At 39.6% G+C, this 57,671-nt stretch carries 56 protein-coding genes, 3 pseudogenes and 3 riboswitches; of the genes and pseudogenes, 23 read left to right on the top strand and 36 right to left on the bottom strand.

What is annotated here, in order from left to right:
- Positions 1-432 precede the first annotated feature (432 nt).
- Positions 433-541: riboswitch (TPP riboswitch) on the bottom strand.
- Between the two features lie 196 nt (positions 542-737).
- From G8761_RS18745 to G8761_RS18705, 9 genes are all read right to left on the bottom strand, one after another.
- Positions 738-1,478, bottom strand: a complete 741-nt coding sequence (locus G8761_RS18745) for an ECF transporter S component (RefSeq protein ID WP_166029475.1) — start codon at positions 1,476-1,478, stop codon at positions 738-740.
- On the bottom strand, positions 1,460-3,085 hold the full coding sequence (locus G8761_RS18740) for an ABC transporter ATP-binding protein (protein WP_166029473.1): 1,626 nt from the start codon (positions 3,083-3,085) through the stop codon (positions 1,460-1,462). The genes G8761_RS18745 and G8761_RS18740 overlap by 19 nt, the downstream gene beginning before the upstream one ends.
- Positions 3,067-3,945 carry an energy-coupling factor transporter transmembrane component T gene (locus G8761_RS18735; RefSeq protein WP_166029471.1) on the bottom strand — a complete coding sequence of 293 codons (879 nt, stop codon included), beginning with the start codon at positions 3,943-3,945 and terminating at the stop codon, positions 3,067-3,069. Before G8761_RS18735 ends, G8761_RS18740 begins: the two co-directional genes overlap by 19 nt.
- A gap of 18 nt (positions 3,946-3,963) precedes the next feature.
- Positions 3,964-4,704, bottom strand: a complete 741-nt coding sequence (locus tag G8761_RS18730) for a DUF4430 domain-containing protein (protein ID WP_166029469.1) — start codon at positions 4,702-4,704, stop codon at positions 3,964-3,966.
- 78 nt (positions 4,705-4,782) lie between these two features.
- Entirely contained in the window at positions 4,783-6,645 is a 1,863-nt protein-coding gene (locus tag G8761_RS18725) for a DUF4430 domain-containing protein (protein ID WP_166029467.1), read from the bottom strand.
- Positions 6,646-6,772: 127 nt separating this feature from the next.
- Positions 6,773-6,967: riboswitch (cobalamin riboswitch) on the bottom strand.
- A gap of 125 nt (positions 6,968-7,092) precedes the next feature.
- Positions 7,093-7,905 (bottom strand): hypothetical protein, encoded by an 813-nt coding sequence (locus tag G8761_RS18720; RefSeq protein ID WP_166029465.1) that lies wholly within the window; start codon positions 7,903-7,905, stop codon positions 7,093-7,095.
- Positions 7,906-7,932: 27 nt separating this feature from the next.
- Entirely contained in the window at positions 7,933-10,347 is a 2,415-nt protein-coding gene (locus G8761_RS18715) for a heavy metal translocating P-type ATPase (RefSeq protein WP_166029463.1), read from the bottom strand.
- A gap of 175 nt (positions 10,348-10,522) precedes the next feature.
- Positions 10,523-10,729, bottom strand: coding sequence for a copper chaperone CopZ (gene copZ, locus G8761_RS18710; RefSeq protein ID WP_166029462.1), 207 nt, complete (start codon positions 10,727-10,729; stop codon positions 10,523-10,525).
- 12 nt (positions 10,730-10,741) lie between these two features.
- Positions 10,742-11,077 (bottom strand): metal-sensitive transcriptional regulator, encoded by a 336-nt coding sequence (locus tag G8761_RS18705; RefSeq protein WP_166029460.1) that lies wholly within the window; start codon positions 11,075-11,077, stop codon positions 10,742-10,744.
- 339 nt (positions 11,078-11,416) lie between these two features.
- Here G8761_RS18705 and G8761_RS18700 point away from each other — a divergent pair, with 339 nt between their 5' ends.
- Entirely contained in the window at positions 11,417-12,838 is a 1,422-nt protein-coding gene (locus G8761_RS18700) for a L,D-transpeptidase family protein (protein WP_166029458.1), read from the top strand.
- Between the two features lie 70 nt (positions 12,839-12,908).
- Here G8761_RS18700 and G8761_RS27685 read toward each other — a convergent pair whose 3' ends face one another.
- Positions 12,909-13,037: a DinB family protein gene (locus tag G8761_RS27685; RefSeq protein WP_166029456.1), complete on the bottom strand. Its 129-nt coding sequence runs from the start codon at positions 13,035-13,037 to the stop codon at positions 12,909-12,911.
- A 104-nt stretch (positions 13,038-13,141) separates the two neighbouring features.
- Positions 13,142-13,396: pseudogene (locus G8761_RS27680) on the bottom strand (DinB family protein); the annotation flags it as partial.
- A 245-nt stretch (positions 13,397-13,641) separates the two neighbouring features.
- Here G8761_RS27680 and G8761_RS18690 point away from each other — a divergent pair.
- Positions 13,642-15,045, top strand: coding sequence for a TerD family protein (locus G8761_RS18690; protein ID WP_166029454.1), 1,404 nt, complete (start codon positions 13,642-13,644; stop codon positions 15,043-15,045).
- Positions 15,046-16,449: 1,404 nt separating this feature from the next.
- A complete protein-coding gene (locus G8761_RS18685) occupies positions 16,450-17,037 on the top strand; it encodes a peroxiredoxin family protein (protein WP_243450082.1) in 588 nt (195 codons plus the stop codon).
- A 295-nt stretch (positions 17,038-17,332) separates the two neighbouring features.
- On the opposite strand, the gene G8761_RS18680 is transcribed toward G8761_RS18685, so the two are convergent.
- Positions 17,333-17,719 carry a YidH family protein gene (locus G8761_RS18680; RefSeq protein ID WP_166029450.1) on the bottom strand — a complete coding sequence of 129 codons (387 nt, stop codon included), beginning with the start codon at positions 17,717-17,719 and terminating at the stop codon, positions 17,333-17,335.
- Positions 17,720-17,906: 187 nt separating this feature from the next.
- Between G8761_RS18680 and G8761_RS18675 the strand changes: the two genes are divergently transcribed.
- Both G8761_RS18675 and G8761_RS18670 read left to right on the top strand, forming a co-directional pair.
- Positions 17,907-18,137 carry an excisionase family DNA-binding protein gene (locus G8761_RS18675; protein ID WP_166029447.1) on the top strand — a complete coding sequence of 77 codons (231 nt, stop codon included), beginning with the start codon at positions 17,907-17,909 and terminating at the stop codon, positions 18,135-18,137.
- A gap of 177 nt (positions 18,138-18,314) precedes the next feature.
- Positions 18,315-19,613 carry a uracil/xanthine transporter gene (locus tag G8761_RS18670; protein ID WP_166029445.1) on the top strand — a complete coding sequence of 433 codons (1,299 nt, stop codon included), beginning with the start codon at positions 18,315-18,317 and terminating at the stop codon, positions 19,611-19,613.
- A gap of 33 nt (positions 19,614-19,646) precedes the next feature.
- Here the strand turns inward: G8761_RS18670 and G8761_RS18665 are convergent, their stop codons facing one another.
- The 9 genes and pseudogenes from G8761_RS18665 to G8761_RS18630 all read right to left on the bottom strand — a co-directional run bounded on the left by G8761_RS18665 (position 19,647) and on the right by G8761_RS18630 (position 27,663).
- Positions 19,647-20,042, bottom strand: a complete 396-nt coding sequence (locus tag G8761_RS18665; RefSeq protein ID WP_166029443.1) for a cytosolic protein — start codon at positions 20,040-20,042, stop codon at positions 19,647-19,649.
- A gap of 125 nt (positions 20,043-20,167) precedes the next feature.
- On the bottom strand, positions 20,168-20,815 hold the full coding sequence (gene thiE / locus G8761_RS18660; protein WP_166029441.1) for a thiamine phosphate synthase: 648 nt from the start codon (positions 20,813-20,815) through the stop codon (positions 20,168-20,170).
- Positions 20,812-21,633 (bottom strand): bifunctional hydroxymethylpyrimidine kinase/phosphomethylpyrimidine kinase, encoded by an 822-nt coding sequence (thiD, locus tag G8761_RS18655; protein WP_166029439.1) that lies wholly within the window; start codon positions 21,631-21,633, stop codon positions 20,812-20,814. Before thiD ends, thiE begins: the two co-directional genes overlap by 4 nt.
- Positions 21,634-21,646: 13 nt before the next feature.
- Positions 21,647-22,453, bottom strand: coding sequence for a hydroxyethylthiazole kinase (gene thiM / locus G8761_RS18650; protein ID WP_166029437.1), 807 nt, complete (start codon positions 22,451-22,453; stop codon positions 21,647-21,649).
- Positions 22,454-22,477: 24 nt separating this feature from the next.
- Positions 22,478-22,681, bottom strand: a pseudogene (locus G8761_RS18645) (SDR family oxidoreductase); the annotation flags it as partial.
- 213 nt (positions 22,682-22,894) lie between these two features.
- A riboswitch (TPP riboswitch) is annotated at positions 22,895-23,004 on the bottom strand.
- A gap of 211 nt (positions 23,005-23,215) precedes the next feature.
- Complete coding sequence (locus tag G8761_RS27675) at positions 23,216-23,350, bottom strand: hypothetical protein (RefSeq protein ID WP_275940721.1); 135 nt, start codon at positions 23,348-23,350, stop codon at positions 23,216-23,218.
- A 12-nt stretch (positions 23,351-23,362) separates the two neighbouring features.
- Positions 23,363-24,583, bottom strand: coding sequence for a helix-turn-helix domain-containing protein (locus tag G8761_RS18640; RefSeq protein WP_166029435.1), 1,221 nt, complete (start codon positions 24,581-24,583; stop codon positions 23,363-23,365).
- Positions 24,584-24,787: 204 nt separating this feature from the next.
- Positions 24,788-26,044 (bottom strand): S8 family peptidase, encoded by a 1,257-nt coding sequence (locus G8761_RS18635; RefSeq protein WP_166029433.1) that lies wholly within the window; start codon positions 26,042-26,044, stop codon positions 24,788-24,790.
- Between the two features lie 338 nt (positions 26,045-26,382).
- Positions 26,383-27,663: a S8 family peptidase gene (locus tag G8761_RS18630; RefSeq protein ID WP_166029431.1), complete on the bottom strand. Its 1,281-nt coding sequence runs from the start codon at positions 27,661-27,663 to the stop codon at positions 26,383-26,385.
- 232 nt (positions 27,664-27,895) lie between these two features.
- Between G8761_RS18630 and G8761_RS18625 the strand changes: the two genes are divergently transcribed.
- On the top strand, positions 27,896-28,153 hold the full coding sequence (locus tag G8761_RS18625) for a hypothetical protein (RefSeq protein WP_166029429.1): 258 nt from the start codon (positions 27,896-27,898) through the stop codon (positions 28,151-28,153).
- A gap of 195 nt (positions 28,154-28,348) precedes the next feature.
- Here the strand turns inward: G8761_RS18625 and G8761_RS18620 are convergent, their stop codons facing one another.
- Positions 28,349-28,780: a VOC family protein gene (locus G8761_RS18620; protein WP_166029427.1), complete on the bottom strand. Its 432-nt coding sequence runs from the start codon at positions 28,778-28,780 to the stop codon at positions 28,349-28,351.
- A gap of 80 nt (positions 28,781-28,860) precedes the next feature.
- Between G8761_RS18620 and G8761_RS18615 the strand changes: the two genes are divergently transcribed.
- Positions 28,861-29,349: an HIT family protein gene (locus G8761_RS18615; protein WP_166029426.1), complete on the top strand. Its 489-nt coding sequence runs from the start codon at positions 28,861-28,863 to the stop codon at positions 29,347-29,349.
- Between the two features lie 42 nt (positions 29,350-29,391).
- Here G8761_RS18615 and G8761_RS18610 read toward each other — a convergent pair whose 3' ends face one another.
- The 3 genes from G8761_RS18610 to G8761_RS18600 all read right to left on the bottom strand — a co-directional run bounded on the left by G8761_RS18610 (position 29,392) and on the right by G8761_RS18600 (position 31,825).
- Entirely contained in the window at positions 29,392-30,330 is a 939-nt protein-coding gene (locus G8761_RS18610; RefSeq protein WP_166029424.1) for a magnesium transporter CorA family protein, read from the bottom strand.
- A gap of 230 nt (positions 30,331-30,560) precedes the next feature.
- The gene (locus G8761_RS18605) at positions 30,561-31,469 is read right to left on the bottom strand and encodes a cation diffusion facilitator family transporter (protein WP_166029422.1); all 909 of its coding nucleotides are present in this window, start codon (positions 31,467-31,469) and stop codon (positions 30,561-30,563) included.
- Positions 31,470-31,669: 200 nt separating this feature from the next.
- Entirely contained in the window at positions 31,670-31,825 is a 156-nt protein-coding gene (locus tag G8761_RS18600) for a hypothetical protein (RefSeq protein ID WP_166029420.1), read from the bottom strand.
- 96 nt (positions 31,826-31,921) lie between these two features.
- Between G8761_RS18600 and G8761_RS18595 the strand changes: the two genes are divergently transcribed.
- On the top strand, positions 31,922-32,131 hold the full coding sequence (locus G8761_RS18595; RefSeq protein ID WP_166029418.1) for a YozQ family protein: 210 nt from the start codon (positions 31,922-31,924) through the stop codon (positions 32,129-32,131).
- Between the two features lie 157 nt (positions 32,132-32,288).
- On the opposite strand, the gene G8761_RS18590 is transcribed toward G8761_RS18595, so the two are convergent.
- Positions 32,289-33,041, bottom strand: coding sequence for a TraR/DksA C4-type zinc finger protein (locus tag G8761_RS18590; protein WP_166029416.1), 753 nt, complete (start codon positions 33,039-33,041; stop codon positions 32,289-32,291).
- 185 nt (positions 33,042-33,226) lie between these two features.
- Between G8761_RS18590 and G8761_RS18585 the strand changes: the two genes are divergently transcribed.
- Positions 33,227-33,424: a hypothetical protein gene (locus G8761_RS18585; RefSeq protein ID WP_166029414.1), complete on the top strand. Its 198-nt coding sequence runs from the start codon at positions 33,227-33,229 to the stop codon at positions 33,422-33,424.
- Between the two features lie 413 nt (positions 33,425-33,837).
- Here G8761_RS18585 and G8761_RS18580 read toward each other — a convergent pair whose 3' ends face one another.
- The 3 genes from G8761_RS18580 to G8761_RS18570 all read right to left on the bottom strand — a co-directional run bounded on the left by G8761_RS18580 (position 33,838) and on the right by G8761_RS18570 (position 37,518).
- Complete coding sequence (locus G8761_RS18580; protein WP_166029412.1) at positions 33,838-34,461, bottom strand: LysE family transporter; 624 nt, start codon at positions 34,459-34,461, stop codon at positions 33,838-33,840.
- Between the two features lie 328 nt (positions 34,462-34,789).
- Positions 34,790-35,830, bottom strand: a complete 1,041-nt coding sequence (locus G8761_RS18575; protein ID WP_166029410.1) for a glycosyltransferase family 2 protein — start codon at positions 35,828-35,830, stop codon at positions 34,790-34,792.
- A gap of 20 nt (positions 35,831-35,850) precedes the next feature.
- Positions 35,851-37,518: a DUF6044 family protein gene (locus G8761_RS18570; protein ID WP_420800270.1), complete on the bottom strand. Its 1,668-nt coding sequence runs from the start codon at positions 37,516-37,518 to the stop codon at positions 35,851-35,853.
- Positions 37,519-37,729: 211 nt separating this feature from the next.
- Here G8761_RS18570 and G8761_RS18565 point away from each other — a divergent pair, with 211 nt between their 5' ends.
- From G8761_RS18565 to G8761_RS18550, 4 genes are all read left to right on the top strand, one after another.
- Positions 37,730-39,010: an MFS transporter gene (locus tag G8761_RS18565; protein ID WP_166029407.1), complete on the top strand. Its 1,281-nt coding sequence runs from the start codon at positions 37,730-37,732 to the stop codon at positions 39,008-39,010.
- The gene (locus G8761_RS18560) at positions 39,010-39,591 is read left to right on the top strand and encodes a winged helix-turn-helix domain-containing protein (protein WP_166029405.1); all 582 of its coding nucleotides are present in this window, start codon (positions 39,010-39,012) and stop codon (positions 39,589-39,591) included. The genes G8761_RS18565 and G8761_RS18560 overlap by 1 nt, the downstream gene beginning before the upstream one ends.
- Before the next feature lie 259 nt (positions 39,592-39,850).
- On the top strand, positions 39,851-40,510 hold the full coding sequence (locus tag G8761_RS18555; RefSeq protein WP_166029402.1) for a transglutaminase domain-containing protein: 660 nt from the start codon (positions 39,851-39,853) through the stop codon (positions 40,508-40,510).
- 433 nt (positions 40,511-40,943) lie between these two features.
- A complete protein-coding gene (locus tag G8761_RS18550; RefSeq protein ID WP_166029400.1) occupies positions 40,944-41,930 on the top strand; it encodes a potassium channel family protein in 987 nt (328 codons plus the stop codon).
- On the opposite strand, the gene G8761_RS18545 is transcribed toward G8761_RS18550, so the two are convergent.
- From G8761_RS18545 to G8761_RS18535, 3 genes are all read right to left on the bottom strand, one after another.
- The gene (locus tag G8761_RS18545; protein ID WP_166029398.1) at positions 41,923-42,327 is read right to left on the bottom strand and encodes a YugN-like family protein; all 405 of its coding nucleotides are present in this window, start codon (positions 42,325-42,327) and stop codon (positions 41,923-41,925) included. The genes G8761_RS18550 and G8761_RS18545 overlap by 8 nt on opposite strands.
- A gap of 289 nt (positions 42,328-42,616) precedes the next feature.
- Positions 42,617-43,963 (bottom strand): glucose-6-phosphate isomerase, encoded by a 1,347-nt coding sequence (locus G8761_RS18540; protein ID WP_166029396.1) that lies wholly within the window; start codon positions 43,961-43,963, stop codon positions 42,617-42,619.
- A gap of 370 nt (positions 43,964-44,333) precedes the next feature.
- A complete protein-coding gene (locus G8761_RS18535; RefSeq protein ID WP_166029394.1) occupies positions 44,334-45,497 on the bottom strand; it encodes an iron-containing alcohol dehydrogenase in 1,164 nt (387 codons plus the stop codon).
- A 166-nt stretch (positions 45,498-45,663) separates the two neighbouring features.
- On the opposite strand from G8761_RS18535, the gene G8761_RS18530 reads away from it, so the two are divergent.
- Positions 45,664-45,897 carry a DUF378 domain-containing protein gene (locus G8761_RS18530; RefSeq protein WP_166029392.1) on the top strand — a complete coding sequence of 78 codons (234 nt, stop codon included), beginning with the start codon at positions 45,664-45,666 and terminating at the stop codon, positions 45,895-45,897.
- A gap of 239 nt (positions 45,898-46,136) precedes the next feature.
- On the opposite strand, the gene G8761_RS27670 is transcribed toward G8761_RS18530, so the two are convergent.
- A complete protein-coding gene (locus G8761_RS27670) occupies positions 46,137-46,259 on the bottom strand; it encodes a hypothetical protein (RefSeq protein WP_275940720.1) in 123 nt (40 codons plus the stop codon).
- A 63-nt stretch (positions 46,260-46,322) separates the two neighbouring features.
- On the bottom strand, positions 46,323-47,522 hold the full coding sequence (locus tag G8761_RS18525; RefSeq protein WP_166029390.1) for an ornithine--oxo-acid transaminase: 1,200 nt from the start codon (positions 47,520-47,522) through the stop codon (positions 46,323-46,325).
- A gap of 327 nt (positions 47,523-47,849) precedes the next feature.
- On the opposite strand from G8761_RS18525, the pseudogene G8761_RS18520 reads away from it, so the two are divergent.
- Positions 47,850-49,265, top strand: a pseudogene (locus G8761_RS18520) (sigma-54 interaction domain-containing protein).
- A 98-nt stretch (positions 49,266-49,363) separates the two neighbouring features.
- Here G8761_RS18520 and yugI read toward each other — a convergent pair.
- Positions 49,364-49,747: a S1 domain-containing post-transcriptional regulator GSP13 gene (yugI, locus tag G8761_RS18515; protein ID WP_166029388.1), complete on the bottom strand. Its 384-nt coding sequence runs from the start codon at positions 49,745-49,747 to the stop codon at positions 49,364-49,366.
- Positions 49,748-49,979: 232 nt separating this feature from the next.
- Between yugI and G8761_RS18510 the strand changes: the two genes are divergently transcribed.
- Together G8761_RS18510 and G8761_RS18505 are read left to right on the top strand one after the other, a co-directional pair.
- Positions 49,980-50,198, top strand: a complete 219-nt coding sequence (locus tag G8761_RS18510) for a helix-turn-helix domain-containing protein (protein WP_166029386.1) — start codon at positions 49,980-49,982, stop codon at positions 50,196-50,198.
- A gap of 311 nt (positions 50,199-50,509) precedes the next feature.
- The gene (locus tag G8761_RS18505; RefSeq protein ID WP_166029384.1) at positions 50,510-51,337 is read left to right on the top strand and encodes an alpha/beta fold hydrolase; all 828 of its coding nucleotides are present in this window, start codon (positions 50,510-50,512) and stop codon (positions 51,335-51,337) included.
- A 354-nt stretch (positions 51,338-51,691) separates the two neighbouring features.
- Here the strand turns inward: G8761_RS18505 and G8761_RS18500 are convergent, their stop codons facing one another.
- On the bottom strand, positions 51,692-51,952 hold the full coding sequence (locus G8761_RS18500; protein ID WP_166029382.1) for a DUF1871 family protein: 261 nt from the start codon (positions 51,950-51,952) through the stop codon (positions 51,692-51,694).
- Between the two features lie 84 nt (positions 51,953-52,036).
- Between G8761_RS18500 and G8761_RS18495 the strand changes: the two genes are divergently transcribed.
- The 6 genes from G8761_RS18495 (at position 52,037) to G8761_RS18470 (ending at position 57,248) form a co-directional block, all read left to right on the top strand.
- Entirely contained in the window at positions 52,037-53,200 is a 1,164-nt protein-coding gene (locus G8761_RS18495; protein ID WP_166029380.1) for a MalY/PatB family protein, read from the top strand.
- Between the two features lie 102 nt (positions 53,201-53,302).
- Positions 53,303-53,731 (top strand): MarR family winged helix-turn-helix transcriptional regulator, encoded by a 429-nt coding sequence (locus G8761_RS18490; protein WP_166029378.1) that lies wholly within the window; start codon positions 53,303-53,305, stop codon positions 53,729-53,731.
- A gap of 220 nt (positions 53,732-53,951) precedes the next feature.
- Positions 53,952-55,586: an MFS transporter gene (locus G8761_RS18485; protein ID WP_166029376.1), complete on the top strand. Its 1,635-nt coding sequence runs from the start codon at positions 53,952-53,954 to the stop codon at positions 55,584-55,586.
- 43 nt (positions 55,587-55,629) lie between these two features.
- Positions 55,630-56,265: a biotin/lipoyl-containing protein gene (locus G8761_RS18480; protein ID WP_166029374.1), complete on the top strand. Its 636-nt coding sequence runs from the start codon at positions 55,630-55,632 to the stop codon at positions 56,263-56,265.
- Positions 56,266-56,340: 75 nt separating this feature from the next.
- Entirely contained in the window at positions 56,341-56,886 is a 546-nt protein-coding gene (locus tag G8761_RS18475) for an NAD(P)H-dependent oxidoreductase (protein WP_166029372.1), read from the top strand.
- Complete coding sequence (locus G8761_RS18470) at positions 56,886-57,248, top strand: hypothetical protein (protein ID WP_166029370.1); 363 nt, start codon at positions 56,886-56,888, stop codon at positions 57,246-57,248. The genes G8761_RS18475 and G8761_RS18470 overlap by 1 nt, the downstream gene beginning before the upstream one ends.
- Positions 57,249-57,671 lie beyond the last annotated feature (423 nt).

The raw sequence follows: 57,671 nt of genomic DNA, 5'->3' as shown, positions 1-57,671 counted from the left end.
AAAACTTTATGCTTTCTTATCCACTAAAAATTACTTTTAACATACAACTAATAGAGTACTTTGTCATTCTTAATTTTTCCTTAAAGAAAATAGTTCATATAACCAAAAACAACATTAAATACTATACTCTCATCCGTTAGATTCGTCTATCGTAATATTTGGCATTAATCTAATTTTAATAATGAAAGAAGGGATATTGCTAGTCCCTCAAAGGACCTTTTTCCTATAAATACGGGCTATAAGACATTTTCATGGTTCCTCTTTGGAATTTCGTCTGATAGAGGATGCCCCACAAAAAAAGAAGACAGAATAAAAAGTTAGTAATCCAAACTATCTCTATGCTTTCTCCCATTGTATCCTTATTTTTTTACGCAAATAAAAAACCAGGTTCCCAATCGGACCTGGTTAGCTTAAAAAAGTTAGAGAAAAAAGAAGAACTTCTCACTACTTTCCTACGCTGGTATGATCCAGATCAGGTCCAAAGGGTTAAAAAACGAATGTTTTTCTCTCAGCCCATACCTGGGCACCCCTAGCAGTTTTTCGCGATATTTAATTCTTGTTAATCTTATACCTAACCCGGGAAGATGGCAAAGGGCATGAAAACCCTACAATTGTTGCGGCGAATAATGCAAAAGAGCCAATTATAGCTTCTCTTCCATGAACCCAATATGACTTAGGTATAACTTTGACTCTATTTTAAAATCCATTTGATGTTAAGGACCACACTCAACATCACTTTAATACTTTTTGTGAATGGGTTTGATGTTAAGCGAGCTCAATTCTCGAAATTCCATCAGCCCATATTTCCTTTTAAATCTGGTAAGTATTTTAATCCAGGCCTTGCCAAACAAAACCAAAAAAAAGACATTCGAAGCAGCATGCATGGCATCAAACAGAGCGCTGGCAGCAAAGTAAGTGAAAATTGATTTTAATTCAAAGAGATTTCCTCCCTGTGTAAAGGAAAAGTAACCCCAAATATTCATAATCCACCCAAATAAAAATCCCCAAACAATTCCGAAGACCACCCTGCCCCAGGTCCAGTTCATTAATCTGCTGTTCTTTAATAATCCTGCGGAGAAACCGACAAGACCCCAGGCAGCCATCTGCCAGGGTGTCCATGGTCCCTGGCCAAGGATCATATTTGATGCAAGCGCTGCGACCGCCCCAATAATAAAGCCGCTCTCTGCACCAAAAACCAATCCTGACATCATAATCACAAAAGTTGTAGGCTGAACACTCGGAATACTGGCAAACGGAACCCTGCCAACAGCCGCAATAGCTGCAAGGACAGCAAGCAACACCAGTTCGCGAGGTTCTGCCTTTCTTTTTTCAAACCTTATTAATAACAGCAGCATTGAAAGAACAACAATGGCCAGGCTTATCCATATATACTGACTTTGCAAGCTAAATGATAAATATAAGAGCAGTGCAACCATAAGGAGTGCCGCTGAAGTAACAATTATCTTCTTAGCCTGCATAGCTCAACTGCCTCCTCCAGGGTAACGATTTGTTCGTCGGGCCTACTGCGAAACAGCCTTTGGACCATCGTAGTATAAAAGAAATTCCCACTAAAAAAGGCATCGGGCTCTGATTCCGATGTTATACTTCCCTGAAACATCATTCCGCATTTTGAAGCGTAACGTGCAGCAAATTCTACATCATGGGTGGACATCAGGATAGAAACGCCCTCGCAATTCAGCTTGCAAAGAATATCTGCCAAATTATCCTTCGACAAGGGATCCAGTCCCTTTGTAGGCTCATCCAGCAGCAGAATCTCAGGCTTTCTTAAAAGCAGGCAGGCTAGCGCTGCTTTCTGAAGTTCTCCGCCGCTTAAATCGTATGGATTATTATGTCGGAGATGATTTATTCCCAGCTTTTCCAGAAGAGGAGCAACCTCATGCTCGTTCTTTAATCCCCATTGTTCAGTAGTATCCTGGATTTCTTTTTCTACAGTATCCTGTATAAAAAATAACTTAGGGTTCTGCGGCAAATAGCCTATTTCAGCAGCAAGGTTTTTGTTTTTCCATGCCTTTAACTGTTTCCCCTTGAAAATAAGCTTGCCTCTCTCTGGTTTTAACACACCTGCGAGCAGCTTCAATAAAGTGGACTTTCCAGAGCCATTTCCACCCAAAAGAGCATAAAAGTCACCTTTTCTGATAGAAAGATTAAGCTCCTTTAATATATAACCATCATCTTTCTGATATTGAAAATATATATTTTGGGCGTTAAGCAGCTCTTCTGTTATTTCAGTCAATCTTGTTCTATCTTTTTTAGCAATCTCCACAGTCTGGGTCCAGCTTCGCCCTTCCTTAACTGAAAGAGGGAGCTTTTCTTTCCCCCCAAGGCTTAAATAAAGCGAAGGAATACTAGGAACATATTTATTAAAAGGAGGGTTTTTCCATAGATTTTCAAGAACCTGGCGGGTCTCTCCCTGAACCTTCACTTCACCTTTATCCATTAAAACTATACTGTCTGCAAGCAGAAATATTTCCTCCAAACGGTGCTCAGCCAGAATAATCGTCATTCCAAACTCTTCATTTAGATGGACCAGCATATTTAAAAATTCTCTGGCACTTACAGGATCCAGCTGGGCTGTGGGTTCATCCAGCAGAAGAATATCCGGCTGCATAAGTAGAACAGATGCCAAATTGATCTGCTGTTTCATGCCGCCTGAAAGTTCATGCGTATCCCGGTTCAATAGGTTCTCGGCATCAAAATAATGAACCATCTCTGCAACCCTGCTTCTCATCTCATTTGTAGATAAACCTATGTTTTCGAGGCCAAACACCATTTCATGAAGAACGTTATCAGCAACTACCTGATTCTCCGGATCCTGGAAAACAAAGCCTGTATTCACAGTTTGGTTCTCGATTGAAACCCCATCTAAAAGGATTTCACCCGAAAGCTCTCCATGTGGCATGATTTCTTTTTTTAAAAGACGCAAAAGAGTACTTTTACCTGAGCCAGAGGCACCGAAGAGGACAATAAACTGTCCCTTTTCCACTTGGAGGGATAAGTTATGGATGGCAGGCTGGTTTGCTTCCGGATAGGAAAATGAAACATTTTTTAATTCAATATATGCCATCGAATATATCCCCCCAATTCAATCAAAAGTGGAAAACCTAAAAATAAGCAATAAAAAAGCATAATTCTTATATCACCCGTTCCAAGCTGCCAGGACTCCATAATAGGATAAACAGTCAAATGGCCAAAACCGTTAAACCGTCCCCATAATATTAATAAATACAATAGAAGTAAATAGACTAGAGCCAGGCCATCGCGCTTTTTAAATTTGAAATATTCATATGATGAACGTACACGCGTCCCGTACCCTCTTGCTTTCATAGAATCCGCTGTTTGGATGGCTTCCTCAAGTGAATAAGTAAGGAGAACCTGGACATATAGCAGGCCAGTTTTTACTCTTTTGTTCAAGGCCCCATGTAATACAGAAATTCCTTTACTTAATTGAATAGAGGAAATTTCATCAAGCCGCCTTTTCATTAAGGGAATAAAACGGAGGGTCAGCATCAGCAATACAGCAAACTGTGGGAGTATCTTAGAAAATAAATATAATAGCTTATTGGGTGTCATGATTTTATTATAGGAAACAAACATAGCCATAATAATAACAAGGGAAAGAGCACTCATTCCCCCGTAAATCAATGATTCCGCTGTAATCCGGTGCTGGTGAAACATAAACAATACATGTCTTCCCCTTTCATTAAAAAGAGGATTTAATAGAAAAATAAAGAGGCTGCTTATTATCATAAAAGCAGCCCACTGTCTCAGCTGTTCAACCGATCTGTACGTTATATTAATCATCAGAATGAATATAAGGCCCAGTAATAAAAAGACTGGGTGAATCATCAAAATAAAAAGAGATAATGCAAGGACAAAGAAAATAAAAGAGACAAGAGGATGGAATTCTTCAAATCGGCTCTTCATTAACTTTTCCTATTAAAATTATTTTTCTTTATATATGCACTCAATTCGGTCACCGTCTTTTACCTTTATCGCTCCAGCACTTTTAGGAATGCCTGCTCCGTTTTGCTTAAATATCCAGCCGCTCATTGGGCCATAGTCAAATTCGTAAATTCCGTCTATTCCTTCAACATAGGCAGTAGAGCCACCGCCGCTATAATCCACATTACTCTTCCCGGCTGCTTTTAGCAATATGTCAAGAACGGTATTACCCTCATTAAATTCTACTTTTCTTGAGCTTAATAAGGTTCCTTTCTCTTTAGGCCCTGTAATGGAGAAAACAACCGTTTGAACCGGTGCCGGCGGTTGAACCACTGGTTTTGGAGCTGGAGGTTTAGGTGCCACAGCTGGTTTTGCAGGAGCTGTTGCCGCAGGCTTTGGTGTTGTTTTTGGCTGTGGAGCCGGTGCTGCCGGTTTTGGGGCTGTTGCCGTCTTCGGCTGAGCAGCAGGCGTTTTAGCTGTAGGCGCTGCGGATGTGGCTGGCTGAACTGCTACAGTATTTTTTTCAGATGTTTGAGTGGTTTTGGTACTCGCTTGCTTATCCGTTTTCTTGGATTCCTGCTGTTTTGGAACTTCGGGTTTTTTAGGGCTTTGATTATCCTTCTCCACTTTTTCACTGGCTTTTGTTTCTTTGCTTACGGCTTTACCTTCTTCTTTGGTTCCGCAGGCAGTTAAACTCAATAAAAGAAACAATATCATCCCGTATATTGTAAAACGTTTCATTTATTTCACTCCTAGTTGCTTGTTGAAAGGTTTCATGTAAAAGACCCCTCGTTAGTGCAAGGGATCTTTACAAAAATCCTAAACTCTATTTCTATTCATCCGGAAGTATGATACAAGACCCATGAGGATTATCAGTACCCCAAAAACAATAAGATTTGGCGTATTGCTAGCTGTTTTTGGTAGCGGATGCCCACTAGCGGTTGCTGTGGCTGCTTTCACCGGCTGTTTTACTGTCTGGGTTTGCTGTGCAGTTTGTGCCTGAGCAGGCTTTGTCTGTACAGGTGTTACCTTAACCTTAACAGGTGCACTGTTGGCAAATGAATACAGAGATCCTTTTCCTGCTGTATAAAGCTGATAGGCAACAAGTGCTTGAATTCCTTGCTCAGATGCCATTGGATCACTTGGCCCCTTTGCGTCTTTAAAAAAACCCCCGTCTGGATTTTGGAAGCTTTTAAGATATTCAACAAGACCGATTCCATTTTTTTGAACTCCATTAGGCTCCATTCCTACTGCGGATAAAGCGATTACTGCCTGAGCAACAGTAGAACTGTTGGAAATTTTTCCTGACTGAAATAGCTCTTTTATATAATTAACGCCTTTATCAATTGAAGACTGTACACCTGATCCAGATGTTTGAGTGGAAAGGGTTGACATGCTTCCTGCCCCTGTCTTATGTGGGGCAAGGGCTGTTAACACCATTGCTGTAACATCAGGATCGGAACTTCCTTTAACATATAATGGCCATCCACCATCTTTATTTTGGTTAGACAACAATTCATTAACTATCTTTTGTTTCGTCCATGTGGCAGATGCGGGTATAGCGGCATTGGTGCTGTCCAATGCAATCAGCGCATAGGCAACACCATTCATTCCCTGTTTGGTTATATTGCCATTATAGATGGATTTAATTAAATCATATCCGCCGGCATTAGAAGGGTTACCCCCTGCTGCCAGGATTCCCATAGCAAAACGCTCATAATCTGTAATTTTAGTAAAATGCCCGTTTTTACTTTTAATTTGATTGATTACTCCTTCTAAGTAGCTTGAAGGAATAGCTTTTCTTGACTGTCTTAAAGCAATTGCTTCCCAATCACTAACCTGATCCTTTTGAACATATTGTACTGCCGAGTCAATTGACTTTTGAATTTCTTCTTTAGCGATCGGTTTTGCAGGTGTGGTATTGGAATCTGCAGGTGTATTTTGGCTTGGTGTATCAGCAGCTGGTGCGGACACTTCATATTTAAAAGTTATCTTATCATTAGGCTGAAGTTTATAGTCCTCTGCACCTACATCTGCCATTTTTCCATTTACATAAAATCCCCAGTAGTCAGCTCCTGTTGTCTCAACACCTTTAATTGAGGTGACCATTTTTCCAAAATCATATTGTTTAAATCCTACATTTTCAGAACCAGCAACTATTCTCAAAAGCTGATAAGCATTTGCATTTTCTAAAAAAGAAACAGGATATTCTGTACTTAATAAGCTTTCATTATTTTTTCCTACTACACTTAAATTCACAGTTTTTGATGGAGCAGGATTTTTTAAATCTGCATATCTAAATGTTAATTTATCATTATCCTTTACAAAATAACCTTCTGCCCCAGTTTGAGCTTGAATACCATTGATATAAAATTCCCAGGTGGAATCAGGGTACGTAGATTTTAAGCCCTTAATTCCTTCAACCATTTTACCAAAACTATACTGTGTAAATTGAACATTATCTTTTCCAACTGCATTAACAAGTGCCTCAAAGGCATTTTCCTTATCCGTATAGGTTACATTAGTTTCTGGCAGCAAGGTACCTGTCTGGTCACTGCCTGTAACAGTAACCGTTCCCTTTGCCTGTTCCGCTGCAAGTACCGGTTTCTGCAATCCTCCGGTAAGCATAGCCAGCAGCAAAACCATCATTAGAAAAATCTTTGTCTGTCGATTTGCAAACATCTGCTTCTTCCTCTCCCCTTAAATAAAAGTCCATAAAAAAATCCCCCTATGAAGGAGGAGGTTTAATCAGGTTAAGGCAGGCAGCTGAAAACGCTTCTGTCTTAACACCCTCCTATCCGCGTAGGCTTTTGGTGCGAAAAAACAGGCAGGTTTCCTGGCTCGTGATCATTGCTTCCTAAGTCTTCCCATCAAAATGACAGTGACATGCTATAGGTCGCTCACACTTACAGTGGCGGGACCGCGCTGGTTTTTCACCAGCTTCCCTATTAAGCTAAGAATCTGCAGTTTTGCAGAAATTAGCACCTGTTTTTGCCGTTCATATTTTTTTATGTTAATCCTATTATACTAGTCGGACATTTTTCATACAAGTTTTTCCTTATGATGATAACTCCCTCAAACAAAAAGTGCCTAATCGGAGATTCCGACCAGGCACAAGTTTATCTCACACTATTTAATTTCAACAACAAAAGGAAATACTCTAACCTTTCCATTTTGCTTAAATTCAGCCCATATTTTATAAACGCCTTGTCTATCAAATTCCGTCTGGAATACTGGTTCATTTTCCTTAACCGGATGAACATGAAGATAATGTTCTCCTTTTTCATCCAGTATGACGACATGCCCGGCTGCTCCAAGATAAGGTTCAAGCTTTGTTTTATCGAGGCTAAAAGATAAGGTGATAGGCTCAGATGATTTCTGGCTGCTCATCTTCATGTGAACTGTTTCTCCATCTACCGACTTTTCGAGTGAAGGATCAGGAGTAAGGTTGTGCGTATGTGTATGGCCGCCTGCTTCGCCCACTGTAACAGCTGCTGGTTTTACCTCATAATTCAGATCCTTTGGCTTGATATCCACAAAAGCTTTATAGCTGCCATTTTCCAAAGGCTGTTTAATTTGGAAAGTCCCTTCTCCTGTCTTTTCAGGATGGAGATGATAGTATTTTTCCAATCCTTCATCTACAACAATTAGGTGCATAATTTTTTCGTGATTTACTTCTAGATTATCAACAGGATTTCCATCCTTGTTTGTCAACTTGATGGTTAGCACTGAGTTATTATAGTTAACTTTTGCATTAACGTCGTTTGAGAGATGGCTATCTCCGTGTTCATGCATGTTAGAGCCAGAATCATTATGTTGAGCCGATTCATGTCTTGCAGAATACGCCGTTGGATCATCCTTCTGGATAAACTGGGCGTAAACCTGGTACCCTCCAATAACAGCAATGAGGTATATAATTGCTGCAATAGCCCACTTTTTCATTCTTCCACCCCTTACCCGGTTAGCTTATTATTTTAGATTAACCCGCTGAAGCCTGAGGGCATTCAGAACAACAGAAACTGAACTGAAAGCCATAGCTGCTCCTGCAAGCCACGGAGCTAAAAATCCTAATGCCGCAACAGGTATACCTAAAGTGTTATAGCCGAAAGCCCAAAATAAATTCTGTTTAATGTTTCTAATAGTTTTCTTGCTCATAATAATAGCATCTGCAATGCTGTTTAAGTCACCTCTCATAAGGGTGATATCGGCGGCTTCCATCGCCACATCGGTTCCAGTTCCAATGGCCATTCCAATATCCGAATGAGCTAGAGCAGGTGCATCGTTAATACCGTCACCAACCATAGCAACCTTTTTTCCCTGAAGCTGAAGTTTTTTCACTTCTTCAGCCTTGCCCTCAGGAAGGACTTCCGCGATTACGGAATCAATTCCTACCTGATTAGCAATAGACTGTGCAGTACGCTGGTTGTCTCCGGTTATCATAATAACTTCAAGTCCAAGATCTTTAAGGCGCTTGATTGCCTGCTTTGATGTTTCTTTAACTGTGTCGGCCACTGCTACAATTCCTGTATATTTTCCATCTATTGCCACTAGCATTGCTGTTTTTCCGTTCTCCTCGAGGGTCTCCATTTGTTTCTCAGCAGAACCCAGATTAACTTCATATTTCTTCATCAGTCTTCGGGTTCCGATTTGTAAGGTTCTGCCTTCAGCAACAGCTTTTATTCCAAAGCCCGGAATTGCTTCAAACTCCTCTGCCTCAGCCATTTCAATATTTCTTTCTTTAATTCCCTGAACGATGGCTTCTGCAAGGGGATGCTCTGATTTTCTCTCGGCAGCTCCAACCAGTCTTCCAAATGCTTTCTCATCCATATCTCCATCAATAATTAGATCCGTTAGAACTGGTTTGCCATTTGTAACAGTTCCTGTTTTATCAAGAACGACCGTAGTAATACGGTGAGTTAATTCAAGATGTTCCCCACCTTTAAATAGCACACCAAACTCGGCGGCACGACCTGAACCTGCCATAATGGAAGTCGGAGTTGCAAGTCCGAGAGCACATGGACATGCAATAACGAGAACTGCTATTAATTTTTCAAGTGCTTCTGCAAATTCACCAGGACTTACCCAAAAATACCAGATTAGAAAAGTGATGACGGCAAGGCCTACAACGACTGGGACAAAAATACCTGATATTTTATCAGCAAGCCGCTGAATTGGAGCCTTAGAACCCTGGGCTTCTTCGACTACTTTAATAATCTGGGCTAATGCAGTATCCCTTCCTACTTTAGTGGCTTTAATTTTTAAAAAGCCATTTTTATTAATGGTTGCTCCAATGACTGCGTCGCCGACCATTTTATCAACAGGCACACTTTCTCCAGTGAGCATCGATTCATCTAGGGCTGATCGTCCCTCAGCAATTTCACCGTCTACCGGAACCTTCTCTCCCGGCTTCACATAAAGAATGTCACCCACCACAACCTGTTCAAGAGGGACTTCCATTTCTGTTCCATTCCGAAAAACAGTTGCAGTTTTAGCCTGAAGTCCCATCAACTTTTTTATGGCTTCAGATGACCGCCCCTTAGCCCTTGCTTCGAATAATTTTCCGAGAATGATAAGGGTAATAAGAACAGCACTTGTTTCAAAATAAAGATCGACCATAGGACCTTGCGAATCTATTGAAGTAATTGACAAATACAAGCTGTAAAAATAGGCAGCGGAGGTTCCTAAAGCAACCAGTACGTCCATATTAGCGCTTCCGTTGCGCAATGCTTTAAAAGCTCCCACATAAAACTGTTTTCCTATAACAAACTGTATGGGTGTTGCCAGAGCAAATTGTACCCATGGATTCATCAGCATGTCTGGTAAATAGATAAAGGAAGTAAATTTAAAGTGGCTCACCATCGCCCAAAGCAGCGGGAAGGCTAAAATAACGGAGAATACAAATTTTCCTTTTTGCTTCTCAATTTCTTTTTCACGATAATCCGAAGTTTCTTCATTTTCCTGTTTAACTTTTGCCTGATAGCCCAGCTTTTCAACCCGGCCTATGATTTCCTGAATATTTAACTGGGATGGATTATATTCGACACTTGCTGATTCAAGTGCAAGGTTAACGGTGGCTGTTTTAACACCCTCCAGTTTATTCAAACCCTTTTCAATCCTTGCGGAACAGGCTGCACATGTCATTCCCATAATGTCAAATTCTGCTTTTTCTGCTGCGACTCTGTAACCTAAGTCACTGATTTTTTTTTCAAAAGCTGCTACGTTTGTCATTTCAGGATTGTATTTTAATGAAGCTTTTTCTAAAGCCAAGTTGACGTTGGCTTCCGATACTCCATCTATTTTCTTCAAACCTTTTTCGATTCTGGCTGAACAGGCTGCACATGTCATCCCGGTGATCGGCAGTTGTACTTCTTTAAGCGAACCCATTGTACGTTCCTCCCTGTTTTGAATCTCATTATGATATTTATACTATACCCATGTAGGGTATAAGTCAAACGATTTTATCTATTTTTTTAAAATTGGACACCTCGATATGTATAAATCCATTTGGTTAAAGAAAGCCCCAACGCGAAGGCGCAAGGGCTATATTTTAAGCTAATAATTAAACAACATCGTATCCTTGATCATCTATTGTTTCTTTAATTTGGTCGAGATTAACCTGGTCTGCATTAAACTCAACAACAACTTGGCCTTTATTAAGGTCTACAAGTACTCTTTCAACTCCGTTTAATTTTCCTACGCTTCCTTCAACTGCTTTTACACAATGATCGCATGACATACCTTTTACGCTTAGAGTAGCTGTTTCCATTATAATCTCCTCCTATTTTTTCATTAATTTTTGAACTGTTAAAAGAACTTCATCCAGGACTTCCAGGTCCCCTTCCTGGATTCTCTCTACCACACATGTCTTCATATGGCCTTCAAGCAAAAGTTTTGCCACACTGTTTAAGGCTGACTGGGTAGCTGAAATTTGTGTAATGACATCATCACAGTAAGTATCTTTTTCAATTAAACCTTTTATACCGCGAATTTGCCCTTCAATGCGATTAAGCCTTGTAACCAAATTTTTCTTCACTTTTTCAGAATGGTGGCTTTTACGGTCGCTATGAGAACAACAGGCATCATCAACCTCGATTTCTTCATCTTCAAAAAGCATTACTCAGCCTCCTTTACCCTAATTTAAGCATACCCCGTTAGGGTATGTAAAGTGACAGAACTGTTAACAATGAATATTTTATTTATCATTACAAATTTGATACTTAAATTAATTTGATTTTGGCACAATTTAAAGGGCGGAAATAGAGTATTAAAACCCCGTGAAAATATTTTTTTATCCTTTACAAATTGCGACAAATTCGGCACTAACAAATCTATTAATATTTATAGTGATTAATTAAGAAGAATGGAGTAAACTATTCGATAGTTTGGATAGAAAAAATAGCTAAAAGAAGAGAAAGTTGGTACCTGGGTAAATAGGTACGCGGAGGGAATGTGAATGAGCAGCATGGCGAATGTTACAGTTGCGGGAACGAAGAAGAAAACAAGCAGGAAGTTTATCATAACGGGAATATTCATTCTTCTTGCCCTGTTAGTGGCGGGACTAGGCTATTATCAGACAACCCACTTCAATTCGCAGATCACAATTAATAACAAAAACGTTGGTGGATTGACGGCCAATCAGGCAATTAAAAGATTAAATACATCTGTATTAAAAAATAAAGTCTATGTTGGGAAACAGCAAATTCTAGATGAAATAGATACGCATATGGGATTTACGGATACCGATTTACCTGAAGTGGAAAAAATACTTAAAAGCCAGCAGACAATTTTTCCATCCTCAAATGCAAAAAACTTTATAATGATCCCTAAAAACGCGGATCAGTATCGAAGCCAAACCATGAAAAGGCTTGTAGAAAAAAAGCTCATAACAATGAATAAAAACCTAAAAGCCCCCCGGAACGCGGAAGCAAAGCTGGAAGAAGGCAAAATCATTGTCTCCAATGGCATGAATGGAAAACAGTATGATGTTGCCAGTCTCATGGAGGATTGTAAGAAACAGGAATATAGCAGCGATATCTATCTCAAACCTGTGTACATTCAGCCTATTAAAGAAAACAGTCCGGTTATAAAAGAGGAAAAGAAATTGCTGCAAGGCCTCCTTCAACAGAGTCTTGATTATAAGGTACAGGACAGAGCCACTACTTTAAAAGCAAGTGATTTAATTAAAAATGCCTCTGTTTCAAAAGATATGAAGATTACAATTGACCCGAGTGGTATTAAGGAGAAGATTGCTGAAATTGATCATTCCCAGTCTACACTAGATAAAAATTTCACCTTTAAAACCCATTCAGGCTCTGTCATATCGGTAAAAGGACAAGGCTATGGCTGGGCATTAAATGTTGAGAAGGAAACGGAGCTTGTTAAAAAGGCTTTTGAAAATGGAGAAAAATCTATTTCTGCCTCAAACATTTATGGTCATGGCTGGACCAATGAAGGCTACGGGTATAAAACCACTACGAACAATGGCATCGGCGACACCTATGCAGAAGTATCCATTAAGGAGCAGCGAATTTGGATTTACAAAAGTGGAAAATTGGCTGTCACAACAAATGTGGTAACCGGAAGGCATAACACGCATGAAGATACATCACCGGGCGTGTGGTATATCCTCTATAAACGATCGCCATCTACGCTCACTGGCAGCGAAGCCGGAAATCCACATTACTCTGTAAAGGTAAATTACTGGGCTCCTTTTACAAACGGAGGACAAGGTTTCCATGATGCAAGCTGGCGGAAAAACTGGGCAAGCAATGCCTATCTTACGGCAGGCTCGGGCGGCTGCGTCAATACGCCAGTTAATATTATGAAAAGCGTGTATGATAATCTTAGTACGTATGAGCCAGTTGTTGTTTATTAAAAAAATTCAGGAATTCGTAACTACCTGATTTTGTATCCATCCCCATAAATTTAAGGACAAAGCCTGAGATTTAGGCTTTGTCCTTTTTATTGTTTGCCTCTCTTAGAAAATAAATGTAATCGGTAGAAGTACTTTTATGTCCAAGTGACCAAAGCATTGCAGTAATATTCCCCCGATGATAAGTACCGTGATTAGCCAAATGTGTACAAAGTTCCTCAACTCTGTTTTCAAAAGATTCCCAAGTGAGTTTTTATAAGCCACAGTCTCGGTAAGATTTCTTCCTTTTAAAAAGTTTTTTAAATCCAAATGAAGTCGATTAAATTTCTCTGCTGCTTCTTCCGCATTCCGGAATGTCACTTTGTTTTCCTCTCTGTTATCCAAAATACGATTAAACCAAAGCTGATCAACTGTAAATAAATGCTCTGTTGTCTCTTTTATACTATTAAAAACACTTTCTGTTTTTTGGGCAAATGCCTCCGGGCAAGTTTTATTAATATAAGTTAAAAGCCTGTTTGTTGCCCATATATGATAGTCAATCAGTTTCCCTGCAGATACCATTTGCCTTCCTCCACTCCTATTCTTTCTTTCCTGTTTTTTCATGGTTATAGTTCGCTTAGAGTTTAAAAAGAAGTTATAATCAAACTAAACCTTACACTTTTTCCATATTTATACAAAATGAATATTTACCTTGCTTTATTGAAATATCCTTACTACTATTGAAACTTTTTAAGAGATTAAACGTAACGATATTTATCAAAGTTTTTAAAGAACCTGAGAGAAATGATTTGAAAGGAGTGAACAAGTTGGGAGTAACATTAAGCAAAGGGCAAAAGGTGGACTTAACAAAATCACATCCTGGTCTGCAAAACGTTGTAGTCGGGCTTGGCTGGAACATTAATACTTCTGGATCTAATTATGATCTGGATGCTTCCGCCTTTTTATTGGGACAAACAGGTAAGGTACAAAATGATCTTGATTTTATTTTTTACAATAATCCTACAGGCGGGAACGGGTCTGTAATATACAGCGGGGACAATCGGATAGGTTCAGGACAGAGGGATGATGAGCAAATACGGATTAATTTAAGTCTGGTCCCTCCAGCCATCCACCGTATAGCCTTTACGATTACCATCCATGATGCCCAGATGAAAGGGCAAAGCTTTGGACAGATATCAAATGCCTATGTTCGAATTTTTAATGAGCAAACAAACGAAGAAATATTGCGATTTAATCTTGGCAGGGACTTTACGGTGGAAACCGCTATTGTTGCTGCAGAATTATACAGGCACAATGGCGAATGGAAATTCAATGCCATTGCAAGTGGATTTCAGGGAGGTCTTGCCGCACTTTGCCGTAATTTCGGCGTAACGGTTGATGATGCACCTCCAGCTCCTGCACCTTTTACCGCACAAAACCAACCGTTATCCCAAAGTGGACAAACAGGGGCATATGGACAGAATTCATACAGTCCGGCTGGATTTCAGACTACCCAGCCGTCATTTAATCAGCCAGCCCATCAATTTGGGCAAAACTCGTTTGGCCAAAGCTCCTACTCACCTGCCCAAACCTATGGCGGAGAAAATATCGTTTGCCCGCGCTGCCATTCTACCAATGTTAGGACAGGACAGAAAGGTTTTGGACTTGGGAAGGCTGCCATTGGAGGGCTAATCCTCGGACCAATCGGCTTGCTGGGCGGATTTATTGGCAAAAATCAGCTGAAATTTTCATGCATGAGCTGTGGAAATACATGGTCCCCATCACAGACGGATGTTACCGAATGGGCAATGCAGCAAAAAAGGCGGGCACAGGAGCTTTTCAGCCGTTTTAAAAGCCAGGATGTGCTCGATGCAGTGGTAGCTGCCTGTGCATTGGTCAGTATGGCAGACGGAAGACTGGATCAATCGGAAAGACAAAAAATGCTTGAATTCGTAAATCAAAGTGAAGAGCTTCGTGTTTTTGATACTAATAAGGTAATTCAACAATTCAACTATTTTATCCAGCGCTTAGAAAGTGATCGAATGCTTGGCCGCGCGGAAGCTTTCAGGGCTCTTGGAAAGGTTCGGTCTAAACCTGAAATCGCACGTCTGGTTGCCCGTTATTGCATCGCAATAGGGTATGCTGATGGTCAGTTTGACCAGAATGAAAAGCAAATGGTCAGTGAAATTTGCGGAGAACTCGGATTAAATCCAGCTGAATTTCTATCATAAAACAAACTGAGAATGGCTCGAAGCTTCTTCAAGCCATTCTTTTCTTTTGTACTAACTTTTGGTTAACTTCTGTATGCCTCGCGTCAGATACATCCTATTAATCTATTCTGAATCCCCTCGTATTCGGACTGCCTTTGTTAATTTCCTGCTTCGCCTGTCCGAATCACCCTTGCATTCAGACTACCTTTGGCCATTTCCTGTTTCTCCTGTCCGAATAACTCTCTTTCGGAGTAGCTTATAGAACAAAAGCAGATCATTGTTGCTGGAGTGTATTTGATGAAATTTTTGAACCGGGTTTGTTTGATATGTTGTACGCAAGCAGCCATTCTTTGTCATAATCACCACAAAAAAGAACAAAGGTTGTCTTTTTTCTCTCTTATTCGTGGTCCTCCCTCTCCCCTTACCCAAAGGGAAATACTTTATTTTAAAAAATATAACAATTTCTATCCGGATATTTATACCCAACCCTGTATTGATTGTATAAATAACTAAATGAATAGAAGTCTTAGGACTCCTGCTAAGATTAATTGCACCGTTAACCTGGTTTTTATAAGAAATGTTATAATCTCAAATATCCAGAAGAACAGTCAATCTTCACCTAAAGAGTGTCTTGTTGCTATACTTGTTTGTTGGTTTTTGCTACGGTTGTGCTTTCCGCTATATGAAACATTACCGCAAATTCAACACTTAAAACTTTAAATCACCAGATGGTGATGATAGTTTCGCCTGCGCGTAAACATGAAATAGCCTGAGTCTATTTGCCAAAGGCGCGGTATTGGAGTGTTAGTATGATATTTACTTTAAAAGTGAGTAATAATACTTTTAATATGATCAATTATTTAAATATATATATGGATTATTTACCGTTTTACCATTCGGGCAACTCTTATTTCTGCTATATTGAGAATCATTATTAGTTGTTTTTTTGGTGAATGAGGTAGAGAAATCCCGATGAGTGGTATACTAATGCATGCATATCTTCTCTATATCCCGGTTTATAAATTATGTTATCTCCTATTTAATTATTATTATTTGCAAAATCTCTGGTACTAAAGGGCAAATTATAGCTGCAAAGAGATCACGGCTTTTTATTTTTATAGAATACACAAAAAGGCCACTTCCATTTTATTTAAGGAGTTAGCATTGTAGTTGCTCAATATATTTGCTTTCAACAGTTTTTTTGGAGATGCTTATCCTTCGGAAGTTATAATGATACTTCTTTTTATATCATTATCTGTCAATTCATTTAAGGTTCGAACAGTGAACTTATAACTCAAGTATTTTTGTTTATTTTTAATTGAACTCTTAGTTTTAAGTTGATTTGATACAGCTTTTATGTCGTTAAATATTAATCGGGATTTTCCTTGTTCGGATTCTCTACATAATAAAGGAGGAAAGAGAAAGTTGAAGAAGAATAGGCGTTTATCTTATGTCATTATTGCACTTGTGGCTGTAATTGTGGCGGTAAACATATGGAATACAACAGCAAAAAAAGAACGAGCAGAAGAAGCAAGGTCAAAGGAAGCGGCAGCTATCGAAAATATTCCTGGGACTAAAATTACTTCACTGGATGTAGGCACAAAAGCGCCGGACTTTAAGTTAGGCACAATGACAGGTGAAAAGGTTAAACTTTCCGATTACCGCGGAAAAAAGGTCATTCTTAATTTTTGGGCCACATGGTGCCCTCCGTGCAAAGCCGAAATGCCTCATATGGAAAGCTTCTACAAAGCAAACAAGGATAAGGGGATTACAATCCTTGCCGTGAATCTCACCAGTATGGATAAAGGTCAGGAAGAGGTTCAAAAATTCATAACAGATAATGGGATAACTTTTCCCATCCTGCTTGACGAAACAGGAATGATTGGAACTAAATATCAGGCGTTTACCATCCCTACAAGTTACATTATCGATACAAAGGGGATTATTCAGAAGAAGATGGTCGGACCAATGGATGAAAACACAATGAAAGGCTTTACTGATGGCATTAATTAATTCCAGGTTTACGCCCTTTAAAAATAAGTATCTGGTTAATTTTAATGTCGTTTTTTTAACAAATGAGTAAGCAGAGAATCCGCTACACTCTCGAAAGTGCCATTACATTTCCTTCGTGGGATGTTTTTTGGAGATGCTAGTTCAGTGTCCTGAGGAAAATGGCTGTCAAAACCGCAGCAGTGAGGAACGAGCGAGGAGGCTATGGCAGTTAGTCCGCGGAAAGGCAGCGCATTTTAGTCGATATAAACAACGCAGTTAACAGAGCCTGCAATAAAAGACCTGAATTCTTATGAATTCAGGTCTTTATTAATCCCCAGGCAAATAGAAAGTAGATGGCAAAAACAACAAATATAATAATTAAAGATGCCGATAAATAGACAACCATTTTCTTTGAAAAACGAAAGGTTTGACTGTTAATATCTCTCCCTTTTGCAAAGTATCTTATTGTTGTCAGGATAATAGTCAAAATACCTGACAATATGGACGCAATTCCTATTATTTTGGCGAGCACATCACTCATTTCAATCTTCGCGGTCATTGTTGAAAAATGAAGATTAGTAATTAAGAAGCCCACTCCAATAATCGTTATGCTCGTCCTTACCCAGGCCAAATATGTGCGCTCATTAGCTAAATGCTGCTGTATATACTTTGAATCAATTGTTTGTTTTCGATCCTCACTCATAAATCTTTTATACCTCTTTATTTGTAAGATATCAATAGGAATATACCTCTTTTATTCTTCTCAAAATAAAAAACTATACCCACTTAAAGTTGGATAATAAAATTGGCTGAATTAGTCTCGGAACCTTCTTTTTTTCTGTGGTCTTTAGCAGGGAAGTTTTGTATAGTGTAGGAGAGGTGAATTTTTGATGTACCTTACATTAAAAGAAACAGCAGAATACTTATCAGTACCCGAATCCCAGGTCGAGAAACTAATCCGCCAAAAAAAGATCAGGGCTCTTTTTGATGGGGATCAATACCTTGTATACAAGGAACAGTTTAACACACATTTTCAACAGCTTGAAAAATATTTAAGGCTTATCGAAGAACTTAAAAATGAACCTATTCCTGAAGATATTGATGTGAAGGACGAGGACTAAAAAAGAGGTTGTTCCAAAAAACTTTTGGACGGCCTCTTTTTTCAGGGAAATTAAGACCTATAACAGGCCTGCATTATTTAGACTATTTCTTCATTTTTTTTGGTTTTTCTTGTAAAGTATTAAATTGTGAACCCTATAGTTCTTAGCAATGGATTTAAGCTAGAAAGGATCTTATTTATGCCTAAACTTTCACCTTCTACACTGACCCTTGCGTCTCTGCAATGGCTGTTTTTTATCTTTGCTAATACTCTTGTTGTTCCACTTTCAGTTGGAGCAGCCTTTCATCTATCTGCAGCGGAAACTGCTATGGCCTTAAGAGCATCTTTTGTTTTCATTGGAGCAGCCTCTATGGTACAGGCTTTATGGGGACATCGGTTCTCATTAATGGAAGGCCACTCGGGGCTTTGGTGGGGATTAATTCTAAGCTTGTGCACATCTGCTTCCGCATCGGGCATGAGTTTAACACGGCTGGGCGGCGCACTTGCAACAGGAATTATCCTGGCCGGTGTTGTGGCGGTCCTGGTTGGCTGGCTGAATCTTATACCTTTGCTACAAAAATTGTTTACCCCAGTCGTTATGTCTGTTTATTTATTTCTTCTGTCATTTCAGCTCATTCTTATTTTCTTTAAAGGCATGCTGAAACTAACTCCAAATGGGCATTTAAACATACCGGTGAGCCTGTTTTCAATCTGTCTGGTTATTTTAACAACCATTATCAGTGTGAAAGGCAAAGGTCTGGTAAGAAATTTTGCCGTCCTTATTGGAATTATTGTTGGCTGGGTTTTATATACCCTTCTTTTTCCTGGTTCTCAACAGGCGGTTCCTGCCGGCGATATCAAACTTACATTGTTCCCCTGGGGCAAGCCCAACCTAGAGATTGGTATTGTATTAACTGCATTTATTACCGGATTAATGAACCTTACAAATAATATTTCCGGACCCAAGGCCTCTGAAGGACTGTATGGAAGAGAAATAAGCAAAGGTGAATTTAAGAAATCCTTTATTATTTCAGGACTTTTTTCCATTCTATCTCCAGTTTTAGGGCTTGTACCTAATACACCCTTTACATCTTCACTTGGGCTGCTTGAAAGCACAAGGATTTTGGAGAGGAAACCGCTTATCATTGGCAGTGTGCTGTTTGCACTGCTCGGTTTAATTCCGGCACTCGGTTCTTTTTTCACCACGCTTCCGGCAACAGTCGGTAATGCTGTTCTTTTTGTTGCCTATATGCAGCTGTTTGGAACAGCACTGAAAAGTGTTAAACCGCATAGTTTTGATTCAAGGAGTATCTTCCGGTTTGCTTTTCCCTTGCTGGCCGGAGTTTCAATCATGAATCTATCTCCGGATGTATTGCTTAATGTGCCATTGCTTATCCGTCCTTTAATCAGCAATGGTCTTTTAATGGGGCTTCTGCTTGCTATCGTATTTGAGGTTTCCGTAAAGTGGGAAAAACTTGATCCTTCTGCTGTAAAATAAAAATAGCCGCTTCCCAACGGGAGCGGCTATTTTTTAAACTTCTACAGATTGTCCTTCTTCAACAATATGGAATAGCAGGTGGGCCAGATGGTGAACTGGTCCATACTCGTCGTCTTCTTCATTGATTTCTTCATTAAATTCCAGATCATTTAAATATAAAGCCATAAACTCATAAAAATCCTTCATGGCAAAAGAATAACAAGCAGTTGGATCCTCATTATCCTCTTCATATTGCAGCATGAGGTAGGACACTACTCCATCTGCATCCTCCGCATCAAAGAACACAAAAAAGCCAATATTGGTATCGAGTTCAAACAAATGCCTTGTCCCGCCTTCACTGGCCTTTTCAAAGTCTTCCTCACTTAATTTCTGAACCTGCATAGCATCAACATTATCCTGCTGGTGGAATCCTACTACAAATGACTTCATCCCATCACTCCTCACTTTGTTTTGGCCATCACTGTATACCATTTTACCCAAAATTAGCAATAATAGTCCAATTTATGACCAGCACAAAGTTTTCGCATCAGCCTGAAAGCTGTTTATAGTCAGAATTACTCTAATCCTACAGCAGTACCCAGGTCCTTTGCAGCCTGTAGTGGTGAAGCAGCCATGCTGATTGCGGTTATAACAGAGACTCCATCCGCTCCTGCTTTTACTACAGCACCTGCATTAGCTGCTGTAATGCCACCTATGCCAACAATAGGGATATCCATTCCTGCGGCTCTAATTTGTTCAATAAGGATAGTCCCGCTCTCTCCCTTCGCATCCTCCTTTGTAGAGGTTTGATATATGGGGCCAATTCCTAAATAATCGGCCCCTTCCGCTACAGCCTTTTTGGCTTCCTCAAGGGTATGAACTGACACTCCAAGAATTTTTCCGTCAATTTTGCCGCGAACAATAGAAGCAGGTTCATCTTCCTGTCCAATATGAACACCATCCGCCTCCAGAGCAAGGGCTAACTCGATATCATCATTTACGAGAAACGGAACACCATATTCTTTGCATAATGATCTAATATTGCTTGCCAGTTCAGCCTTTTCTTCACCCTTTAAAGCGCCTTTTCCTTTTTCACGAAACTGAAAAAGAGTAACTCCTCCCTTTAGAGCATCTTCCACTGTTTCTAATGGATTACCCGGGGAATTATTGCTGCCCATAATAAAATATACCTTTAGCAAATCACGGATTTCTCTTTTGATCATTCCTTTTCACCCTCTATATTACGATCAAGCCTGTATGCCCAGTGGTTGGTAGGACCATGCCCATTGCCAATTCCTAAGTCATAGCGGATAGCAGCTTCTATAAACCTTTTTGCCACCTGAACAGCATCTTTTACTGATGTTCCTTTTGCCAGCTCCGCTGTGATGGCAGCAGCAAAGGTGCATCCTGTTCCATGAGTATTTTTAGTTTCAAGCCTAGTGCTTGTGAAATAGGAGAACTCCTTGCCATCAAATAATAAATCAACTGCTTCCTCTTCTTCACCATGTCCGCCTTTAATCACTACATTTTTTGCACCCATGGAGATGATTGCTTCCGCTGCCTGCTTTCGGTCTTCCAGATTACTAATATCAAGACCGGTAAGTACCTCTGCTTCAGGAATATTTGGTGTTACTACTGCTGCAAGGGGCAGCAGATATTTCTTAAGAGCATTCACCGCTTCATTTTGTAAAAGGGAAGCGCCGCCCTTTGCAATCATGACCGGATCGACAACAAGGTTTGACCAGCCGTATTCTTTGATTTTTCCTGCAACAGCTTCAATAATTCCACTACTGAAAAGCATTCCTGTCTTTACTGCGTCCGTTCCCAGGTCGGAACCTATTGAATCGATTTGCTGAATAACGGCTTCCACTGACATTGGATAAACACCTTGAACACCTAAGGTATTTTGAGCGGTAACAGCAGTCAGAGCAGACATTCCGAAGACGCCAAGCTCTTGAAATGTTTTTAAATCCGCCTGAATCCCTGCTCCCCCGCCGCTATCTGAGCCCGCAATTGTTAAAGCCTTAAAAACCTTTTTCATACTAGTAGCCTCCTTACAAAGTTTCAATCTTACCGTGCTTTCTAACATCATCACTTGTTATGCTGGATAACTGATTTAAAAACTCAATTTGGAAGCTTCCAGGACCTTCTTCAATTGTTTTTTTTGCCGCTTTTTCTGCTGCGACTCCATAGCTCATAAGGGCAGAAGCTGCTGCTTCAGAAAGATTTTTTTCTACAGCTGCAAATGCCCCAATTACTGAAGTCAAAAGGCAGCCGGTACCTGTTACCTTGGTTAAGACAGGATGTCCATTTTTGATAACAAACGTGTTTTCTCCGTCTGTTACTACATCTTCTTTGCCGGTTATAGCAACGACGGTACCAAATTGCAAAGCAGTTTTCTTGGCAAGGGCGACTACATCACCGTTTCCTTCTCCTGCGTCTACTCCCTTAATCGCCCAGGATTCCCCAACTGTATTGGCTATTTCAGCAGCATTCCCTCGAATAATTGAAACCTTTACCTCTTTCATAATCCTCTGGGATGTTTCTGTACGGAAAGAAGTAGCTCCTGCTCCAACCGGATCAAAAATAACTGGAACCCCTGCTTCATTTGCCGCTTGTCCAGCAAGGATCATGGATTCAACTGTTTCACTATTTAATGTACCGATATTAAGAACAAGTGCCCCGGCTATTTTCGCCATTTCAGCAACCTCTTCTTTTGCATATGCCATAACAGGTGACGCTCCTAATGCAAGCAGACCGTTAGCCGTAAAATTAATAACTACCACGTTTGTTATATTATGTACCAGTGGGTTTGCCTTTCGCACAAGTTCTAATAAATTTGCTAATTTAGTATTTTCCATGTCATCTATCTCCTTTGAAATGTTTTACTTCATGACAAAGCCGCCATCAACATATAAGGTTTGGCCTGTCATAAATCTGCTCCAGTCAGAAGCTAAAAATAGGACTGGCCCTGCCACATCTTCAGGTGATGCCATCCGCCTTAATGGCGTCAGAGCAATAATCATTTCTTTTACTTCTTCTCTCGTCTCCCTGCTCGCATCAGTAGGGTAAACAAGACCCGGAGTCACAAGTACGAAAGTAACACAGTTTTAAAACTAGACTTCGTTAATCTCGCCAGTGATTTCCGCTCCTTGGACCGCTTTTCCCGCTGGAGTCTCGCTCCTTTTGCTTCAATCAAATTAAGGAAAAGTCAACAATGAGCTTTAACAGAGCCAAAAACTAAAAAAGACACATTGCGTAAGCAAAGTGTCTTGTCTTGCAGATATATTTCATGAAAACAAAAATATCAACAACGCTTTCCCTACGCTGGCATTACCCAACAGGTTCATTCGGTCTGCGGCAGATTAGCCACACTCTCAGCCTGATTCCACAGGCTCCCGCTAATATTAAGTTCCTTAAAATTTTACTCCTGCTCTTACTGAAATGCAAGGGAACGGCCCTTTCCAATATTAGATAAACTTACATTAGAAAAGCTTGGCATTTGCCAAGCCCTTTTTGGCGGATGCCTTAGCTTTTCTTATGCGTTCAGAATTGATGGATATAAATTCTGATTAGCTAAAATAAGCCTCCCTGTTTTAAAAACAAAGAGGCAATTATAATGATCAAATTGGAGGCTGGATTGGGTGCTCAGACGGAGTATCCGCTGATTCAGCTGAAAGTTTTCCAACTGCTGTACCGCCAAATGTAAATACTGTTACAGCCATTAAAGATAAAACACCTAAAAGCAGTTTTTTCAATGAAATTCCTCCCTAACTAATTTTATTTAAATATTGAACTGCTTTAGAAAACACTCCAAGTTTGTTGTAATGCTCAGAAAGCAGTTTATAAAACCGCATAATATCTTCCATGTTCCCATTGCTAACCTCAAGGAATGGAATAACCTTTTGCTCAAGAAATACCAGAGATTTTTCTGGAGATTCTAAGTACATAAGATAAAATTCCGCCAGCAGATGATACTTCTTTACACCCATTTCCTTTGCGAGTGAAAAGAGCCTGCTGAAACTTTGCTTTGCTTTTTCCTTATCTTTAAAGGAAAAGTAAATTTCTCCAATGGAATACAAGGTAACAAGATAATGAAGGGTGTTTTCCCCCTGCAGGGCCAGGCTTTTTTCATAAAAAGCCAGTGCTTCCGCTTCTTTCTTTATCTTTTGATGGAGATGTCCCATATTATGATAAATTTGCGGAAGGAGCTTCGTCTCGTTCATTATTTCTGCATTTCTAATTAAATGTTGAAAGCAAGTCCGTGCCTCTTCATAAATTTTTGACTGAGTATAATTAATTCCAAGGAGCATAAGGGTATGAAGAGTCCGTTTAAAATTATGCTTTTCCATAAAAAACTGAAGAGCCATTTTCCCAAAATGGACAGCATATCCGGCCTGATCCAATGCACTTTTAATCAGCGCACGGTGATAAAGCACATCCCCCGAGTTAAATTCATGGTTTGGATTGAAATCCAGTCTTTCCATCTCTTCATCGGCCTTTTTATAATCACCCTTCATCATTAAACATATCGCATTGTAGTAATCAAATAAATACCTTTCATGTTGGGAAAAATTTTTCTTTTGTTTGCTCAGCAAATTTTTTTGTGTCTCTGCCTCCGCCATTTTTCCTGTAAACATAAAATATCTGTATTTATATAATTCGTATGTATAGATGTAGGCAGAGAAAGGGACTATACCCTCCAGTTCTTTAAGCTGTATAAATATTTGTTCTGCTTCGTCCTTAAGGTAATACCTCATCTTTTCCTGAAGAGACTTTAGTAAAATGCCAATCTCATTTTCTTTTTCACTAATTCCTTTAGGGTCGACATGAAGGCGGCCCAACAATAAATTTATTGTTTCCTCATTGGCTTCCTTACCGTTGTTTTCAATTTTACTAAGATGGGGAACTGAGCATATACCTTGTGCAAGTTCTTTTTGGGTCATACCTTTTTGAGTTCTGTAATATTTAATTAAGGGACCGTATTCCAACTTGATCACCACCCCTTTTTATATTAATCTATCACGATGGGATACTTTTAAAACATACCAAAAGACCCATTTTTAAAGTATTCTGAAAATATATTTAGGAAAAGCTGGGATTCTTCAGGTACCAGAGGCTGATTCCAGATTTATTTCCTTGCTTATCATGGACTAAAAGCCATCCGGCAAATTTACGGATGGCTTCTTCATTTATTATTTAACCCTTGCAAAGCCAAAGCCGGATGCATTATCATCGCCTATTGCAGCGCTTATGCCGCCTTTAATATCGTTCGCTTTTGCTCTGTTTTGCAGTTCAGTACGAAGCTGTGACTGGTTCCACAAAGGATTTGCTGCCCATATTTTAGCAGCAAGACCTGAGACATGCGGAGTTGCCATGGAGGTTCCGCTGATGGTGTTGTAAGCTCCATCGTTCCAGGTTGATTCAACTGACCTTCCCGGTGCAGAAATCTCAACATCCCTTTCCTGAATCACATAATCTCCATCTGTTGCAGAGTTTCCACGGGACGAAAAGTCGGCGACTCGGTAGGTTCCATTTTCCTGGACGTTTTCAAGCGCAGCTACCGCTACAACATTCACCAGACCTCCAGGGTAGCCTATAGTGTTATCTCCCGGGCCATCGTTACCAGCTGCAGCTACTATAAGTACACCTTTAGCATAAGCATAATCTACAGCGTCAGATATTAGTGAATCCTTTGAACTTGATCCCAAAGACATAGAAATAACCACATGTGAACCGGTACTTGCTGCCTGGTCTGCAACCGTACGGATGGCACTGGCAATATCATCGGAGTACCCAGACCCTCTGTCATTCAATACCTTATAAGACCAAAGCTTTGCTTCAGGAGCTACTCCGAAAATCCCCTTCCCATCGCTTCCGCCATTTGCAAGAATCGTACCGGAAACATGCGTCCCGTGACCGTTTCCATCCGCACAGCTTCCATCAACCAAAGAGGTTTTAGTCTGAGAGAAGTCCTTACATTGAACCACACTCCCTGCCAAATCCTTGTGGGTTTTTAAAACACCTGTATCCAGCACTGCTACAACTACTCCCGAACCTCCAGAAGTCTTAGTAATAGCGGGATCATTGTAAATCGCTTGAATTCCCCATGGTGTCTGGTCACTTGGAACCGCGGATGTTCCTCCGCCTGGTTTGCCTTTAGCAGCATAAACATCCCCAACTGTTATTTCTGGTACTTTTTCGATCTTTAAGTTTTTATTTTTTAATAATGCCTGAAATTGACTGTCATTTAAGGTAGCTGTAAACCCCTTGTTTCCAAAGTCCCAGCGTACATTATAGTTTGGTTTAACTTTTTGTGCATCGGATCCCTGGATGTATACCCGGTAAGTATCCTGTTTGGCTGCTGTCTGCCCAAAGGCTCCTGTTGCGAATAGGGAAACCCCCATTGCTAGGCTAAGAAGTACTGCACCAACTACTTTTCTTTTCGTCATTTGCGTTCTCCTCTCATTTTAGGGAATACATTAACAACCTTAATTTTATTCTAAATCTTCTGAAATTAGTGAAGGAATATGTTCTTTAGTAGTTGGGAAAATTCCTTTAGTGAAAGATTTCGCACTGAACAAAAGGTGCAAGCGCCCTGGTTAGCCCCAACAGGCATAAGACGAATCACGTTAGAAATCCTGATTTCTGAAGTGATTTGGCTTAGGACCCCGAGGGGCTGGGCGCTGGAGCTGGATTACAATAACATAGTTCGGAGTTATCCAAAAGGTAAAAATCTAAACGACAAAAAACCACTCCAGCAAGCTAGAGTGATTTTTATAATGCAATTTTATTTTACACGCGCAAATCCAAATCCTGACGCATAGTCATCGCCTGTAGTGGCACCTGTTCCACCTTTAATATCATACAATTTGGCACGGCGCTGCAATTCAGAACGAAGCTGTGTATTTGTCCATGTTTTGTTGGCTGACCAGATTTTGGCCGCAAGACCTGAAACGTGAGGTGTAGCCATTGAAGTTCCGCTCATAGTAGTGTAATTTCCATCATTAGCAGTGGAATAAATGCTTGTACCCGGTGCAGATACTTCAATATCTTTTTCCTGGATTACATAGTCTCCATCCGTATTTGGGTTTCCGCGTGATGAGAAGTCAGCAACACGATAGGTTCCATTTGATTGAACATTTTCAAGAGCTGCTACGGCAACTGCATTGACAAGGGCACCAGGATAACCGATTGTGTTGGCATTTGGTCCGGAGTTTCCAGCAGCTGCTACTACTAATGCTCCCTTGCTGTATGCATAATCTACTGCACTAGCAATCATGGAATCTTTTGTACTTGATCCAAGAGACATGGAGATTACTACCTTAACTCCAAGTCTTGTGCCTTCATCTGCCGCATGGCGGATACCAGCAGAAATATCGTCAGAGTAACCTGATCCGCTGTCAGTCAGTACCTTATACGCCCATAATTCTGCCTGCGGGGCTACTCCATAAATACCAAGGCCGTCATAACCGCCATCTGCAAGAACTGTCCCGGATACATGTGTTCCATGTCCATGGCCGTCATTACAGCTTCCGTTTACCATAGAGGAACTGGTTTGAGTAAAGTCCTTACATTGTTCCACATTATCTGTTAAATCAATATGGCTCTTGTAAACTCCGGTATCAAGAACAGCTACCTTAATTCCATCTCCACCAGAGGTTTTTGTAATCGTGCTGTCATTATAAATGGCTTTGATTCCCCATGGAACCTGCTGGGTTGGAGTTGTTGACTCTATCGATACTCCTTTAGGTGAAGCAGCCTGCTCTCTGGAATCAAGAGCTACCTTTGAAACTTCCTCTATCTTTAAGTTTTTATTATTTAATAATGCCTGATACTGTTTTGAATTAACTGTGGTGGTAAATCCATCACTGCCAAAATCCCAACGGTAGCCATATGCACTTTTTGCTTTAGCCTGTTCTGCCTGTGGCCCCATTATATGTACCCGGTAAGTATCTTTCTCAGGACCCTGATGGGCAGAAGCCTGCTGTCCAAATGCCCCCGTAGCAAAAACTGAAATCCCCATTGCCAAACTTAATAGCGCAGATCCAAATACTCTTCTTTTCTTCATCCTGGTTCTCCTCTCAAAATTAAAAATTAGACACAGCTCGTTAGCTGTGGCTAAAGTATATTTCATATTTTCAGAGAGTACCAAAGGATATCTGGGATTTTATGGTTGGGAAAATTAACACCCCTCCTTTTAGCATTTTCTTTAAAACCTACACAAAATCATCATGATTTCTGCAAAGTTTTTGCACATTTAACCATTAAAATTAGATTATAAACAAAAGGAGCTGATTAATATGAAAAAAATGATCTTCAGTATCGTGGGAGCAGTCGTAATCCTTGGAACTCGCACAGCTGTATTTGCTGCTGAATCTTGTGATTTAAGGAATATTAATTTGGGTCAAATGAAAAAGCATATGGAAGAAGTACATCCAGGCATGACTACTCAGGAAATGAAAGATATGTACAAGGATTGCCACGGAATGAATGGAGCTATGCAAAGCAAAAACTTTCAGATGATGGATGGCACCAAAGATATGATGAGCCAGTTCTAATACAAGAAACAGCTGCCCAGGAGCGGGCAGCTGTTTTTAATTAGGGATGAACTTTTTCATGAGATGGAGTTTAGAAGACTATTGAGATAATATCACTGCTTTTGATGTCAAGAAGGACTTTTAGCCGCTTCATTCTTAAACCAGTTTAGCCTAACCTTTTTTTCCTAAAAATAGCATCCGCGTCATGGGCTGCTATTAAAAGGATATCATTGCTCCTCTTTCATCAAATACTGAAGTCGGATTCCAAGCAACTTCCCATAAGTTGTTTTCTGGGTCCGCAAAATAAGCCGTACGTCCGCCCCAAAAAGCATCACTTGGGTCTCTCAATACTTTGGCCCCGGCTTCCTTCGCCACACTGATGCATGCATCTACCTCTTCAGGCTTCTCTACATTGATTGCAAGGGTAAAGGCTGAATATTTACCCTCTGACTTTTCTATCTCTACACCTGCATCTTTAGCAAGTTCATGGAGTGGAAATAACGTCAGCATAACCCCTGCCGTTGTGAAGGCGGCATAGTTGTCAGAACTAATCGCGGTTTCTTCCCATCCCAGCTTTTGATAAAAAACACGAAGCTTTGGCAGGTCGACTGCCCCTATTGTTACCAGACTAACTCTTTGCGGAATCATAAAAAACCCACTTTCCAAAATTTTTCTTAATAGTATAATAATACAAGATTATGATAAAACAATAGTATTTTGGAGGATTTATGAGAACTTTACTTTTAGCTGACGGACAAACTGTAGAAGTAGAATGTCTCAGCTGTGCTCTGACAAGTGGTTTAATAGAACCCGAGGGTGGAGTGATTATGGAAACTGAACATTTCCATGCCCATCAGGATGTTGCCTATCCGATTAAAGGGCTTGTCATTCTTGCTTCTAAAAGGCATTTTAAATGCCTGGATGAAATGACGAAAGAGGAACTATCGGATTATACCAGCGTTTTAAAAAGAATTCGTGTTGCTCAGAGAGAGGCATTGGGAATAGAATATGTTTATTACTTTTACAATGAGGATACGACTCACCATTTTCATACATGGATGGTTCCCCGCTATGAATGGATGAATTCCTTTGGCCGGTCCGTAGAATCTGTGAGGCCCGTACTTCTTCATGCTCGGAATGAAATGAACAACGAGGAAAACCGTAGAGATATGCATGAGGGAATTAGAAAATTGTTTGAATATCTGGAAATTAAATAGTAAAAAAGAGGGTGGCCGTTATTTCAGGCACCCTCTTTAAATTTAAAAGTATTTCTTTTTCCAAAAAATAAGTGCAGTCATACATGTAAGAAAAAGTGCAAAAGACATAGTTATTAAAAATGCATGAGGGCTATGCTGGAAAGGAAGATTTACGTTCATTCCATAAATGCTTGCTACCATTGTCGGGAAAGAAAGAATAATGGTTACGGATGTCAAAAATTTCATAACAATATTCAGGTTATTCGAAATGATAGAGGCAAAGGCATCCATCATACCGCTAAGTATGGAACTGTACGTGTCAGCCATCTCAATAGCCTGCTGTTTTTCTATAATTACATCTTCCAGAAGGTCCTTATCTTCATCGTACATTTTTAAATAATTAAAACGCAAAATTTTATCAAGAACAACCTTATTCGATCTAAGCGAAGTTGTAAAATAAACTAAACTTTTTTCGAGGGCCAGGAAGGCATACAATTCTTTGTTCTTCATTGATTGATGCAATTCCCGTTCAATTTCATTTGTCTTTTTGTTAATTTGTTTAAGGTACCGCAGATAATAAGAAGAAATAACAAAAAGAATTTGCAAGGCAAACCTTGTTTTCTTAAAAGTAAAGAATTCTTTTACTTTATTGTTTTTAAAGTCTCCTAGAATTGGTGTGTCCTTCAAGGAAACAGTAATGATGCAGTCATCAGTTAAAACAATCCCAATTGGAATGGTTTCATATATCGGAAATCCCGAATCATCATGAGTAATATATGGATAGTCTACGATAATATAAACTTGGCCGTTATCCCTTTCAATCCTTGGCCTTTCTTCATCATCCAAAGCATCTTTTATAAAGTCGACAGAGATTTGCGTTCCCTCTGTCACGCTGATTATTTCCTGTTCAGTTGGGGCATACAGATTCACCCAGCAGCCTTTGGAAATCTCATTTATTTTTTCAAGCTGTCTAAATTCATTGCTTTTAAAAATTTCAATCATGATAAAACCTCCTCTCATATTTTTCGAGGAAGCCATCCTACCTTTTCTAGAGCTGATATTCTTGCAGAAATCAATTCGATCTTTTCAAAGATAAACGTGACTTCCCCTAGCCTCTCGGGGTCTGGGTCAACCGAGTAACACAAAAATATCAACTCCTCCCGTACTTTATTCCAACCTTATCATAAACCCTAAACCCTAAAAGCACAAACCTGTTTTTTACTGGAATTTGCCTACTTCTCAGGGAAATATGGGTTAAGATGAATCAACACTTCATCAATATTGTCGTATTTTCCAATCAGACTGTCTTTTATAGCTCTTGCCAGATCATGGCCTTCTTTTATTGTTTTAAAATGGTCAATGGAAATTCTCAGGTCAACCATTATATAATGGCCAAGCTCTCTTGCCCTGATCCGGTCTATCCTGCGGACCTCAGGAAATTGCGAAATGACTGTTACATAATCATTCAATGTCTCTGTATCGATATTTCTTTCAAGTAGAATATCAAATGCTTCTGTAAGCATTTCTTTAGCAATTCTAAAAATAAGATAGGCAACAAAAATACTGGCTACCTTATCTCCATAAAGAAGAAAATGAACATTAAACCAATCTCCTGCAAGTGAGAGCAATACCCCTATTGCCGCTGCAATGGAGGCAACAATATCTGCTTTATGGTCAAAGGCAATCGCCTCAATTGCTTTGCTGTTTTGCTGATTGGCCACTTTAAGAGAAGACCGATATAAAAGCAATTTTGCCACGAATGAAAGTACGGCTACCCACATTGCCAATATGCTAGGCGTTTCAACAGGATGGAAAAAGCCTGATATTCCTTCATAAACCACATAAAAGGAAACTAGTAAAAGAAGGATCCCCACAATTTCCGATACAATAACTTCTGCTTTCCCGTGTCCATAGGGGTGTTCTTTGTCAGCCGGTTTATTGGAAATCTTAATTACCAGCAAAACAATGACAGATGCAAAAACATCTGCGGCAGAGTGTATACCGTCTGCAAAAACAGCATCTGATTTCCCATAAAGACCAATAGTAATTTTTCCGAGAGTTAGTAGGATGTTGCTAACCAGACTAATCCAGGCGATTTTTTTTGCTAAAGTTTCTCTCATCTCCAATTTATTCCACTCCATATAAAATTCCTTGTACTCCTGCCCAGAAGCCAGTATTAAAGTACATCGGAAGCAAATATATATTGCTCACTTCCCAATCAATATCCCTTTTAAAAATCCATTTGAAAGCATAACAAATAAAAGGCAGGTGGGTCTAGAGAAAAAATATTGCCTGCTTGACCCTTTTTAGAAAGCAGGAAAAAATGTTGCCCAAGGTAATCTTACCCTTGTTTATTATGTGCTGTTGATTCATTATCCACTTCCTGTTTCATTTGTTCTTCTTCCTCGTCGACTGTTATTCTTGTAATTTGATCCTGAAGAACTGTAAATGCCCGATCAAGTCCTTCACGTGCTGGTAAATTTTTTTCTTCCTTCATTTTTAACCTCTCCTTCCTATTTGAGCCATGAGTAATTATTAAAGAATGGCAGAAAATAATTTTGAACGAACATATATCTTTAAGGAGTGTTGATCCATGGAATCTAAAACGCCAAAAGATTCAACTAAAATTGCAGGACGCATGTATCATACTGATGATTATAAAAAGCAGGATGATCTGTCCTCTGGATTGGCAACTACCCATGAACAAGTAAGCGATGCTTACATGGAAGGTGAAATCGGGGCAGTTATCGATGATGTCAACGGCAAGGACATTGAAATTCCTCAAAAAGGATATGAGGAATAAAATACACTGCTAAAATGTTGAGAAAACAGCTTCAGATGAAGCTGTTTTCTTTTTTAGCTAATCAGAATTTATATCCATAAATTCTGAACGCATAAGAAAAACTAGAGCATCCGCCAAAAGGACTTGGCGAATGCCATGTTTTTCTAATACCCATAACTTAATCATTTTCAACATATGGATCATGTTCATATCCAGGTAAATCTCCAAAGGTTGTCATTATTCCCTCTTCATCCAGTTCAGCTTCATATAGTTCATGCTGGGCATTTGGATAGACGGTTACATTTTTTCCATACATATCATTGCCCGCAAAGTTCTCAAAGTCCTCAACATATCCCAAATTTTCATCTGCTTCAACATACATATCATTGTAGGCATCTTCGGAAAATGCCAAATCGGAAGGAGTTTCCGAAGTTCCGTAAACGGCAACATCCTGCCAGCTGTCTTCAGCATCAAAGGCGACAGATTCATCAATTTCATCAAGGTCGAATTTACCGAAAGGTTCCATAAGTACTCCTTCCTCCAAAGGGCGTTCATGAGATACAACTTGATCGGGACTATGCTCTTTACAATATAAAGTGGTAGGGAGAGCTTCAAGCCTTTCCAGTGGAATGTCCTTTCCACAAACATGGCACTTTCCATAATCCCCTTTAGCAATTGCATCCAGTGCTGCATTAATATTTCTTAATTCCAGATTATAATGCTCCCTTAGGGCAATATCTTTTTCACGCTCGTAAAGTTCAGTTCCATCATCAGCCGGATGGTTATCATAGCTTGATAATTCTCCCATTGATTCATGATCAAATCCACGGTTGAAACCCATTTGGTCATCTTCTTTTAAAAGGTCCTGGAGCTCACTTTTTTCCTTTGACAATCGTGTTTGTAATTCGGCCATTTGCTGTGAGGATAGCATGGTAAAACTCCTTTCTCATATATGAGTAACTGCTGCCATAAAACCGAATGGAGCGATTGGAGGCAAAATACAGTTTCGTTTCACTTCTCATATTGTTCCACTTTTACCGACTTTCATTACGTCTTTTAATTATGGTGGGAAAATTTGTACCGCATTAAACCTTTGTGGGGAATACAATCTAATTAATGAACCATGCAGAAGAAAGCGGGGATATTAATATGGTAAATGAAAACTGGAAGCAATTTAATAAAACACAGAAAAAGCATATTGGCACGTATATCGGAACCGGACATGATCAAACTCCGGGTATAAACGATGGAAAATATAACAACCAGAGCAATACCGATAAATCAGTTGGGGCAGCCGGCAGAGAATTAAAATAAGAAAAGCGCAAGCGCCCGTTTAGCGACGTTTGGAGATGTGAAGAAAGGCTAAGGTCGCCACGTCCTCGAAAAGCTGCGCTTTTCTTCGTGCGATGTAAAAGCTGCCGGAGCTTTCCTTGTCCTGTGGCAACGCCCTTTCTGACCCGCGTCCTGCGGGCCTCCACTTCGACTGAGATAAAGGATACACGAAATGCATTTCGATGTTGACTTATCGTAGGGAGAAGCGGGATGGACACTAGCTGCACCAAGTATCACCTAAAGGTCCTACTTGATGCAAGATAATCCAGGAAGCTTATCAAGGATGAAAACTCGCTGGGCGCTGAAGCTAGACAATTTAAAAGGTAAAACTTTATAATTCTTATCAATTTAAATAAAGGCTGGGATTTCCCCAGCCTTTTTTGTAACACTATTTATTAAAACAGTACCTTTATGGCTTCAATGCCAAAATAAATTCCAAAACCAATTAAAGATAGTCCAGATAGTACAGAGATAAAAAGGATCAGGCCCGAGGTCAAAAACTTTTTAAAGGAACTGGCAATGCTCGCCATGGCAATATCCCAAATTAATAAACCTATTATAATTGCTGTACTGTAAATCATCAGCTGACGATGCCCGTATGCAGAAGCTGTTTCAGCCAAAACAGATCCATAAATCCCCAGCCAAAAGAGGATTGTTAGAGGGTTTGAAATAGACATAAAAAATCCCGAAAGAAAGGATTTAAATAAAGGCTCACTCTTCTTAGTCCTATCCACTGTTACGTCGGAAGCATTCACAAGTGTTTCTATCCCTGTATAGATTAGGATGAAACATCCAAAAAACAGCAAAAAGGTTTTCATAAAAGGAGTATCAATAAACTTTACAACACCAATATATACAATTAGCATGTACACAATATCAGCAGCCATTGCCCCCACACCAATTAGCCAGGAATGCAAAAAGCCGCTTCTGATACCCTTTTCAATTTGGGCAGCGTTTATTGGCCCGATGGGAGCAGCAAGCGAAAGCCCCAAAAGAATATAGCTAAGGAATACACTCATACGATTCTCTCCCCGTTTGTAATAAAACCCGTCTACAAATCTTTATTCAGATAATCGTGCTTGTACTACTAAAAAATAAAAAAGCCTTAGAAGTTTTTGAAAAAAGCACAAAGAACAAAAGGCGCAAGCGCCCCGGGTTAGCCCCAACAGGCATAAGACGAATCACGTAGGAAATCCTGATTTCTGAAGTGATTTGGCTTATGACCCCGAGGGGCTGGGCGCTGGAGCTGGATTACAATAACCTAGTTCAAGTTATCCACAAGGTAAAAATCTATAATTTCCTAAACGATAAAAAAACCCGTCATAGACGAGTTTTTAGAAATAGGCGTTACGCTTTCTTTTCAGGCAGCTGAAGCTGCTCCAATTGCTGTAATTCTTTATGCCTGGATAGGTTTATTTTCTTTTTTTCAGGAACGGGCAAATGGAAGAAATCAATATCGACAATATACTTCGGACGACTCTTTGATTCCTTATAAATTTTCCCAACATACTCTCCTATTAGACCAGCCGCAATCAGCTGCAGGCCTCCGATAAGCCAGATAGAGGTGATAAGGGATGTCCATCCTGTTTGGGTACTTCCGGTAAATTTCAAAAAGAGGAAATAGGATCCAAAAGCTATACTCGCCAGAAAGGAAACAAATCCAATAAGCAATACCATTCTGATAGGAGTGACTGAAAAGGATGTGATTCCGTCAAAGGCAAAGGCAAGCATTTTTTTCAAAGGATACTTAGTCTCTCCTGCCTGCCTTTCAAGACGGTCATAATAGACCTTTTCCGACCTGAATCCTATCAAAGGAACAACCCCGCGAAGAAACATATTTACCTCTTTAAAATTTTCCAATTCCTCAACGGCTCTCCTGCTCATAAGGCGAAAATCCGCATGATTATATACGAGATCAACGCCCATTTTCTTCATTAAGATATAAAACCCCTGTGCAGTCCATCGCTTAAAAAATGTATCTGTTGCACGTCCTTTCCTTACACCGTAAACAACCTCGCATCCAGCGTTGTACTTTAAGATAAAGTCACGAATAACCCGGATGTCATCCTGAAGGTCCGCATCAATAGAAATAAGACAGTCTGACACATCTCTGGCAGTAAATAATCCAGCTAGAAGGGCATTTTGGTGGCCTACATTTTTTGCAAGCTTTAGACCCCGGATGACATTGTTCTTTAGACTTTCTTTATAAATAATCTCCCATGTCCGGTCTTTACTCCCATCATCCACAAATAACAACTTACTATTTTTGGATACGAGTTCTTCGCTTATCATGTCCTCCATAAGGTTTCCAAGCTGCTTAAAGGTTTCAGGCAAAACCTCTTCTTCATTGTAGCAGGGAACTACAATCGTCAAAGTTGGCTCAAGCATGTTCTGCATCCTCCTGGTGTTTAAAATGCCCGGTACAAATAAATATTCCAGGCAGCTGACCTGGATTTAAAAACCTTCATTAGTACCAGTTTATTTTCAGTTGCATTATCGATAGGCAGAGCGGAAAAGATATATTTCCCTCCCATTTTTTTAAAAAGAGCCGTATCAATTTGCAGATGTTTTAAATGTTTTTTGGATGTTTTTTTTATCATGTATCGCTTGCCCAATTCCGCTGAAAATAAATAGCACCTGCCTCCCCAGTGATCAAAATAGTTTTGAACTATCTTGTTCTTAGAAAGCTCCTTCTGGATTATTTGGCGAAATTGGTGCTTGTACTTCAAGGGATAGAAATTGTTATAGGTATCCAGTGTATAAAAACCGTTATATTGCGCAATGGCCGGATGGATACCAATACTTGCCACACGATACTCCTTTGTCGGCTCAGCAATATAATTTTTTATCCCTGTAAATAAATTTTCTGCATAAAACTCTTTTACTGTTGGTTTATCACGGTAAACTATTTCTTCATTAAAAAGGCAAAGAAGAATTATTTGTGCCGTAATCAGCCCAAGGGCAATCCTCTGCAGGTAGGCTTTTTGTTCAAAAATAATTTTTGCGGCTAAAGCAAATCCTGCATAAATAACAAGCGGACGCAGGAAATGGAATCTGGCAAAATTAAAGGTATCCAAAAAGTGAAAACGTTTTGTAACGGGGAGCCAGCCTTTATAAAACCAAAATGCATACCATACTGAAAGGAAAAAATTTAGAAAGAAGAGAAAGACAAAGGTCCTTTCTTTTTTCCATAAGCCCTTGGATAGGACGATATATATTGCTGCAAGAGTAGCTGGCAATATAAAAAGTGTGTGAACAGTCATTACATGGTTATGGCCAAGTAAGTAGTTCTTAAATACAAGCCTTATGGTCTGCCAAAACGGCAAAGTAGCATGCATATATTCATCCCTGCTGTTAGGCGCACCTTTATACATAAAAGAAAAAACCAGCCGATATTCCACAATCAAGTAAACTGTCGTCATATATGCTAGAGCTGAAAGGAATGGGAGATTCCAGCTCTTCTTCCTGATGGCATCCCTTATCCAGAGGACTCCCATTGCAAATAAAAAGAAGAAAAAACCCAGCACAATACTTGAGTAGAAAGGCAATAGAGTAAATACAGTATAGTTCTTAAGTGATTTTTCACCATTCCTTACATTAAAAAATGCCCAAAGTGCAAGTGGCATTCCAAGAGTGCTCAGCATTCCTGATGGCCAAAAAGGGGTAAGTGCAAAGGCTAGGGCAGTACCTATGTTTATAAAAATCCATTTTTGACTAGGAAGTAAATGCTTCTTTAGGAGCAAGTACATTCCAATAAAAGCTACAATTCTTGTGATCGCCTGACTTATTGCATAAGCCATCATGGTTGGGAGCAATGCATACAGCCAGACAATTCCGCTCATTTCTGTACCAAATGCATTTCTCGGAAGCCCGTTTATGATTTGAGGAATAGTTCCATTTATAGGTCCAAGAAGTTCCCCGCTATTCGCCAATACCCGGTACCATGCAAGATTAGAGTCTAAATTATCATGTACTCTTATATGGGCGTTTTCCTGCAGCAGAAATAATGGCGAAAGATAGCAGGCGATAATGAAGATGGCAAGGATTAGGAGTCGTTGCTCTTTCACATTGTTCATATTCACACCCATAACACCTCAAATATTTTTTTATCACGGTCTTTATGTTTCACCTTCCTTTTGGAAATTATTCCATTTCTTTCTAAAGAAAAATAACCTTCGACAAAAACAGACAATTTACATCTATTTACAAACCTTAAGTTTTTCATTAAAATTATTTTTATCATTAAAAATATTTTTAACGATAAATTAATTTGTAAAGGGTGATTGGGTGTTTAGTATTTTAAAAAATGACGGCTATTTACGTTTTTGGCTTGGGCAAATAGTTTCTCAGCTTGGAGATGGGATATCAAGGACCGCTATAGTCTATTTAATTGCTATTCTGTCAAAGGATCCTCTTACTATTGGTTTGGCCATTTTTGCCCAGCTTCTTCCCAATGCGATTTTTGGGATAGTTCTGGGGCCGCTGGCAGACAAATATAATCGAAGGCATCTTATGGTTGCCGCAGATCTTTATCGCTGCATCATCGTTTTACTAATGATTCCTTTTCATCACTCAGTTGCCGCTTTAATTATTCTCATTGCCTTCCAGGGACTTGGTTCCGCCTTATTTGACCCTGCCAGATCATCTTCCATACCAGACCTTGCAGGTGAGGCGAACATACAGGAAGCCCTTTCCCTTTCCCAGTCAACCCGTGCAGCAATGGATATTATTGGACCTTCTTTAGGGGCTTTGTTCATGGTTTTGAAAAACTTCTCATTAATCTTCCTTTTCGATGCAGCCACCTTTGTCATTTCAGCTATTTTCATTATTTCCATCGCTTCATTAGGAACAGTTAAAAGTAAAGATTCCACATCCAAGGAGAAATACATCGAAGCAATCCGTTCAGGAATAAAAGAGGTAACCAAAATGCCCGCTCTTCGTTTTCTGCTGATCCTTCTTATGCCGATTACTCTTGTTATTGGTGTATTAAATACAAATTTAATTGCGGTGCTGACGAATGTATTTCATGTCTCTGCCTTTCATTTTGGTACTATTGAAGCCACCATGTCGGTTGGTGCTATTGTAGGGGCCGCTGCAGCCGCACCCTACTCTTTAAAAAAGCTTAAGCCAGCTACAGTTCTATTAACTGGTACAGCATTAATTGGCTTTTGGATGACCATTATTCTCCCTCTTAATACACTAAGGCTTGAATTTGGAATAGGTTCGGTATATGTTTGGTGTATAATATCAGGTCTTCTAAATGCTTTTATAAATGTTCCTTTAAGCAGTCTATTTTTGCAGTCAACACCGGCAGCTTTTAGAGGCAGGGGATCTTCATTACTCGGATTTGTAGCAAGCAGTTTCCAAATGGCAGGCATTTTGGCAGGCGGATGGATAGCTATGGAAATTGGTGTCCTGAATGGGACTGCTTTGGCAGGGTGCCTGCTTATTGTTACTGCTATCCTTCTGCCATTATTAAAAGGATATAAAACACTGGCCGGCATCCATGGAGGCAATGCAAGCCCTGTATCACCAACAATAAATACTAATTCTGCGGGAGAAATGTGATGAAAAAAATTGATGACATAGAAATAGCTAAAATGCTTCTTGACCCGAGAAAGAAAAGTATTCTTGATATCGCAAAAACACCAGTAACGGTCAGCCAGCTTGCTGAAGAATTAAACGAGAAGCCTTCACGACTTTATTATCATGTGAAAAAGCTCGAGGATGCGGAATTAATAGAGTTGGTTAATACCCGGCAGCATGGAAACTTAATTGAAAAATTCTATCAGACTTCCAAATCGGCGGGGCAGCACTTGCTTGAACTCGACGAAAAATTGCTAGAAACTCACCATGAAACTGTAATGAATGAAATTATGAAAATACTTCAGCCCGGATTAAAGCTCTTAAAAAAAGAGCTTGAAAACTCCCCCTACAACGATGGAAGCCATCCCGTAAATCTTTTGCTTAAATTAAGCGAAATGACAGGCCAGGAATGGGTTCTTTCACAGGAAAGAATAATGAAGTCATTAAAGGCTGAGAATGATTTGAAGGAAGTACCTACCCCTTCCTTAACAGAAGAGCAGTTAAATATGAAATCTAAATATGCCTACTTCCTCCTAAGCTATCGAATTGCTGAGGAAGATTAATTTCATACTTTGAGCAATGGATGTTAACCGCCTTCATAACATCAAATTCGATTCTAAATAAGAACAATGTGATATTACCTGTCCTTACTAACATCAACTAAATTCCAAAGGAAATCCCTATCGGATTTCCTTTTTATTTTTGTCCATTTTGTGACAAAATATTTGAAATATTTATCTTTTTCCCCTATATTTAACTTAAAAATTATATTTATATATTTTTATGTTGAATTTTGCCGAAAATATTGAGCGGGGGAAGGAAATGAAGAGGAAAAAAATCATATTATTACTATTGTCTCTTTTGATTCTAGCAGGCTTTCAATCTCCAAATATTCCAACCTCACAGCAGGATTTTACGACCCAAATAGTCGAAGACATTTCTTTAATGCGAAATGAAAAGCACAATCTCTTTACAGTTATCTCCTACCATTTGATTAAAACAATACACAAAAACCCCAATCTGCTTCCAAGTAAAGTCATCCAAAGTGACGATCCCAAAATTCAAAAACTCGCGGCTAAATTAACAAGCGGAAAAAGGACAGATTCAGAAAAGTCCATGGCTATATTTAATTGGGTTACAACTAATATCAAATATGATGCGGATTTATACGAACGTGTCCAGTACAGCAATGATTTCAAATTTAAAACTGCACTTGAGACCCTTCATACGAAAGAAGCAATGTGTATGGGGATTTCCCACCTAAACGCAGCCCTTCACCGCGCTGCAGGGATTGAGGCAAAGGTAGTTTACGGAGGAGACCATGCCTGGAATGAGGTCAAATTAGACGGCCACTGGCAGGAACAGGATGCAACAAGAGGGGCAGGATATATAAATAACAGAACACTGAAATTTGTCCCTCAGCAAGCCTTGAAGTACTTCTCCCTCTCTGATTTACCAAAAGAGGGAGAGTATTTGTGGTAGTGAAAATAAGAAAAGCGCAAGCGCCCGTTCAGCGAAGCAACTACCTGAGTAAACTTCCTGTAACGGCTTCTCTGAATAGACAACATGCAGCTTTGCGACGAGCTGAACTTAGGCTTCTTTGAAAAAGCTTTGGCGCAGGAGCACTTCATTTCGATGTTGACTTATCGTAGGGAGAAGCGGGATGGGCACTAGCTGCAGCAAGTATCACCGACGGTCATACTTGATGCAAGATATTCAAAGAAGCTTTTCAAGGTTGAATACTCGCTGGGCGCTGGAGCTAGACAATTTAAAAGGTAAAACTTTATACTTCTTATCAATTGAAGAAAGCAGCCATCCGGCTGCTTTTCTTTTAGGTCTGACTCCAATCTATTATGAAAGGATCTTTTTTCGTCCATACTGTAGGTGAGTATATGCGAGAGGATGAAATAAGAAGATGCCAAATCACATATATATAAAATTTTTAAGGCTCCCCCTTTTGGCACGGATTCTGCTGATTACACTGCTCTTTGTAGTTCTCTTCGGAATTTTGATTCATTTATTAGAGCCCAAGACTTTTCCGAATATTTTGGATGGCATCTGGTGGGCGATCATCACAGCCTCTACTGTTGGCTATGGTGACTATGTTCCCCATTCTATTGCAGGAAGGGCTGCAGCCATTATTCTAATTTTAATCGGCGCTGGATTTGTTTCTTCATATTTTGTTACTTTGTCAGCTGTTGCGGTTACACGTCAAAATGCTTTTTCTGAGGGGAAAATCACCTACAAAGAAAGTGGGCACATTATAATAATTGGCTGGAATGAAAGATCAAGGGAATTAATTCAGAAGATCTCCAATCAGGATTATCCTCAGCCACTTGTCCTTATAGATGAGACGCTTAAATCCATTCCCATTCACTCAAGATATGTACATTACATTCAGGGGAAACCCCACTTGGATGAAACTCTGAAAAAAGCAAACCTATTAGAGGCTGACAGGGTATTAATTACCGCTGATCAGGGGAATGAAGAAATACAGGCAGATATGTACAGTATTCTCACTCTTTTAGCAATAAAAGGGCTGAGTCCCCAAATTCCGTGCATTGTAGAAATCCTAACGTCTGAGCAGGTTATCAATGCAAATCGTGCCGGTGCCGACCTTGTTTTGCAATCTAATAAATTAACGAGCGTTTATATGCTGAATAGCCTGCGTTCAGCAAATGCTGGTCTTATCCCAGAAGTATTCGGGCAGCTTCAGGAAAACAGGCTTCTGGAAATCTCTCCGGAGTCCGAACACCTCAATAAGAGTTTTATTGAAACTTCCAACGCCCTTTCCAATGATAAAAAAATTTTAATCGGGATTAAGAGAGAGAAAGGTATTCTTCTCAATCCTCCTCCCGATTTTGTCATTAAAGAAAGCGATCTGCTTTTAGCTATTAAGTAAAGAGTACCGTTTCCAGCCTCGCAACTATACGCTTTCCAGCATCTACTGCTTGTTCTGGAATATCGCTGTCTTTTTCAATTGGCTCGGAAAACTGGTTAAGTGTGCCCGAAAAGGTTCCCGTATCAGCATGATCATCAAGCCCGCCCTGATATACGTGAGATAAAATAAACGGCCTGCCGAGTTCAACTGTGCAATTCCTCGAATCAAGCTGGCCATCAATAGATGTAAACGGGACCCTTACAAATTGGTAGCTTCCTTCGTCATTGATTTTATAATCAAAGGCACCATGATCATAATCCCAGTTGCCGCCTATTGTGTAACCAATTGGTTTTAGCTTTTGTTCAAGTTTATATAAATCAAACTGCATGCCTTCAATTTTTGATTGCAATTCATGCATTTTCTAAACCCCCACTTTGTTTTTATATTATCTTTCACTAAAAGTGGGAAACTGATGTAAAAAAACTGGGTAATCAAATCATATCCTTGTTTATCTCTTTTGGTACCGGATTAGCTTTCCTTTGGGGGATCGATCCATAATAGGATGTCTAATAGTGACCCCCTTGGACCTTTTGGGATCTATTGTGAGGCTGTTTCAAGGAAGGACATATCTTTATTTGAGCATAAGAGATTTGGGGGATCAAAAAAGACAAAGAGTGCCGGCCGCCTGGCAGGCACTCTTACTATTATTAAAGTCGTTTTTCCAGTTCAGCTTTCTTTTCTTCAAAACCAGGTTTCCCTAATAGTGCAAACATGTTTACCTTATAAGCTTCTACACCAGGCTGGTCAAATGGATTTACACCAAGAAGGTATCCACTCATGGCACATGCCTTTTCGAAGAAATAAACAAGGTATCCAAATGTATACTCGTCCATCTCAGGGATCGTAACAATCAGATTCGGCACCCCTCCGTCTGTATGAGCTAACAGAGTACCCTGGAAGGCTTTATTGTTAACAAAATCAATTGTTTCGCCAGCAAGATAATTCAATCCGTCCAGATCGTTTTCTTCCTTCTCGATTTTCAGCTCATGGCGTGGGTTTTCAACCTTAACAATCGTTTCGAAAAGGTCACGGCGGCCTTCTTGTACATACTGGCCAAGAGAGTGCAGATCAGTAGAGAAGTTTGCAGAGGAAGGATAAATTCCTTTCTGGTCTTTTCCTTCACTTTCACCGAATAGCTGCTTCCACCATTCAGAAAAGTATTGTAAACCTGGCTCATAGTTAATGAGCATTTCAATCGTTTTGCCTTTGTTATAAAGTACATTTCTAACGGCAGCATACTGGTAAGCCTGATTTTCTTCCAATTCGGAATAGCTGAAGTCCTCTCTGGCTTGGGCAGCACCATTCATCATCTTTTCAATATCGGCTCCGCTTACTGCAATAGGAAGAAGACCAACTGCTGTTAATACAGAATATCGGCCGCCTACATCATCCGGGATAACGAATGTTTCGTAGCCTTCTTCATTAGCAAGTGTTTTTAAAGCACCTCTCGCTTTATCAGTGGTGGCATATATGCGTTTGCGAGCTTCTTCCACACCGTACTTTTCTTCAAGCAGCTTGCGGAAAAGACGGAAAGCAATGGCAGGCTCAGTTGTTGTTCCAGATTTTGAGATGACATTAATGGAGAAATCCTTGCCTTCAAGAACGTCCATTAAATCTCTCATATAAGATGAACTGATATTGTTTCCTGCAAAAATGACTTGAGGTGTACTGCGTTTTTCTTTTGGAAGCACATTGTAAAAGCTGTGCTGCAGCATTTCAACCGCTGCTCTGGCACCAAGATAAGATCCTCCGATTCCGATTACAATTAAAACATCAGAATCAGATTTAATTTTCTCTGCAGCCTTTTGAATACGGGAAAATTCTTCTTTATCATAATCGACAGGCAGATCAATCCAGCCTAAAAAGTCATTTCCTGCTCCTGTTTTTTCATGAAGTGAGTGGTGTGCCACTTTAACAGCGTCACGCAAATAAGTAAGTTCATGTTCTCCAAAAAAGGAGAGTGCTTTTGAGTAATCAAAACGAACATGTGTCATGTATGATCCTCCATAAATTTATTTTTCATTATCACTTTAACCAAAGCGGGCAGGTTTATCAAGAAACTGCCACTTATGTAAGCGTGTCCAATTTCGATAATTTTATTACATTTACATAGTTGAAAAATAAGAAAAGCGTAAGCGCCCGTTCAGCGAAGCAGCTGCCTGTGTAACCTCCTGTTTATTCTCCTATGAATAGACAACATGCAACTTTCCGACGAGCTGAACATTAACTCCTTTGATTATGCTATGGCGCAGGAGCACTTTAAAAGTTCGATGTTGACTTATCGTAGGGAGAAGTGGGAACACTGGGCGCTGGAACTAGCCATGTTAAAAGACCCGGACAAGGGTGTCCGGGTTTGTTAATTTATTATAGTGAAGCGCGTAAAATAGCAAGAGTGTCATCACGGTTCAGCTTTTTAAAATTACCGAATTCACCATTAACCATTGCTTTATCTGCTATCAAATCAAGCTTGCTGTCATCTATATTGTAATCAGCCAGGCGAGTAGGTGCTCCCAGGCTTGACCAGAATTCACGAAGCTTTTCAATACCTTCCAGTCCAGCCTCTTCGTCTGTTTTACCTGTAGGATCTACCCCAAATACTCTGACAGCCATCTGCTTAAAGCGGCCAGGATTTTCTTTCAGGTTATGCTTTGCCCAGTTCGGGAAAAGAATAGCCAATCCTCCTGCATGAGGGATATCATAAACAGCCGAAACTGCATGCTCAATATTATGAGATGCCCAGTCTCCGCGATAACCCATTTGTAGCATGCCGTTAAGAGCAATTGTGCCATTGTATAAAATTGTTTCACGGTATTCGTAGTTTTCAAGATCATTGATTAGCTTAGGAGCTGTTTCAATAACAGTTGTTAAAACACCTTCACACATACGGTCCTGGAGCGGAGTATTTTCCACTTGATGGAAGTATTGTTCGAAGACGTGAGTCATCATGTCAACCATTCCATAAATCGTGTGGTCCTTTGGAACAGTGAAAGTGTTAACCGGGTCCAAAATTGAAAACTTAGGGAAAGTAGCAGCGCTGCCCCATCCATACTTTTCGTTAGTCTCCCAGTTGGTGATAACAGAACCGCTGTTCATTTCTGAACCAGTCGCAGCCAATGTCAGCACAGTTCCAAAAGGAAGAGCTTCGGATGCAAATGCTTTTTTAATAACCAAATCCCAGGCATCTCCATCATACAAAGCTCCTGCAGCAATCAGCTTGGTACAGTCAATAACACTGCCTCCGCCAACTGCAAGAATGAAATCAATACCTTCATTTTTACAAATTTCTACACCCTTACGTGCAGTTGCAATACGAGGGTTAGGTTCTACTCCAGGCAATTCGAAAATTTGAACATCTATTTCATTCAGCTGAGCCATAACCTTGTCGTAAAGGCCTGAACGTTTAATACTTCCTCCGCCGTATACAAGCAATACCTTTTTGCCGTATTTAGGAACTTCCGTTTTTAATTGTTCCAGTTGATCTTTTCCGAAAATTAATTTCGTTGGATTCCAGAAAGTAAAGCTTTGCATGCGATCAACCTCCTTGTTTTAGTCAATTTTAATTATTATCTATTTAAAGAGCATTTGCAAAGAACAAGTACTTAAATCCTGGAATTAAAAATTTATTAGAAATGAATATTTTTTTGATTTATTTATCATTCTATTATTGAATCCATCTATTAAGGAGGAAATATACATGAGTGCTATTCAGCGAATTGCACTGGTACTTACCATCATTGGTGCAATCAATTGGGGATTAATTGGATTTTTTCAATTTGATCTTGTTGCAGCTATCTTTGGCGGCCAGAACTCCGCTCTTTCCCGCATCATCTACGGTTTAGTAGGTATTGCAGGTCTTATCAACCTTGGACTTCTATTTAAGCCAAATCAGGAACTTGAAAGAGAGCCTGAGGCTGGAACAACAAGATAAAAAAATATATGTAAAAAATCCTTGCAGCTAGTGCAAGGATTTTTTGCGTTAAAGGAAAAGCGGCAGCGCCCGTCTAGCGAAATTACTACCTTAGTATAATCGTGTTTCTTCTGTTTTAAATCTACATTCTTCTGCTTTGCGAAGAGCTAAAAAGAAGCTCCCATTTAAGCTTAAAGGAATACTTATTGGCTAACACAGCAAGTCGATGTTGACTTATCCTAGGAATAAGTGGATGGACACTAGCTGCACCCAGTGTCACCTAAGGTTTTAAGGAATGGAAGATACTCAGGAAGTTTATTAAAGATGAAAACTCGCTGGGCGATGGACTGACCTGCTTTTTGGTTAAAAACCTTTACAGTCACTGCTCCTGCACCCCTTAGTTTATTTTGAAGGTTTTTCTTGTCCTTCCCTGTGTCCCTATTCTATTATCCAAGCACTTTGGAAATGCGTTCAATCGCCCAATCTAATTCTTCCTTTGTAATTACAAGAGGCGGAGCAAACCGGATTACAGTATCATGGGTTTCCTTGCAAAGCAGTCCATATTCCTTTAATTCCTCACAATATTTACGGGCAGCTTCCTTTAATTCAACCCCAATAAACAGGCCCCTGCCTCGAACTTCTTTGATCATCGGGTTTTTTAGTTCTTTTAATTTATCTGTAAAATACTGTCCGAGTTCCAGTGATCTTTCTGAAAGCTTTTCATCAATTAAAACATCTAAAGCCGCAATAGATACAGCACATGCCATTGGGTTGCCGCCAAATGTTGAACCATGGGATCCTGGATTAAATACTCCCAGAATTTCTTTGTCGGCTACCACGCAGGAAATAGGGAATACTCCGCCGCCTAGTGCCTTTCCGAGAATGTACATATCAGGTTCGATACCTTCCCACTCACAGGCAAACATTTTTCCTGTTCTGGCTAAACCTGCCTGAATTTCATCCGCAATAAAAAGAACATTATTTTCCTTGCATAGCTCATAAGCCTGTTTCATAAATCCTTCTGGAGGAATGACAATACCGGCTTCACCTTGGATTGGCTCGATTAGGAAAGCAGCTGTATTAGGAGTAATTGCCTCTTTTAGAGCTTCAAGGTCACCGTATGGAATAAGCTTAATTCCTGGCAGCATTGGTCCAAAGCCGCGCTTATATTCCGGATCTGAGGAAAGAGAAACAGCGGTCATAGTTCGCCCGTGGAAATTACCAGTACAAGCTATAATTTCCGCCTTGCCTTCTGCTAAACCTTTCACATCATACGACCATCGTCTTGCAGCTTTTACTGCGGTTTCAACTGCTTCAGCACCTGTGTTCATCGGAAGTACCATTTCTTTATTGGTCAATTTGCTTACCTTTTCATACCAGGGGCCAAGTTGATCGTTATGGAAAGCACGGGATGTAAGCGTAACCCGATCTGCTTGATCTTTTAAAGCCTGAATGATTTTTGGATGGCGATGGCCCTGATTGACAGCAGAATAAGCACTCAGCATGTCCATGTACTTATTTCCTTCTGGGTCCTCCACCCATACCCCTTCTGCACTTGAAATTACGATAGGCAGCGGGTAATAGTTATTTGCTCCATATTTCTCTGTTTGTTCGATCAATGATTTGGTTGCAGCTTCATGTAACATATTCCATTTCCTCCGTTCGTGTTTGTTTTCTATTTATTTTAGCGAAGTGTCTTATTTATTGAAGATCTCCGCAATAAAAAGCTATTGGTTAAAAGTGCCTTCTTGTATAACTCAGTGAAGAGTTCATCTACCCCTTCTTTTTCTAAAACATTACATTGCAATTTTCATGCCAAAAGGAAAAACCCTTTATAACAAGCTTCCTTAATTAAGATGCAAAATTATTTTGCTCTAATTCACAATCCACTTCTTTTTTGCGCAAAATTTCGTTGCACTATGCGGATAACAATATTAAAATTCTTTTATGACAGCACATAGGGGTAGAGAAAAGTGAAGCCAGATAACCATACAGAACATCTCCAAAGGAACGTCTTTTTAGAAAAAATTATTAATGAAATAGACATGGGAGTACATGTCATCAATTCAGTGGGTAAGACCATTATTTATAATAGAAAAATGAGGGAAATTGAAGGAATGGATATAGAGGATGTCCTGGATAAGAACCTTCTCGATGTCTTCTCCTTTAATCAGAATGAAGACAGTACCCTTCTCGAAGCTCTCCGTAAAGGAATTACTATACGAAACGCTAAACAAACTTATTTTAATAATAAAGGACAGGAAATTACCACTGTTAATGATACTTTTCCTATTATTGAAGACCGGGTAAGAATGGGTGCAATAGAAATTGCGAGGGATAAAACAAAATATGAAAAACTGGTCCGTGAAAACCTGCTGAAAAAAGGATCAACAAAATTCACCTTTGAAAGCATAATAGGTGCCAGCTATAAGATTCAGGAAGTAATTGATGCCAGCAAACGGGCCACCCACCAATTCCTCCGTGCTCATAATCGGTGAAAGTGGAACCGGGAAGGAACTGTTTGCCCAGAGTATTCATAATGGAAGCAGCCGTTCTTTAAAACCATTTATCTCACAAAACTGCGCAGCTCTTCCAGACACCCTGATTGAGGGCTTGTTTTTTGGCACTAAAAAAGGGACATTTACCGGAGCGGTTGAACGTCCTGGTCTATTTGAACAGGCAGAAGGCGGTACCATTCTCCTTGATGATATTAATTCATTAAATCCAAACCTTCAAGCCAAGCTGCTGCGTGTCCTTCAAGAAAAAATGGTCCGCCGTGTTGGGGATACGAAGGACAGAGAAGTCGATATTAGAATTATTGCTACTATTAATGAAGACCCAATTGAGGCAATTGGAAAAGGGATTTTAAGAAAAGATCTCTATTATAGATTAAGTGTCGTGTCACTTTTCATCCCCCCTCTGCAGGATAGAAAAAATGACATTCAGGAGCTTGTTAACTTTTTTATAGATAAATACAATCATCTTTTTGGCATGAAGGTCAAAAATGTTGATCAGGAAGTTTTAGAAACCTTTGAACAATATGATTGGCCGGGAATGTTCGCGAGTTGGAGCACATTATTGAAGGGGCGATGAACTTGCTGGAATACGAAGATGAGATAACTTTTCAGGATTTGCTCATTCATTTCAGAAATAAACCGCATATAAAAACTGCCGGTGGTCAGGATAGCGGCCTTGATGAGCTTCTGATACAAAAAGGCCGGCCGATTAAGCCTCTAGAGGATTACATGAACGAGGCTGAGGTTTATTATTTAAAGAAAGTTTTACTCCACCATAGCTATAACATTACGAAAGCAGCTCAAACATTAAAGATGAGCCGACAAAATCTCCAATATCGCATAAGGAAGCACGGAATCTCAAAGGTCAAATAAGAAAAGTGCAAGCGCGCATTCAAAGTTTATGGATTTAAAATTAACCAAAAAAGGATGTCCCTAAGTTTAGGGACATCCTTTTTTGCTTAAGCTTTTTATTAACGCTGGGATTGTTCAATCCATTCTTGAAGCTTTTCTTTTAAAGTGTTGAAGCCTTGTTGGCCATCATCTTCCTGAACAATAGCTGCAGCCTGGCGTTTGCGAGGCTTTTGTTTTTTAGCTGCAGGCTGTGCAGGTGCTTCTTCAGTTGCACGGATAGAAAGTCCAATTTTTCCGGCTGCTTCATCTACAGAAAGAACTTTCACTTTCACTTCATCGCCGACTTTAAGATGCTCGTTAATATCCTTTACAAAACCATGTGTGATTTCGGAAATATGAACAAGACCTTGGGTATTTTCATCCAATGCTACAAAAGCTCCGTAAGGCTGAATACCGGTCACCTTACCTGTTAAAATACTGCCTGTTTCGATTTTTTCTGACATGAAAACACTCCTAAATTTATAATTATTTTATCCTCTATATACGCATTAAAATATTATACCACAATGCTCTATATATATCAAAAAACATTCTTTTAACTAAATTTAATTTAAACCACACTTTTTAAACCTTTCCTACTACATTTAACAAAATTTTCACAAAATTTGCGAAAATGAATAGGCCTTCAGTGGTATTATAAAGGTATCATTATATCTTTTAAGGATGGTGATCATTATGAATCAGATTGGAAAAAATATTAAGGAATATCGGGAAAGAAGAGGCATTAGCCAACAGGAGCTTGCTTTAAAAATCAGGGTCGGAAACGGAACCATCGAAAAGTACGAAACAGGAGCATCCATCCCTACCCTCCAGACGATCTTAAAAATCTCCACTGCACTTGACGTCCCCGCCGCTGAATTGATGGACCATGCATATCAAAATCCAGCACAATAATAAGCAAGTAAAAAAATTTCAAGTTTACCTTCCACCAATGAATAAACTCCACCAAAATTGGTTAATCTGCTTTTATAAGGCTTTCTAGGCTATTCAGAATTTTGACCTAACCGGAGTTCTGATTGCACCAAAGGTAAACTGGCACTGCCATCCTCTAAGGACCTGGCGAAGCTCAATTTCCTTTAATTCCCCCTTTTTGAAGTGGACAAATCTTTATCCGATTTGTCCTCTTTTTTTGTTTTTTTAAGGTGTGAACTTGTAAATCTTGGGGAAAATTAAAAGTTAAACATGAGGCGCAGGGGGAAGGGTGCATGGAACAAGCTGTTTTTAATGAAAAAAAGCAAATAAATGATATAGAAGTCTACTATGAATGGTATCCCAATGAAGCCTCAAAAGGAACGATTGTCTTATTGCATGGGTTTCTTTCTTCTTCCTTCAGTTTTCGCCGTCTTATTCCGCTTTTAAATAAAGAATACCAGGTCCTATCCGTCGACCTCCCTCCCTTTGGCAAAAGCGGGAAATCAAACCGGTTTATATATTCCTATAAAAACATGGCATTAACAGTAGCTGAACTCGTTGAAAATATGGGGCTAAAAAACGTGATTCTTGCTGGACATTCAATGGGAGGACAAATTGTCTTAAACATCCTTCACTATAAACCAGATCTTGCAGAAAAAGCGGTGCTTCTTTGCAGTTCAGGTTATTTAAAACGTTCAAAATTGCCATTGATTTTCGTTAGCTATATCCCCTTTTTTCACTTATACGTAAAGTTTTGGCTTGCTCGTTCAGGGGTGAAGCAAAATCTGCAGCAAGTTGTTTATGACCATTCTCTTATTACAGATGAAATGCTCTATGGTTACCTCCAGCCCTTTTTAGAAGATGATATATTCATGGCGTTAACCCGGATGATCCGCGACCGTGAAGGCGACTTGTCCAGCGCTGTTTTAGAGAAAATTGACATCCCCTGCCTGTTAATTTGGGGAGAACACGATAGGGTTGTTCCTTTGAGTATAGGAGAAAGACTCCAAAAGGATTTAAGAAACGCTGAACTGATTGTACTTGAGGATACAGGACATCTTGTACCAGAGGAAAGGCCAGAAGACGTCTATCAGCACATGCGTAATTTCCTGGAGAATTAAGAGGCAAACAAGCATATCGATTTTATCGTAGGCAAAACGAGTTCTGGTCAGGCATTAATTTTAGCAAGCGGGGCATACAATAGTTGAAGTCAGGCATTCCTTATCTAATATCGGGCATATATGTTCATTGAAGAGGGTTTTTCAGCTTAAAGATGCCGCCCAAGTGGCTTTCATAATAAAAATGAACTTAAAAAATCACTTTTCTTGTAAAAAAATAAAAAATACAAGCCTTTTTATAGGGTAAACGTCAAAAACAAGGAGCTCTTCTCTGGAATTACCCAGAAGGGTATGTAAAATCTTTTTAAAACAAAAGAGGTTATCCTCAGGGGACAACCTCTTTTCATGGGTAAGCATTTATAACGAACAGGAAGAGTTCGATTTTATCAACAGCAATTGATTTGAAACTTTCAGGCAGCTTTCGATTGGGATTACTTCCTCAAAGGAAAACTCATAGATACCCTGAATTCTTTCTGCAAGCCTTGCTGGGTCGTCCAGTTCATGGACAGCCTGAATTATATCAGCTATTTCTGTATCATAACGACCATGGCCTATCCCGAAAGGGTCCCAATCATTCAATTCATCGTAAAGAAGAAGATTAACTTGTTGTGTTTCCATCTCATCACCTAATATTTCAACATTTGATTGCTTTATTTTATCATAGAATCATGAGGTTCAAAACAGGAAGGAGCTGGCGAAAGAATGAAATGGTTTGATGAAAAGATAGAAAGGCTAAACACTTCCTCTGTAAAATGGGAAAGAACAAAAGAAGTATTTGGAGTTGGGGATGTACTACCGATGTGGGTAGCTGACATGGATTTCCGGCCACCACAGGAAGTTACAGAAGCTCTAAAGGAAAGAATCGATCATGGAATTTTCGGCTATACCTTTATCCCTCCCTCTACATACGAGGCTATAACAGAATGGCAAAAGAAACGGAATGGCTGGGATGTCCATTCCTCCTGGGTCCTCTTTTGCAGCGGGGTTGTACCTGCCATAGGTGTTGCCATCCAGTCTTTTACCGAACCTGGAGATAAGGTTTTGCTTCAATCCCCTGTCTACACTCCTTTTTTTGAGATGATTAAAGTTAACGGACGAGAAGTAGTAAATTCACCACTGGTGTTAAAAGAAGGAAGATATGAAATAGATTTTACTTCCTTTGAGCAGACCCTAAAGCAGGGATGCAAACTTTTTCTCCTTTGTAATCCGCATAATCCCGGAGGAAGGTCCTGGACAAAAGAAGAACTGCTCCAAATTGGAGAGCTTTGTAAAAAATACGATTGTCTAATTGTATCAGATGAAATTCATTCTGATCTGGTTTATAAAAATCGAAAGCATATTCCCTTAGCTTCCTTAAATGAAGATTTAGCCAACCGGACGATTACCTGCATTGCTCCGAGTAAAACATTCAATCTTGCAGGACTTCAGGCTTCTGCACTAATCATTAAAAATGAGAATTTACGTGAGAAATTCAATCATATTTTAAAACAGCAGGGATTTTTCACACTTAACCTATTCGGAATTGTCGGCATGGAAACGGCCTATCGTTACGGAGAAAGCTGGCTAAACCAATTACTGGATTATTTACAAGGAAACAAGGAGCTTGTTCAAAGCTACCTGGCTGAAAATCTTCCCCAGATTAAATACATGGATCCAGACGGAACTTATTTACTATGGCTGGACTGCAGGAAGCTTGGATTAGGAGATAAGGAAATAAGGAAACAGCTGCTTGAAAAAGGAAAGCTTGCCCTAGAGCCCGGTACAAAATACGGACCTGGCGGCGAAGGATTTGTTCGAATGAATATTGCTTGTCCTCGTGAAACACTTAATGAAGGGCTCGAGAGACTAAAAAAAGCCTTTACTTAAGAATCTTGGCTAAAATAGCTTCAGTGGTTGAAGGGAATGTTATACTTACCTAGTGAACATCAAAACAATTGGTTTTTGTTTTAAAAGGGGAAGAATGAAAACATGGACTCACTCCAAGCTATTCAATATGAACTCGCCTTATTGGTTCGCCTTATAACTGCTCACAGCCCGCAATTGGGCAGTTTGGATAGATCTGAATATCTTATTTTGTGCGAACTGGAGGACACCGGCCCTTTAGCCATTAATGTAATTGCCGAGAAATTGATGTTAAATATATCGACAGCCAGCCGGCAGGTGGGCACTTTGGAGACGAAGAAATATATTCGCCGTTACCCGGATCCCACCAATGGCAGGATAAGTTTGATAGAAATTACAGCAGCTGGTCTGGAAGTCTTACAGAGAGTACAGAATGCGCGTTATGATTTTTATAATGAGATTTTGCATGAATGGTCTCCGGAAAAGTTAAAAGGCCTTGAAGCCAACTTATCCCAACTAAATTTTGATTTAAAAAGAGGAAAAAGAAAGAATTAATAACAAAGACTGCGGAGTTTTTTTCGCAGTCTTTTTTCTATAAAAAAAGTTTTTTGAGGGGATAGAAAAAGTTTTTATTGCCTTTTCTTTATTATATTGTATAATACAACTTGTTATTTACAAGTTAATCATGTTGTTAATATGACATTTATTTTATAAGGAATTCTATTTTATTCATGGTTTAACAGAGATAACTTATTTTTGAAAGGAGGAAGCATGATTGAGCACACAGGTTAACACTTCTTCATCAGAGACAGAAAAAGTAGCTGTCCCCCAATATTTGATAATATCCTTTTTAACTATTTTTGCTATTGGGTCTCAGTACTTTTCGAATCTTTCTTATACCCTCAACCAGGGTATTATTCAAAACGGGCTTAACCTAAGTTCAGATGTTTTACTTTTCCCCTCGACACTATCCAACTTAGCATTTGCTCTTGGCGTGCCGATCGGTCCTGTGCTAACGAGGAAGTTTGGTTTGCGAAGGAATTATTTAACCTTTATCTTTATTTTTTTATGCGGTTCTATTGTTGCTGCAGTTGCTCCTAACCTGTTAATACTTATAGCTGCAAGAGTTGTACAGGGTTTAAGTGCAGGATTTTTATTTTTAACCATTTTACCTGCCAGCTTAAGAGCTTTCCCAAACAAAATACGTAATTTCTTTTTACTTATGATTATTACGGGCTTGTTTGGAGCCAGTGCACTTGGCGCATTATTTGGTTCCATATCTTTAAACGCCGATGCATGGCGTTGGTTATATGTACTAAATGTTTTGGCTTCCTTCCTGTGCCTGATTGTTGGATTTCTTGGACTGCCTAAAAACGAGGAACATCAGCATGATCACACCGCGGTAGATAAAACTGGAGTATTCTTATGGATTTTGTCTATGGTTGTTCTCGCATTTCCGCTTTGTAACTTAATGCAAAATGGATTTTCCTCCATTTACGTATGGCCGTTTCTGGTAGCGGCTCTTATTTTATTAGTACTTTTTGTTCTTGTAGATATAAAAGCAGAAACGCCTTTAGTTCCTTTTCGGACATTAAAAGCGCCAAAACCAATATCGGGAACCATAATGGCAGTTGCATCCCATGTTTCCTTAATCTTTGCTATAGCGGGGATTAACGGCTTTTTAAGAAACGATATGGATCTTCCGTTTAAATACCTATCACACTTTTATTTCTGGTTCTTTGCAGGAGTTGTGGTGACTGCCATTCTCAAAACTTTGCTTTACGATATGCTGGGAGCTGGAATTCTCGGTTTCATTGGATCACTTGCTGTTATTTTTATAAGCATTCAGTGGAGAACAATCGGGGCTGAAGCTTCCCTGGTATCTTTATATTTTCAAGTTGCCGTTCTTGGTGGCGGTGTAGCTATGGTTCTGGTATCAGGAGCTTTGGGTACAGCATTAGCTGGTGATATACACCAGGCATCCATGAGATCGGTGACCCTGCACTCTATTCGTAATTTTACAGGTGCAATCATATCCCCGATAATCGGCTGGTACCTAACAAGACAAAATGCGGCTAACTATGAAGGTATTAGAGGACATTTTGACCAAAATGGTTCTGAATTCAAACTTGAAATGACTAAGCTCATTAGACACTTTATGGAAAACGGACATTCACTGGCAAGCGCAAAAAGCCTGGCATCCTATGAGCTTATAGTTAATGCCAAGAAATCAGCTATTCTGGGTGCCTATCATAATTTGTTTACCATTTTACTTGTATTGGGAGTTATCATGCTCTTGGCTTCTATTGGTAAAATCTTTACTGGAAAAGGCAGATCCTTAGTTCAAAAACAAACACGTATCCTCTTGCCTGCTCCTAAGGAAAAGGATGTAACGGATAAAACAGCTTAATAACACATTAACCTAATTATTTATTGATGGGAGAGAAAAGATAATGAGTAAAGGCAGCTTAATTTTAACAAATATCATTGGGCTCGTTGTGATTGTTGCTTTAATTGCCGCGGGTGCCTTCTTTTATTATGAAAATGAAAACTATGTAAAAACTGACGATGCAGTTGTATCTGCTGATATGTTGCAGGTAGTTGCCCCCGCTTCAGGCCTATTAACAGAATGGGATGTAAAAGAAGGCAACACTGTTGCTAAAAAGGATGCCTTGGGCAGCGTTTCAGATGGAAAAGAAAGTCTTCCTGTAAACTCCATGATGAGTGGAAAAATTATAAAAAATGAAGCAAAAGCAAATCAGATGGTGCAGGCTGGCCAGGTATTAGCCCAAACTGCTGATATGGATCACCTATATATTACAGCAAATATTAAGGAATCAGACTTAAAAAGTATCTCAGTGGGCAGCAGTGTTGATATTACTGTTGATGGGGATTCGGATGTAACATTTGACGGAAAAGTTGAAGAAATTGGGTATGCTACTAATTCTGTTTTTTCTGCCCTTCCTTCACAAAATTCAAGCGGCAGTTACACAAAAGTTACTCAAAAAGTTCCAGTGAAAATTTTAATTGAGAACCCCTCTGAAACCGTGCTTCCTGGAATGAATGCTGAAGTTAAAATTTCTATTTAATTATTTAATAAAGTATACCCCCTATTACGCTTGTGAATAGGGGTTTCATTTTAAACGATCAAGGAGGAAACAAAAATGAAAATATATGTTGTCTATGATAGCGAGGGAGAACATACAAAAGCACTAGCCCATTCTATAGCTGAAGGTGCCGGAAAAGTAAAAGGTGCGGAAGTATTTATTGATCATGTGGATCAGGCAGACATTTATAAGCTGCCTGAAATGGATGCCATCATATGGGGCTGCCCAGGGCATTTCGGCACGATTAGCTCAGGATTAAAGTCATGGATTGACCGCCTTGGTTACTTATGGGCTGAAGGTAAACTCATCAACAAAGTTGGCGCGGTTTTTTGCACAACTGCAACCACCCATGGCGGTTTGGAAGCTACTATGCTTAATCTTATTACACCTATGCTTCACCAGGGTATGATTCTAGTAGGGCTGCCTGGAAATATACCTGAAAATGCTCTTTATGGTTCTTATTACGGCGTAGGTATCACTTGTCCAGTCGAAAGCACAGAGCTTTTATCCAGGGAAGGCATAGAGTTAGGGAAAGCGCTGGGAGAACGTGTAGCCAATGTTACAAAGGCTTTTACAAATCAGCCATCTGGAGATGAAAATTAATGTTCATACTCATCGTATTTGGTGTTATTGCAGTTATCGCCTTAATTGCTTTAACCCTATTTAATATGAAGGCTGCAGCTAAATTAAACGACTCAAATACGCCTTCTGAAGAAAAAATAGAGCAAAAGCTATTGGAAGTACCTAAATTAGAAATCAGCGCAGCACAGCCTGTCCAGGAAAATAATGGGCTTAAAATGAATAAAGAAGAAAAAATAAATGATGATGCATATCGAAATGCGTTAAAATCCTTTCAAAACGAAGCTAAAAAAACGAATGTTGAACAGAGTTCAAACAAAATAAAGGATGATGATTTTCGAAAAGTTTTAAGGTCATTGTCTGAAAAACCAAAAGATACCCAGTAAAATAGGCAAAATGGCAGCCAGCTGTAGACAAAAGGTCTCGAGAGTAAGCATCTCCCGAGGCCTTTTGTCATTTTTTTAATCTGAATGTTGGAAAAGGATGGACTCTGCTCTAGCGCTTGCTTTCAGCTGGCGTTCTCGAGCCTCCTCGTTTCTCCATTAGACATAAGAATGTATTCTCTGACATCACATTTATGAAAAATAAAAGAGAATCTGATGTTACGCACCCTCTGTAACATCGCTTTGATTTAAAAAAACATGTAATTTGATCTCATTTTACTCCACAAGACACGTATCTCCCTTTAACCTACTCAGGAGTCTTACCTCAATCGCCATCTTTAAATGTTCTTCTTGAGGACAAACTTCTTGATATAAAGCAGTTCAATGTCTTCAATAAGCCTCCTTGAGGACAAAGACGTCCATAGA

It is taken from the genome of Neobacillus terrae (assembly GCF_011393025.1).
Lineage (GTDB): Bacteria > Bacillota > Bacilli > Bacillales > Cytobacillaceae > Neobacillus_A > Neobacillus_A terrae.
Note: the sequence above shows the minus strand (reverse complement) of the source record. Positions and strands in the feature narration are given on the sequence as shown.

Coding starts and splice junctions, on each gene's coding strand:
- copZ (WP_166029462.1), bottom strand. CDS start 10,729: ATGGAAACAGCTACTCTAAGCGTAAAAGGTATGTCATGCGATCATTGT.
- G8761_RS18530 (WP_166029392.1), top strand. CDS start 45,664: ATGAGTGCTATTCAGCGAATTGCACTGGTACTTACCATCATTGGTGCA.
- G8761_RS18500 (WP_166029382.1), bottom strand. CDS start 51,952: ATGGAAACACAACAAGTTAATCTTCTTCTTTACGATGAATTGAATGAT.
- G8761_RS18605 (WP_166029422.1), bottom strand. CDS start 31,469: ATGGAGTGGAATAAATTGGAGATGAGAGAAACTTTAGCAAAAAAAATC.
- G8761_RS18525 (WP_166029390.1), bottom strand. CDS start 47,522: ATGTTACATGAAGCTGCAACCAAATCATTGATCGAACAAACAGAGAAA.
- G8761_RS18590 (WP_166029416.1), bottom strand. CDS start 33,041: ATGCTATCCTCACAGCAAATGGCCGAATTACAAACACGATTGTCAAAG.
- G8761_RS18480 (WP_166029374.1), top strand. CDS start 55,630: ATGAGTAAAGGCAGCTTAATTTTAACAAATATCATTGGGCTCGTTGTG.
- G8761_RS18490 (WP_166029378.1), top strand. CDS start 53,303: ATGGACTCACTCCAAGCTATTCAATATGAACTCGCCTTATTGGTTCGC.
- G8761_RS18715 (WP_166029463.1), bottom strand. CDS start 10,347: ATGGGTTCGCTTAAAGAAGTACAACTGCCGATCACCGGGATGACATGT.
- G8761_RS18540 (WP_166029396.1), bottom strand. CDS start 43,963: ATGACACATGTTCGTTTTGATTACTCAAAAGCACTCTCCTTTTTTGGA.
- G8761_RS18630 (WP_166029431.1), bottom strand. CDS start 27,663: ATGAAGAAAAGAAGAGTATTTGGATCTGCGCTATTAAGTTTGGCAATG.
- G8761_RS18670 (WP_166029445.1), top strand. CDS start 18,315: ATGCCTAAACTTTCACCTTCTACACTGACCCTTGCGTCTCTGCAATGG.
- G8761_RS18600 (WP_166029420.1), bottom strand. CDS start 31,825: ATGAAGGAAGAAAAAAATTTACCAGCACGTGAAGGACTTGATCGGGCA.
- G8761_RS18615 (WP_166029426.1), top strand. CDS start 28,861: ATGAGAACTTTACTTTTAGCTGACGGACAAACTGTAGAAGTAGAATGT.
- G8761_RS18625 (WP_166029429.1), top strand. CDS start 27,896: ATGAAAAAAATGATCTTCAGTATCGTGGGAGCAGTCGTAATCCTTGGA.
- G8761_RS18680 (WP_166029450.1), bottom strand. CDS start 17,719: ATGAGTGAGGATCGAAAACAAACAATTGATTCAAAGTATATACAGCAG.
- G8761_RS18575 (WP_166029410.1), bottom strand. CDS start 35,830: ATGCTTGAGCCAACTTTGACGATTGTAGTTCCCTGCTACAATGAAGAA.
- G8761_RS18610 (WP_166029424.1), bottom strand. CDS start 30,330: ATGATTGAAATTTTTAAAAGCAATGAATTTAGACAGCTTGAAAAAATA.
- thiE (WP_166029441.1), bottom strand. CDS start 20,815: ATGATCAAAAGAGAAATCCGTGATTTGCTAAAGGTATATTTTATTATG.
- G8761_RS18665 (WP_166029443.1), bottom strand. CDS start 20,042: ATGAAGTCATTTGTAGTAGGATTCCACCAGCAGGATAATGTTGATGCT.
- G8761_RS18470 (WP_166029370.1), top strand. CDS start 56,886: ATGTTCATACTCATCGTATTTGGTGTTATTGCAGTTATCGCCTTAATT.
- G8761_RS18510 (WP_166029386.1), top strand. CDS start 49,980: ATGAATCAGATTGGAAAAAATATTAAGGAATATCGGGAAAGAAGAGGC.
- G8761_RS18720 (WP_166029465.1), bottom strand. CDS start 7,905: ATGAAAAAGTGGGCTATTGCAGCAATTATATACCTCATTGCTGTTATT.
- yugI (WP_166029388.1), bottom strand. CDS start 49,747: ATGTCAGAAAAAATCGAAACAGGCAGTATTTTAACAGGTAAGGTGACC.
- G8761_RS18745 (WP_166029475.1), bottom strand. CDS start 1,478: ATGCAGGCTAAGAAGATAATTGTTACTTCAGCGGCACTCCTTATGGTT.
- G8761_RS18570 (WP_420800270.1), bottom strand. CDS start 37,518: ATGAACAATGTGAAAGAGCAACGACTCCTAATCCTTGCCATCTTCATT.
- G8761_RS18550 (WP_166029400.1), top strand. CDS start 40,944: ATGCCAAATCACATATATATAAAATTTTTAAGGCTCCCCCTTTTGGCA.
- G8761_RS18505 (WP_166029384.1), top strand. CDS start 50,510: ATGGAACAAGCTGTTTTTAATGAAAAAAAGCAAATAAATGATATAGAA.
- G8761_RS18635 (WP_166029433.1), bottom strand. CDS start 26,044: ATGACGAAAAGAAAAGTAGTTGGTGCAGTACTTCTTAGCCTAGCAATG.
- G8761_RS18730 (WP_166029469.1), bottom strand. CDS start 4,704: ATGAAACGTTTTACAATATACGGGATGATATTGTTTCTTTTATTGAGT.
- G8761_RS18740 (WP_166029473.1), bottom strand. CDS start 3,085: ATGGCATATATTGAATTAAAAAATGTTTCATTTTCCTATCCGGAAGCA.
- G8761_RS18675 (WP_166029447.1), top strand. CDS start 17,907: ATGTACCTTACATTAAAAGAAACAGCAGAATACTTATCAGTACCCGAA.
- G8761_RS18595 (WP_166029418.1), top strand. CDS start 31,922: ATGGAATCTAAAACGCCAAAAGATTCAACTAAAATTGCAGGACGCATG.
- G8761_RS18495 (WP_166029380.1), top strand. CDS start 52,037: ATGAAATGGTTTGATGAAAAGATAGAAAGGCTAAACACTTCCTCTGTA.
- thiD (WP_166029439.1), bottom strand. CDS start 21,633: ATGAAAAAGGTTTTTAAGGCTTTAACAATTGCGGGCTCAGATAGCGGC.
- thiM (WP_166029437.1), bottom strand. CDS start 22,453: ATGGAAAATACTAAATTAGCAAATTTATTAGAACTTGTGCGAAAGGCA.
- G8761_RS18725 (WP_166029467.1), bottom strand. CDS start 6,645: ATGTTTGCAAATCGACAGACAAAGATTTTTCTAATGATGGTTTTGCTG.
- G8761_RS18535 (WP_166029394.1), bottom strand. CDS start 45,497: ATGCAAAGCTTTACTTTCTGGAATCCAACGAAATTAATTTTCGGAAAA.
- G8761_RS18560 (WP_166029405.1), top strand. CDS start 39,010: ATGAAAAAAATTGATGACATAGAAATAGCTAAAATGCTTCTTGACCCG.
- G8761_RS18580 (WP_166029412.1), bottom strand. CDS start 34,461: ATGAGTGTATTCCTTAGCTATATTCTTTTGGGGCTTTCGCTTGCTGCT.
- G8761_RS18620 (WP_166029427.1), bottom strand. CDS start 28,780: ATGATTCCGCAAAGAGTTAGTCTGGTAACAATAGGGGCAGTCGACCTG.
- G8761_RS18475 (WP_166029372.1), top strand. CDS start 56,341: ATGAAAATATATGTTGTCTATGATAGCGAGGGAGAACATACAAAAGCA.
- G8761_RS18545 (WP_166029398.1), bottom strand. CDS start 42,327: ATGCATGAATTGCAATCAAAAATTGAAGGCATGCAGTTTGATTTATAT.
- G8761_RS18735 (WP_166029471.1), bottom strand. CDS start 3,945: ATGAAGAGCCGATTTGAAGAATTCCATCCTCTTGTCTCTTTTATTTTC.
- G8761_RS18585 (WP_166029414.1), top strand. CDS start 33,227: ATGAACCATGCAGAAGAAAGCGGGGATATTAATATGGTAAATGAAAAC.
- G8761_RS18555 (WP_166029402.1), top strand. CDS start 39,851: ATGAAGAGGAAAAAAATCATATTATTACTATTGTCTCTTTTGATTCTA.
- G8761_RS18700 (WP_166029458.1), top strand. CDS start 11,417: ATGAGCAGCATGGCGAATGTTACAGTTGCGGGAACGAAGAAGAAAACA.
- G8761_RS18705 (WP_166029460.1), bottom strand. CDS start 11,077: ATGCTTTTTGAAGATGAAGAAATCGAGGTTGATGATGCCTGTTGTTCT.